The sequence below is a fragment of the Serratia sp. JSRIV002 genome, from assembly GCF_019968725.1.
Taxonomy (GTDB): Bacteria; Pseudomonadota; Gammaproteobacteria; order Enterobacterales; family Enterobacteriaceae; genus Chania; species Chania fonticola_B.
The window spans coordinates 57,672-113,805 of record NZ_CP074145.1; the positions used below are offsets into that span (position 1 = coordinate 57,672).

Annotated in this window: 48 protein-coding genes and 6 pseudogenes (1 of these 54 running past the window's edge); 11 read left to right on the plus strand and 43 right to left on the minus strand. The window is 52.0% G+C overall.

From position 1 onward, the window contains the following. Positions 1 to 1,038, plus strand: partial view of a TraI/MobA(P) family conjugative relaxase gene (gene traI / locus KGP26_RS29500; protein ID WP_223665772.1) — the 3' portion only. Its footprint begins 894 nt before the window's first position; the window shows 1,038 of its 1,932 coding nt (coding positions 895-1,932); its start codon lies off the left edge, out of view; its stop codon occupies positions 1,036 to 1,038. Positions 1,039 to 1,052: 14 nt separating this feature from the next. Next, positions 1,053 to 1,577, plus strand: a complete 525-nt coding sequence (locus KGP26_RS29505) for a hypothetical protein (RefSeq protein WP_223665706.1) — start codon at positions 1,053 to 1,055, stop codon at positions 1,575 to 1,577. A 336-nt stretch (positions 1,578 to 1,913) separates the two neighbouring features. Here the strand turns inward: KGP26_RS29505 and trbC are convergent, their stop codons facing one another. The 36 genes from trbC to KGP26_RS29685 all read right to left on the minus strand — a co-directional run bounded on the left by trbC (position 1,914) and on the right by KGP26_RS29685 (position 40,026). Continuing rightward, a complete protein-coding gene (gene trbC / locus KGP26_RS29510; protein ID WP_223665707.1) occupies positions 1,914 to 4,244 on the minus strand; it encodes an F-type conjugative transfer protein TrbC in 2,331 nt (776 codons plus the stop codon). Between the two features lie 10 nt (positions 4,245 to 4,254). Then, a complete protein-coding gene (locus tag KGP26_RS29515; protein WP_223665708.1) occupies positions 4,255 to 5,319 on the minus strand; it encodes a thioredoxin fold domain-containing protein in 1,065 nt (354 codons plus the stop codon). 4 nt (positions 5,320 to 5,323) lie between these two features. Then, positions 5,324 to 6,583, minus strand: coding sequence for a conjugal transfer protein TrbA (locus KGP26_RS29520; protein WP_223665709.1), 1,260 nt, complete (start codon positions 6,581 to 6,583; stop codon positions 5,324 to 5,326). Between the two features lie 91 nt (positions 6,584 to 6,674). Continuing rightward, positions 6,675 to 7,349 (minus strand): plasmid IncI1-type surface exclusion protein ExcA, encoded by a 675-nt coding sequence (excA, locus tag KGP26_RS29525; protein WP_223665710.1) that lies wholly within the window; start codon positions 7,347 to 7,349, stop codon positions 6,675 to 6,677. 18 nt (positions 7,350 to 7,367) lie between these two features. Further along, positions 7,368 to 7,655, minus strand: a complete 288-nt coding sequence (locus KGP26_RS29530; protein ID WP_223665711.1) for a type II toxin-antitoxin system RelE/ParE family toxin — start codon at positions 7,653 to 7,655, stop codon at positions 7,368 to 7,370. Beyond that, positions 7,652 to 7,903, minus strand: coding sequence for a type II toxin-antitoxin system Phd/YefM family antitoxin (locus KGP26_RS29535; protein ID WP_074032216.1), 252 nt, complete (start codon positions 7,901 to 7,903; stop codon positions 7,652 to 7,654). Before KGP26_RS29535 ends, KGP26_RS29530 begins: the two co-directional genes overlap by 4 nt. Positions 7,904 to 8,009: 106 nt before the next feature. Next, positions 8,010 to 10,157, minus strand: coding sequence for a DotA/TraY family protein (locus KGP26_RS29540; RefSeq protein WP_223665712.1), 2,148 nt, complete (start codon positions 10,155 to 10,157; stop codon positions 8,010 to 8,012). Between the two features lie 67 nt (positions 10,158 to 10,224). Then, the gene (gene traX / locus KGP26_RS29545; protein WP_202811395.1) at positions 10,225 to 10,734 is read right to left on the minus strand and encodes a conjugal transfer protein TraX; all 510 of its coding nucleotides are present in this window, start codon (positions 10,732 to 10,734) and stop codon (positions 10,225 to 10,227) included. Next, positions 10,734 to 11,927, minus strand: coding sequence for a conjugal transfer protein TraW (traW, locus tag KGP26_RS29550; protein WP_223665713.1), 1,194 nt, complete (start codon positions 11,925 to 11,927; stop codon positions 10,734 to 10,736). Before traW ends, traX begins: the two co-directional genes overlap by 1 nt. Positions 11,928 to 11,941: 14 nt before the next feature. Continuing rightward, the gene (locus tag KGP26_RS29555; RefSeq protein WP_223665714.1) at positions 11,942 to 15,019 is read right to left on the minus strand and encodes an ATP-binding protein; all 3,078 of its coding nucleotides are present in this window, start codon (positions 15,017 to 15,019) and stop codon (positions 11,942 to 11,944) included. Between the two features lie 25 nt (positions 15,020 to 15,044). Further along, entirely contained in the window at positions 15,045 to 15,989 is a 945-nt protein-coding gene (locus tag KGP26_RS29560) for a hypothetical protein (RefSeq protein ID WP_223665715.1), read from the minus strand. A 63-nt stretch (positions 15,990 to 16,052) separates the two neighbouring features. Then, complete coding sequence (locus KGP26_RS29565; protein WP_059202132.1) at positions 16,053 to 16,436, minus strand: DUF6750 family protein; 384 nt, start codon at positions 16,434 to 16,436, stop codon at positions 16,053 to 16,055. 24 nt (positions 16,437 to 16,460) lie between these two features. Then, positions 16,461 to 16,988: a conjugal transfer protein TraQ gene (gene traQ / locus KGP26_RS29570; RefSeq protein WP_065684911.1), complete on the minus strand. Its 528-nt coding sequence runs from the start codon at positions 16,986 to 16,988 to the stop codon at positions 16,461 to 16,463. Positions 16,989 to 16,991: 3 nt separating this feature from the next. After that, on the minus strand, positions 16,992 to 17,786 hold the full coding sequence (locus KGP26_RS29575) for a hypothetical protein (RefSeq protein WP_223665716.1): 795 nt from the start codon (positions 17,784 to 17,786) through the stop codon (positions 16,992 to 16,994). A gap of 11 nt (positions 17,787 to 17,797) precedes the next feature. Next, entirely contained in the window at positions 17,798 to 19,060 is a 1,263-nt protein-coding gene (traO, locus tag KGP26_RS29580; RefSeq protein ID WP_223665717.1) for a conjugal transfer protein TraO, read from the minus strand. Positions 19,061 to 19,062: 2 nt separating this feature from the next. Further along, positions 19,063 to 20,085: a DotH/IcmK family type IV secretion protein gene (locus tag KGP26_RS29585; protein WP_223665718.1), complete on the minus strand. Its 1,023-nt coding sequence runs from the start codon at positions 20,083 to 20,085 to the stop codon at positions 19,063 to 19,065. Between the two features lie 17 nt (positions 20,086 to 20,102). Next, on the minus strand, positions 20,103 to 20,822 hold the full coding sequence (locus KGP26_RS29590) for a DotI/IcmL/TraM family protein (RefSeq protein WP_223665719.1): 720 nt from the start codon (positions 20,820 to 20,822) through the stop codon (positions 20,103 to 20,105). 482 nt (positions 20,823 to 21,304) lie between these two features. Beyond that, complete coding sequence (locus KGP26_RS29595) at positions 21,305 to 24,556, minus strand: LPD7 domain-containing protein (protein WP_223665720.1); 3,252 nt, start codon at positions 24,554 to 24,556, stop codon at positions 21,305 to 21,307. A 15-nt stretch (positions 24,557 to 24,571) separates the two neighbouring features. Beyond that, positions 24,572 to 24,832, minus strand: coding sequence for an IcmT/TraK family protein (gene icmT, locus KGP26_RS29600; protein ID WP_161713074.1), 261 nt, complete (start codon positions 24,830 to 24,832; stop codon positions 24,572 to 24,574). Then, complete coding sequence (gene traJ, locus KGP26_RS29605) at positions 24,829 to 25,986, minus strand: plasmid transfer ATPase TraJ (RefSeq protein ID WP_059202126.1); 1,158 nt, start codon at positions 25,984 to 25,986, stop codon at positions 24,829 to 24,831. Before traJ ends, icmT begins: the two co-directional genes overlap by 4 nt. Then, entirely contained in the window at positions 25,983 to 26,771 is a 789-nt protein-coding gene (locus tag KGP26_RS29610) for a type IV secretory system conjugative DNA transfer family protein (protein WP_223665721.1), read from the minus strand. The genes traJ and KGP26_RS29610 overlap by 4 nt, the downstream gene beginning before the upstream one ends. Then, positions 26,768 to 27,226, minus strand: a complete 459-nt coding sequence (locus KGP26_RS29615) for a DotD/TraH family lipoprotein (protein ID WP_223665776.1) — start codon at positions 27,224 to 27,226, stop codon at positions 26,768 to 26,770. Before KGP26_RS29615 ends, KGP26_RS29610 begins: the two co-directional genes overlap by 4 nt. Before the next feature lie 223 nt (positions 27,227 to 27,449). Further along, on the minus strand, positions 27,450 to 28,799 hold the full coding sequence (gene pilV, locus KGP26_RS29620) for a shufflon system plasmid conjugative transfer pilus tip adhesin PilV (protein WP_223665722.1): 1,350 nt from the start codon (positions 28,797 to 28,799) through the stop codon (positions 27,450 to 27,452). Further along, positions 28,796 to 29,467 carry an A24 family peptidase gene (locus KGP26_RS29625; protein ID WP_223665723.1) on the minus strand — a complete coding sequence of 224 codons (672 nt, stop codon included), beginning with the start codon at positions 29,465 to 29,467 and terminating at the stop codon, positions 28,796 to 28,798. Before KGP26_RS29625 ends, pilV begins: the two co-directional genes overlap by 4 nt. Continuing rightward, positions 29,464 to 29,949 carry a lytic transglycosylase domain-containing protein gene (locus KGP26_RS29630; protein WP_223665724.1) on the minus strand — a complete coding sequence of 162 codons (486 nt, stop codon included), beginning with the start codon at positions 29,947 to 29,949 and terminating at the stop codon, positions 29,464 to 29,466. Before KGP26_RS29630 ends, KGP26_RS29625 begins: the two co-directional genes overlap by 4 nt. 54 nt (positions 29,950 to 30,003) lie before the next feature. Then, a complete protein-coding gene (locus KGP26_RS29635; protein WP_202811383.1) occupies positions 30,004 to 30,594 on the minus strand; it encodes a type 4 pilus major pilin in 591 nt (196 codons plus the stop codon). A 36-nt stretch (positions 30,595 to 30,630) separates the two neighbouring features. Then, on the minus strand, positions 30,631 to 31,746 hold the full coding sequence (locus KGP26_RS29640; RefSeq protein ID WP_223665725.1) for a type II secretion system F family protein: 1,116 nt from the start codon (positions 31,744 to 31,746) through the stop codon (positions 30,631 to 30,633). Further along, positions 31,743 to 33,233 (minus strand): GspE/PulE family protein, encoded by a 1,491-nt coding sequence (locus KGP26_RS29645; RefSeq protein ID WP_223665726.1) that lies wholly within the window; start codon positions 33,231 to 33,233, stop codon positions 31,743 to 31,745. The genes KGP26_RS29640 and KGP26_RS29645 overlap by 4 nt, the downstream gene beginning before the upstream one ends. A 5-nt stretch (positions 33,234 to 33,238) precedes the next feature. Beyond that, a complete protein-coding gene (gene pilP / locus KGP26_RS29650) occupies positions 33,239 to 33,829 on the minus strand; it encodes a type IV pilus biogenesis protein PilP (RefSeq protein WP_074032158.1) in 591 nt (196 codons plus the stop codon). Beyond that, a complete protein-coding gene (gene pilO2, locus KGP26_RS29655) occupies positions 33,816 to 35,120 on the minus strand; it encodes a type 4b pilus protein PilO2 (RefSeq protein WP_223665727.1) in 1,305 nt (434 codons plus the stop codon). Before pilO2 ends, pilP begins: the two co-directional genes overlap by 14 nt. Positions 35,121 to 35,123: 3 nt before the next feature. Beyond that, complete coding sequence (locus KGP26_RS29660; protein ID WP_223665728.1) at positions 35,124 to 36,755, minus strand: PilN family type IVB pilus formation outer membrane protein; 1,632 nt, start codon at positions 36,753 to 36,755, stop codon at positions 35,124 to 35,126. Between the two features lie 23 nt (positions 36,756 to 36,778). Beyond that, positions 36,779 to 37,204 (minus strand): type IV pilus biogenesis protein PilM, encoded by a 426-nt coding sequence (gene pilM / locus KGP26_RS29665; protein WP_223665729.1) that lies wholly within the window; start codon positions 37,202 to 37,204, stop codon positions 36,779 to 36,781. A gap of 150 nt (positions 37,205 to 37,354) precedes the next feature. Beyond that, entirely contained in the window at positions 37,355 to 38,362 is a 1,008-nt protein-coding gene (locus KGP26_RS29670) for a toxin co-regulated pilus biosynthesis Q family protein (RefSeq protein WP_223665730.1), read from the minus strand. 77 nt (positions 38,363 to 38,439) lie between these two features. Beyond that, positions 38,440 to 38,640 carry a hypothetical protein gene (locus KGP26_RS29675; protein WP_074032163.1) on the minus strand — a complete coding sequence of 67 codons (201 nt, stop codon included), beginning with the start codon at positions 38,638 to 38,640 and terminating at the stop codon, positions 38,440 to 38,442. Between the two features lie 53 nt (positions 38,641 to 38,693). Further along, positions 38,694 to 39,398, minus strand: coding sequence for a hypothetical protein (locus KGP26_RS29680; protein WP_081375893.1), 705 nt, complete (start codon positions 39,396 to 39,398; stop codon positions 38,694 to 38,696). A gap of 118 nt (positions 39,399 to 39,516) precedes the next feature. Next, positions 39,517 to 40,026, minus strand: coding sequence for a transcription termination/antitermination NusG family protein (locus tag KGP26_RS29685; protein WP_059202204.1), 510 nt, complete (start codon positions 40,024 to 40,026; stop codon positions 39,517 to 39,519). Between the two features lie 293 nt (positions 40,027 to 40,319). On the opposite strand from KGP26_RS29685, the gene KGP26_RS29690 reads away from it, so the two are divergent. Further along, positions 40,320 to 40,697, plus strand: coding sequence for a helix-turn-helix transcriptional regulator (locus KGP26_RS29690; RefSeq protein ID WP_223665731.1), 378 nt, complete (start codon positions 40,320 to 40,322; stop codon positions 40,695 to 40,697). A gap of 331 nt (positions 40,698 to 41,028) precedes the next feature. Here the strand turns inward: KGP26_RS29690 and KGP26_RS29695 are convergent, their stop codons facing one another. After that, positions 41,029 to 41,319: a LuxR C-terminal-related transcriptional regulator gene (locus KGP26_RS29695; protein ID WP_074032164.1), complete on the minus strand. Its 291-nt coding sequence runs from the start codon at positions 41,317 to 41,319 to the stop codon at positions 41,029 to 41,031. A gap of 549 nt (positions 41,320 to 41,868) precedes the next feature. On the opposite strand from KGP26_RS29695, the gene KGP26_RS29700 reads away from it, so the two are divergent. From KGP26_RS29700 to KGP26_RS29710, 3 genes are all read left to right on the plus strand, one after another. Continuing rightward, complete coding sequence (locus KGP26_RS29700; RefSeq protein ID WP_074032165.1) at positions 41,869 to 42,051, plus strand: ribbon-helix-helix domain-containing protein; 183 nt, start codon at positions 41,869 to 41,871, stop codon at positions 42,049 to 42,051. Between the two features lie 444 nt (positions 42,052 to 42,495). Continuing rightward, the gene (gene repA / locus KGP26_RS29705; RefSeq protein WP_074032166.1) at positions 42,496 to 42,747 is read left to right on the plus strand and encodes a replication regulatory protein RepA; all 252 of its coding nucleotides are present in this window, start codon (positions 42,496 to 42,498) and stop codon (positions 42,745 to 42,747) included. A gap of 290 nt (positions 42,748 to 43,037) precedes the next feature. Next, positions 43,038 to 44,120: a Replication protein gene (locus tag KGP26_RS29710; RefSeq protein ID WP_371824955.1), complete on the plus strand. Its 1,083-nt coding sequence runs from the start codon at positions 43,038 to 43,040 to the stop codon at positions 44,118 to 44,120. 1,063 nt (positions 44,121 to 45,183) lie between these two features. Here KGP26_RS29710 and KGP26_RS29715 read toward each other — a convergent pair. After that, positions 45,184 to 46,401: an IS91 family transposase gene (locus tag KGP26_RS29715; RefSeq protein ID WP_223665732.1), complete on the minus strand. Its 1,218-nt coding sequence runs from the start codon at positions 46,399 to 46,401 to the stop codon at positions 45,184 to 45,186. Positions 46,402 to 46,613: 212 nt separating this feature from the next. After that, positions 46,614 to 47,057 (minus strand): annotated as a pseudogene (locus KGP26_RS29720) (DUF4158 domain-containing protein); the annotation flags it as partial. Positions 47,058 to 47,297: 240 nt separating this feature from the next. Between KGP26_RS29720 and KGP26_RS29725 the strand changes: the two are divergent. After that, on the plus strand, positions 47,298 to 47,876 hold the full coding sequence (locus KGP26_RS29725; protein ID WP_223665733.1) for a LuxR C-terminal-related transcriptional regulator: 579 nt from the start codon (positions 47,298 to 47,300) through the stop codon (positions 47,874 to 47,876). Between the two features lie 237 nt (positions 47,877 to 48,113). Here the strand turns inward: KGP26_RS29725 and KGP26_RS29730 are convergent. Continuing rightward, a pseudogene (locus tag KGP26_RS29730) lies at positions 48,114 to 49,327 on the minus strand (IS91 family transposase). 188 nt (positions 49,328 to 49,515) lie between these two features. Between KGP26_RS29730 and KGP26_RS29735 the strand changes: the two are divergent. The 3 genes and pseudogenes from KGP26_RS29735 to KGP26_RS29745 form a co-directional block, all read left to right on the plus strand. Further along, positions 49,516 to 50,683, plus strand: a pseudogene (locus tag KGP26_RS29735) (HlyD family secretion protein); the annotation flags it as partial. Next, positions 50,676 to 52,752 (plus strand): annotated as a pseudogene (locus tag KGP26_RS29740) (peptidase domain-containing ABC transporter). The pseudogenes KGP26_RS29735 and KGP26_RS29740, both read left to right, overlap by 8 nt. Before the next feature lie 18 nt (positions 52,753 to 52,770). Beyond that, positions 52,771 to 53,430, plus strand: a complete 660-nt coding sequence (locus tag KGP26_RS29745) for a type II CAAX prenyl endopeptidase Rce1 family protein (protein WP_223665735.1) — start codon at positions 52,771 to 52,773, stop codon at positions 53,428 to 53,430. 377 nt (positions 53,431 to 53,807) lie between these two features. Here KGP26_RS29745 and KGP26_RS29750 read toward each other — a convergent pair whose 3' ends face one another. From KGP26_RS29750 to KGP26_RS29760, 3 genes and pseudogenes are all read right to left on the minus strand, one after another. Continuing rightward, a complete protein-coding gene (locus KGP26_RS29750) occupies positions 53,808 to 54,170 on the minus strand; it encodes a hypothetical protein (protein WP_223665736.1) in 363 nt (120 codons plus the stop codon). Positions 54,171 to 54,485: 315 nt separating this feature from the next. Then, positions 54,486 to 54,737 (minus strand): annotated as a pseudogene (locus KGP26_RS29755) (IS6 family transposase); the annotation flags it as partial. 297 nt (positions 54,738 to 55,034) lie between these two features. Beyond that, a pseudogene (locus tag KGP26_RS29760) lies at positions 55,035 to 55,356 on the minus strand (IS1 family transposase); the annotation flags it as partial. Positions 55,357 to 55,481: 125 nt separating this feature from the next. Between KGP26_RS29760 and KGP26_RS29765 the strand changes: the two are divergent. Continuing rightward, positions 55,482 to 56,033 carry a fimbrial protein gene (locus KGP26_RS29765; RefSeq protein WP_223665737.1) on the plus strand — a complete coding sequence of 184 codons (552 nt, stop codon included), beginning with the start codon at positions 55,482 to 55,484 and terminating at the stop codon, positions 56,031 to 56,033. The last annotated feature ends 101 nt before the right edge of the window (positions 56,034 to 56,134 follow it).

Here is a 56,134-nt window from a genome sequence, read left to right on the forward strand (position 1 = left end):
CCGGTAAAGGCTAGCCGGCTGCACCCGGAACTGACGCTAGACTGCCAGCAGGAACTTATCGGAGCATTCACATCGGCTGCTGTAATCCGCGAAGTGGATCGTGATGGTAAAGATGTGTTGCAGAGTGCGGTAAATGTTAACTCCCAGTATGACAGTCTGCTTCACCGCCGCGATAAAGGGGCAAGGTCGGAACGTCGCGTTGAGCGGGCTATAGCCCGAGAGGATCTGATTGCTCGTTACAAAGCATACAAAACCAGTTTTGTTCGGCCTGTGATATCGGCTGACGATGTGCGTACCCGTTTCCGTGAAGTGTCGGCAAGTTACCGCATCCGTAAAAATAACGTTCGCCTGAATATGTCTGACCCGCTGCTGCGTAAGCTGATGTTCCGTGCACTGGAAGTGGAGAAGATGAAGGATATGGCAGCGCTGCGTTTGCAGATCCGCGATGAGAGGACGGCACTGAAAGAGCGTACGGATTCTCGCCCACTGTCCTATCGTGCATGGGTTGAGGTCCAGGCTACGCAACATGACGCTGCTGCTATCTCTCAGTTGCGCGGATGGGCGTACCGTGAGAAACGTAAGAACCGTACTGCCGCTATCTCAGGTAACGTTATTCTTCATGCTGTTGCAGACGATATTAAACCATCGCAGATCCGTGGCTATGATACGCACGTTAACCGTGACGGTGCCGTTGTGTATTCTTCGGCGGGTAAGCCTGTACTGCTTGATCGAGGGTTGTTTATTGAGGTTGCCGATGTACCGGCAGAGAAGGGTAAAAACCTGGCAATGGCGTTGCACATCACCGGGCAGAAGAGCGGGGAGAAAGTTGAGGTAAGGGGCGAGAAAGAATTTGTGCAGGGGACCATTCAGTACATTCCGCACTTCAATGCATCATCCGGTAAAATCGTACCTCTGACTCATCCTGTGCAGCGCCAACAAGCGGGTTACACTGGCATGAATCGTCAGGATCCGGATACAACGGTCAGTAAAAAAACTATGCAGCCTCAGAGCTTGCCCAAAGCCGACAGGCAACCCTGAAACTGGAGGATTAAATGGAATTATTTCACGGGTCGCGCGCACGATTCACCGAGTTTGATACCTCCTTTAAGGGCACAGGGGAAGCGGGTACAATCAATGCTATCTGGTTTACCAATAACTTTGCCGGAGCTCGTAATCATGCTCGTTACAAATGTCGTAACGAAGGCTCCCCACTTGTCTACCGATGTAAGCTATCGGAAAGGGCGTTGCTCGCTGATTTCAGCAAACCTCTCAGTGAACAGCCGCGAGTTGCGGAACTTTTGCATCGCCATCTCCCTGTCGGGATCAGTACGTCACTTTCGCAAGGAAGGGAATGGTATGGGTTAGCGCAACCTCATTACCAGAATTTCAAAGGTAAAATGCTCTACATTGGCAACAGAGGCGTTAATTCGGAAGAGAGCATCGAGCTGTTCAGAAGTTGCAGACTTCACGGCGTTTATGACTGGGAAGGTGCATGGACCGATTCTTATCTTCACGGACCCTCAATCATCATCTTCGATCTTTCTGTGCTGGATGGCCTCACATGCAGTGACGCCTGAAGCAGCAATCTCAAGTCCCTGTGTTATCTGGTCCCGGAAACAATAAAACCGCCACGAAGGCGGTTTTGTGATTGGCGCATTAGCTTATTTTTTTAAACGACTCTGTGGCCTTGGCCGCCGCTTTTCTCTCTCTTTGTGTTCGTGATAAATAAAATGAACCGAAACGGCTGCTATCAAAATTGTGAGAGACAAAAGGACGTTAATGTTAAACACCAGAAAGGGGTCATGGAAATCCATTATGTGGCCACATCGATAGTTTCACGTGCACTATTGATGGCTCTCAACACGTTAGTCACGGCACTTCCCCCAGGGGAAAATCCCGTAGTGATTTGTGCTTTAGAAGCTATGGTGGTCAGGGGTGCTAGTAAAATCATCAACAAAAGCGTCGGAAGTAAAGTTCTGATACCAATCATCATGATTTTGGTTCTCCGTGTACGGAGGGATCTCGTTCTGTGTGGTGTGGGGTGTCGGTATGACCGATTGTGCTGGCTGTTCTGCAACTGGTGAAGTGTCAGCGCCGGCGCTATTTTTGTGTGCTTCATCTATCCTTTTTTTCGATATGCGAATATTTTCCCTCTCTTTCAGCCACTGGTAACATCCCTGGGTTTTTTCCAGGGCGCTGATGGCCGTTTCAAACAGCAGAGCGCCGCGTTCTTCCGGGGTGTAAGTAACGTCATTGCGGTTATCGAGATCGGCGGCGATGGTGGTCAACGCCAGGAGGGTTTTGTCTGCAATACGAGCATTCAGGCGGCCGGACCATTCATCTGGTGCCCTAGTCCTGCAGATATCCAGTATATTATTCGCGCGTTCCTGGGAGACCGGGCGACGACGAGCCGCAGCGGGCACTTCACGACACAGATCGCTGAAGTCTGGACGTCGAATCGGGACGTACCGGTTAATTTTTACCTCCAGCTTTGATATTTTCTCGTCATCCGGGATGTAAATGGAGTTGCTGCGCACCTGCTGGTCTTCGAATACGATGATGCCTTCACCAGATTTCAGTGCCTTGAGCTCGGACAGCTGGATATTGTCCCGGTCGCGGAATTCCACGCGGTCAACCTCCTGATAGTTGCCCATTCCGGTACGGTCCATGGTTCTTTGCTCGGCGTACTGACCTGTACCGCCCACGGCACGTATCATCTTCAGGGTATCTTCCGTGTCCTCTGTTTTCATGAACTGTTTGGTGCCCAAGTTGGCGTTGACTGAGTGGACTTCTTTGCTGCGATTCATCATGGCCTGAATGTCCTGGCCAAGGATGATAAGCATGAACGCCAGGGAACGTAATTGCGCTGCCAACTTATCCATCCCAGGAGCAAAGTAGTAGCCCACCTCGTCGCACAAAAGCAAAAATGGAAACTTACTGGCGAATTTCTTCACTGTTAGCGTGTGTTCCGGGGATCCTTCAATTTTGTTACCCAAGTCTTTGGCGATGTTCATCCTGATGTCAGAGATGTAGAGCTTACCGAGGGTGGCGGCTTCGTTATCGGAGAGCTCGAGTGCGGGTATCAGGACAACCAGGGTACGGTCATTGTGCAGGATATCCTGCATATCGATATCGCCTCCGTTTTTGGGGAAAATATGGCCGTAGGTGTCGTTAAACATACTCAGCATGCGGGTGAACTGCTGGATAAGGTACCCGTGCTGGTCAAGAGCCCCTTGAGACCATTCTCCTGGGCGGTTGATGAGCTTCATATCAAAGCCGGCGAGGTTGGCCAGATAGTTCTCCATTGGCTTGAAGCCTTCTTCGTGCCAGCCTTCTTCCAGAGCTTCACGATACAGACCCACAAATTTCACCAGGGGGAGGTATGACTGGATAACAGCCTGGGTCAGCATGATATTATCCCGTGAGCGCTTGTAACATAACGCGTAGATCAGGGCATTCATCATGGCGCGAGCTTTATCTTTCCATCCCTCATCGCTGCCGTTCCCCGCCGGCAGTAATGACTCCATCAGTTGGATGATAAATGTCGGGCTACCATAGGCGAACGGGTTTGTGCTGTTTGACTGAGGGCGGGATTTATCCCCGATCATCAGTCTTTTGAAACGGTCATCATTACCGGTGATGAAGTTCAGAACATGCCAGTCGTCTTCCTGGCCAAAGCGTCTGGCCATCGACCAGGTGGCAACCGCCAGGTCAATCTGTGCCTTACCATCCGAGATACAGCAACCACGAGCCCAGCACAGTGTATTCAGGTAAAGAGAGTACAACGTTTCCGTCTTGCCCCCGCCGGTGGTTGCCATAATCTGCATATGACGCAGGCTATCAGATTTAGAAAGCCATAATTCTTTACCTCTGTGACTCCAGCGACCCGTACCAAGGCACAAAATACCTTCTGCTTTACTGCGCACAATTTTTGGCAAGTTGAGATTCAGCAGCGGGATATTCCAACTGAGTTCGCGATCGGTCGACAGGTCCAGGCCTCCCACATCCATTGGTATCCGGAGCGGTAGGCGAAAACGTTGATCACTAAAGGCAACCAGCATGGCAATGCTGACGGGCAGGGAGATCAGCAGGGTCGCCTGCCATTGCACGCCAGCAATCAGAGATATCACCAGTACCAACTGAACCGTAAACGGGGCGAGCATGAATCGCTCTGTCAGCCGCCCCTGTACCTGACGGCTTATCAGCTGGCTTTCAACCGGCCCATGGCGTCCTTTTAAATCCATCGATATCTCCTCATTGTGCGCTGTTCAGGAACACCTGCAGAGCGGTATCGCTGGTCATGGCCTGCAACGGGATCAGACGGCCGTCATCGCTGATAACCGTCGGTGTGCCCGGGAGTTTGTAAAGTTCAAACGCCAGGTCGTTACGGGCCAGGGCATTCTGGCCAGCTTCGCAGGCTGAAGGTTCAGATTTTGCTTTCTTAGCCGGGTTCAGCATGCCGGCGCCAACGTCAAACAGGTTGCGCCACATGCCGGCACGCTTTTCCGCTGGCGAGCACAACAGCGGCACGACACGTTCTGCGGTTCGTGCTTTACCAATCAGCGTGACCGGGAAAATTTCAACGTTGTACTGTTCTGACAGAGCCTGAACGGTAGGTTCGAAAATGCGGCAGTTCTCGCACTCAGGATCCGCGAAGACGAACAGGGTTCGCGGATGGCCAGAAGAAAGGCTAACGGTAAATTCCTTCTTGGCGGCACCATTTTTCAGACGGGTTGCTAACATCCTGCGGGCCTCAGCCGCATCTTCTGGCGAAAGTGTGCTGCGTTGTGTCGGTGGCGTTATCTCTGCAGTGGAGGGATTAACTGGCGCTGCGATCGGGGCCGGAGTTGGTAGCGGAGGCAGCGGTCGTGTATTTGTTGCTGATTTAATCATGGAAGACAATTCGGCAGCCGCTTGCGGGGTCAGTTCTGGGTGAGGGAGTGTGCTGAGCCATGAAGCCCACCCTACGGTAAATATCGACCCGGCAAGTATCGCGCCGGCTAATATCAGTAGGACAACGCCACGACGACGCAGGGGGGAGGACTGGGTTTCATTCATGGTCATGCGCTGTAGCGCGTCAGCCGTGATGTTCATGATGTTGCTGGCCAACTCAGGGTCATCGGTTGAAAACAATCTGGCAAATACGTTACAGGGCTGGCGCATCCAGATGGTGTACTGCCCATTATCTTGCTCCAATGTCAGCAGATAGCGATTGGGTGAAGGCCGATACAGGCTGAACAAGCTGTGACCATTAAGTCGTACCTGCAGGTGTTGGCCGTTAATTTCAATCGAGGTGTCGCAAGCTTTATGTTCTGACATGGAATTATCTCATTTTGGGGCGTAAGGAATTTACGTGGCGGTGGACATGTTGTTCAACTGACGGGGTCTGTGATGAAGGCTCATCACTGTCTTCGGCGTCATCATCGTCCTCTAGTTCATCGAGAGAAGGTCGAGCTGCCGTCGGGGTGTCATCAACAACGGCGCCAATATTTCTCAGGTCGTGTTCCAGCCCGTCGAGGGCCAGCGTCAAAATGGGTTTACTCAGTCGTACCCGATAGCGTGCAGCCAGCTTCTCCCAGTGGGAATGACTGACCACGGCGGCACCCTCAACGAACGGCCAGGGGCGACCGGTTGACGCCAAGGCATACCAGAGTGTTCTGTCCAGACCTTTCAGCCAGCGGTACCGCCGGATGGGAAGATGAAGGTCGTTATCATGCAGTGCGGCAATGGCTGTCCGGGCATAGCGATACTGTTTGATCCAGGTCTGCGCGGCCGGTGATGCGATGACTTTCCGGAAAGCTGGATTTGCGAGAGAAAGGTTGGGGTAGCCAATTTTATTGCGATACCTGCGGTCTGACTTGAGCGTTGAACGGTTCAGCACGTCAAGCAACTGCTCAGCCTCAGACCGTTTATCAAGGAAATGCTGTAGGCCAAAGATGGTGAACATGGCGCGCTCATGGTCATTAAACTGCTCAAAGGTGTTATCCGCATCAGCGAATGGAGTGCCTAGTTGAGCGGTAAAGAGTGCCTCTGCCAGGTCGCGGCGGAGCCGGTTGTTTACAACCAGCTTATGCTCGATGGCGAATTCGTCCGGTGACTGGGCGCTGCGATGCTCCTCAGGATCGACGTTCAGCAACTGGGTTTTTTTATCGCCATAGGTCAGGGCTGGAATAATCGCTGGAGAAAAACTCGACATGATGCGCGGTAGTGAATGGATGGATATATCGCGGCGGGTCCGGCTGGCTTGGTGGCGCCGAACGGCGGTGATGCCGACGATGGCCAACGGGATCAGGACGACCAGCAGAATGCCGGCGGTGACGTCCATCACAGCAAAGAATTCAGACCAGGTGACCGTCTCCGCGTTATTGTGAGTGGTGGCCAGCAGATTTATACGCCAGGTGGCATCAGCATGGAATCGGGGAAAGTCTGCCAGACTCCACATCCAGTAGAGCAGGGTTGTGATGTATTCAATGGTGATTTGCCGAAAGAAAAGGGCTGCTATGATCAGCGTGACAATCAGGCCGATAGCAGCCATTGTCCAGTCATTGCCTGAATGGACATCGTTGCGAATGGGTTGCGCCATGGGAAGCCTTTGGTACTTTGCAGAAGCAAAAGAAGAGGCACCCTGAAAAGGGTGCCCCGACGTCATAAGGTTGAGTTACAGCAGGATGAAATTAGTTGGGAGGTAGGATCAGGTTAAGACCATGTTCATCGGCAATGCGTTTAGCCTGGTGCTCTACATAACCGGGAACGTTGTTCTCATAAGTCCAGTCCTGGTTGCGCATGGCGTTGATTTTCTCATACAACTCGCTTGCTTTACCGGTCGAGATGCTAATAGATGGAAGCTCAGGTTTGCCTGTGTAGATCGTGAGTGTTTTGCCTTCCACCTCAATTGACTTCCAGTCGTGCATGCCAAATCCCATAACACGAACATCTTTAGGCACGAAAAAGTTAAAGATGGTGGTGTCTGGGTGATTAATATACAACATCGTTCCATTTTTAGTATCGAGAGCCAGATAACTTAAACCGGTCCAACTTTTAGCTGTGTTGGATGGAGTTGCCTCGTTGAAATGTTTTTCACTAAAGTAAGAGGTAAACGCCTTGATGTTTTTTTTCTGTCTAGAAATTGTTGTCAGTATAAACGTGGCAATTAAGGCTAAAGAAACCCAAATGAAAATACTAAGTGTAATGTCAGGCTGCTGGAAGCCATAGAACTTGGCATAGGTATATATAAAAGCAGCCAGGGCAATGTGAATTGGAAGGCCGAATATAAAATACATCCCTGAAAGCGTACCCACAAAAGCTACTGGCCACTTCTTTGAATATGTATCTACATGTTTAACCGTCATATGAATCATCCTGATATTTTATTTGAGTCGTTTGTTGGCTTGGTTGTAAACTTCGCTATGTTCACGTTTTCCAACAGCAACGACGGCAATAATTAACTCATCATTAATGACCTGATAAACCAGCCTGAAGCCGGATGCGCGGAGTTTAATCTTGTAGCAATCCGGCATGCCCCTCAGCTTAGCTGAGGGTATGTGCGGGTTCTCAGTACATTTCTTTAGTTTTTTAGCAAACTGCTGCTGAATGGAACGGTCGAGACTATTCCATTCCTTAAGCGCATCAGTTCTGAACTTGACTTTGTAGGTCATACATAGCGGTCCAGATTGACATCATGCAGTGTCTGCTCCGAACGCTCCTTGACCAGGTTTGCCAGCTCCTGATCATCAATATACTCTAGCATCTGTTCGTACAGTGCCGCAGGGATACAGTAGAACGCAGGCTGATTGCGGTTCAAAATGGCGACCGGATACCCCTCTCCAGAGTTGACTGTGGCCATTGGATTCGTTTTCAGCTCGGTGATGCTGGCAGTCATGGTGCTATGAATGATGTTAGGCATGTAGCTTCCCCCGTAAAAACTGTTTTATAGGTTATAATTTACCACTTTAAAACCCATTAACAAGTCTTTTGTACGGTTATTGCCCGGTTTTCCTCGGGCAACAGGGTTATTTGAAACCGTCAGAATTGCCCCCAGGTTTGTTCTGATCCATCCGTTTAATGCCCGGCGCATGGCCAGCTTTACTGCCAAATCCAGCAAACATGTTACGTGCCGACTCAACAGCACCCTTCATCATCTGTGCCGCCTCGCGTCCGCCCAACCACGCGATGACATAATCTGGCAGGTATACTTGTAAACTGAACGCAGAAGAGACTAAGGTGGTACAAATTCGTGCGTAAATCATCAGTATACCTATGATACTGGTTAGCCCGGTGATGGAGTCTGCCTGAATATTAGCCATCGCAGGCAAGATTAATATATTGAGCAATGTCCCAATAGCAACCACAACCAAGCTGGCAAAGAAAAAGCCAAAGACCATCAATGATGGGCGAATAGCTGCATCAATCAGGAATATATAACCATAATTAGCACGACTACCTTTGTCTTCCTCCGTACCTATATGTGTTGCGGACCATAATGTTCCAGCTGTCGTACCAATAAGAACGCTTCCTAGCCATGATGTACAAGAAGTAATCCAGTAAATCAAAGGTATGAATGGAAGAAATATCGACAGGGAAAATCCGATGCTCAGTAGTATAAGCAGGATGAAGTAGACAATTGGGGCGATAGAGCCAATAACACTTTTTGCTAAATAGCCGGCACCTGATACAGCATTGACTACTTTTCCCACCCCGGTTCCATTCCCCCAGTCAACTAGCCCCTTTGCAATGGTAAATGCAGCGAAAGTCGATTGAGCCGCACCTAAGGTGTAATCGCCGATAGACTTCATTTTTAGAAGCGGGTTAACTTGACTGGAATTATTGGAGTTTTCACCATCCATAACTGAGTGAACAATGAAATTTGCAAACTTTATCCCGTAAGAGTTATTCAGTATTTTCAGCAACGTTGAGTTAGCCGATTGCCCATCATCAATGTTGTCGTTGCCAGGCATGTTTGCTGAACCCAGTGGTGGAGTAAACGTTGAGTTTTTTTTCTGAGCCAATAGGGCTGTCTTAATTTCCTCCTGCAGTCGTCCAACGCCAACTTCACCAACACTGGAAGATCCCGTGACTATAGGACTCTGATTAGCCACACTATTTACTTTTTGGTTCGCGGTGGCAAACGACTGGTACCAGGCACCTAATGAGATCCAGCCGCTCTGTTTGAGATAGGTTGCTAATTCTCCCCGGATAGCCCCTTCATTGTTGACTGCAGAGGTTGCCGCGTTGATGGTGTCCTCGTATTGTCTAGCTGCCTGCTGGATTTGTGACTCGACGTCTGGAAGTTGGGACTGCCCACCATCCTGGTAGTTGAGCCAGGCGCTAACAAAGTTATCTGCACTGTTCGATAATGAGCTGTTAATCGTAGTAAATGCGGTGTTTTGTGCATTCTCCAGAGGTCCAGAGTTGATAGGAACGCTGAACGAGAACCAGGAGGTATTGTCTGTGGTCTCCGGGAGCCTGGCGCTGCCGCAGATAGCGCTGCCGTTCGTTACCCGGACTTCTCTATTGTCAGTTGAACGCTGTACCGACATGGGAGGGGTACCGCTGCTACCGTTCTGATGCATTTGCGACTGTTCAGTGTTCAGCGCGGCCTTGCAGAGATACATATCGAAAATACCGCGGGCCGCTGAGATAGTTTCGCCAGCGACCGGCTGCATAATCATTGACTGTCCTTCCATCACGGAGTCTGCAGCTTTATCAACCAGAAGGTTGGCACTGCCAATGCCCATGATGGAAGACATCCAGAGAAATGCCAGGTTGGCGATAGACCATCCGGAAGGCGTTGGAACCATGGCCATGAACCCGGCCAGAGAGGAAACGGGTGCCATCATCGTGGTGCCCCGGCCGAAAACCTTACCCCGGTTCCCAGTTAGTACGGTTGCCCGTAGCGTGACGCCCATAAACCAGATAAACGCGAGTCCAGCAATGATGCCATTGAACACACCATACAACTGGCCGATAAAGCTTACGTTCGCGGGCTGCAGCGGGTTATTTACCACATCACCGAAGACCATGATCAGCAGTTGACGGGACAGGTCGGTGTTACGGGTTGCCGCAGAGTTTATCGTGTCAAAATTGATGTTATCAGCGAATGCCGGCAGCACCAGGCAGGCCAGCGCAAAGGCTGACGCCAGAAGAAGGTATCTTTTCATGGAGAGTTTTCCGTAGTACGGCTGAAGCGGCTCCCGGACGGGAGTCATCGAAGGGTGAAGCGACCTCTCAGCGCAGTTGCCAGCTGAAAATATCCCGTAGCCAGTGACCGGCAGCCTTCCATTCAGCAAACGTCCCGAGGTAGCGGGCCTGCAACTGCCACAGGTGGTACTGACTATTCAAGGCGCGCGCAAACATCAGCCCGGCAAATCCGACCAGCATGAATGCCATGCTCATGACTCGGACTATCAGGGTACCCGAGACAGGACCCTCAACCATCAGCGTTGCGAATGGCAGTAACACGATGAAGATCACCGCTACACCAAAGAGCATCAACCAGATCCGTTTGGTGCTGAGATAACGTCGTATCAGTGTCTCGTGACTCATACCACTGATTCTGATTGCCTCATCAAAGGACAGTATTTCATTAGAAGCCGTTTGTTTTTCCTGCTTCAGGCGGCGGGCCTGCTCTGCCAGTTTACTTCCTGAATATTTCATGGTCCGCAAGATACGGGCCGTTTCTGACAGGGGAAGCAACACATTGGCGGCATACCAGGTGACTTTATAGATCTTTTTCATCAGCGAGTGGCTCCGGCTGCTGCCTGCTGCAGTTTCTGCGCGAGACGGGGTTCATAGTACTGGGCGCTACTGAGGCTCAATTGCTGGCCAGACAAAATGGCATTCTCCTGCAACTGCTGTTTGATACCCAACAACAGGGCATTTTGTAGACTCTGTACACGAATGGATTCGCGCATCAGGTTGTCGCCATCCATCTCCTGTAGGTCGGTCAGATAGTCGGTATTGGCATATCGTCGATTGACTTCAAACGATTCGAATTCACGCAGGGACATCGTGCCGGTGCGTTTAGCCTCTGCAGACACGTTCTGGTCATACCATGCTTTACTGGACGGGGTTTGCAGGGTTTCGGCCAGCACGTCTTTAGTGGCTTCGTTGGGCTGGCTGGCTGCGACCATGGCCAGTTGAGGCTGTTCAGCTGCACTCTGAATGGCGTCATGTTCGGTCATCATGCCAATGTATTGAAGGCCACTGTCGGTCTTCACTTCCCCTTTTTTCAGGGCACGACCCACGCTGCGACGTGATGAGTTTTTCAGGTACATCATGGCAGCATCCGTCTGCTCCTGGGTGAATGTCAGGTCCGGAACCTTATCTTCAGCGCCGGCGCCGCCCAACAGTGAGCGGATCTGTTTATCGCCCCCTGGCAAATCAGAGACGCCATTACACATACTCCCCCAAGCATCGGCATCTTCTTGTGTGCAGTATTTTCGGTGTATGTCTGCCGTGGTGAACTGATCTTTTTCCGGGGCATCAGGTTTTGACGACAACGCTTTTTTAATGGAGCTGTTGCTGACGCCACCGCCCCTGGAGAGGCTGGCCTGTTTGGCACCTGCCTGACGGGCTATCTGTGAAGCTTGCCCGGAGGCAGATTCACTGCAGATGGTTTCCGGTACCGTGTAGTTGCGGCGCGCCGTCTCCAGATTTTGCGCCTGCTGCGCATACGTGGTGTATTGCTGCATGTTCTCCGTGGACTGCTGGATCATAGCGGCAATCTTGTCGTTGCCGGAGCTGATAGCCCCGCCAATTTGTTGCCCTGTCGAGAGAATACTGCCCAGGATGGCATTGGCCGTGCTCAACTGCGGTACGACCTCTGTAGTGATAGGAATACTGCTGTTAACATTCACTGTATAGGCTGAGGCCTGAAAGGCAGACAGCACCAGGCCGCCAATACAGGCGGTAAGGACAGATTTTCTCATGGGGAATTCCTGGGTCAGATTTGCAGGCCGCGTTCGGCAATGAGTTCGCTGGCCAGACGGTTGATGACGTTGCTGTGATCTGTTTCTTTTGCTTCTTTCTGGCGAAGATCAATCAGCCTTTCCGCGCTGCCGGTTGGGAAGGCCGCAGCCAGAATGCTGCGGGCGGTAGTCCCGTCGAGTCGGTCATACAGCTGATCGCGCAGTTGTGCATCTTTCGGGGTGGAGTTCAGCGCCCACAGCTCCTTTGGTCCGAGGGTGTTTTTCAGGATTTGTACCACCCGGCCAGTCTTCAGGCGGAAGCATGCTAGAAAGTGGGTCCCGCTACCGTCGGGAGAGGCCCCGGAGCCGATATGGCGGAAGGCCTGGGCCGTGTGCGCGGGCACGCCAAAGTGTTCCGTCAGAAGCGGTAAGTCTTCGTGGCTGATCTGCATCAGATACATACTGTTAGCGGACTTCAGGATCTCTTGCGGGAAGTGATTTAAGTACTGTGAGCTGAGTACGGTGCGGATAAAGAACTTACGGTTTTCAAGATCCTGAGTGACCAGCTTGTTCATGATGAAAGGGATGTCTTTCGCATTATGGAGCTCATCATAGATTTTGGTTTTTACCTCCTGCGCCAACTGTGTCAGGCGTTCGTGATGGAAAGGACGGTACATCTCAGGCAAATGCTCCATCAACTCATTACGGTACTGTGGGAGTTCGTAATGACCGGCGGCCAACTGACCCGCGTACAGGTACATTAGGCCAGTTTTCACCTGACCTGAACGGGTTTTTCCGCCGACAACGTTGTTCAGGTCAATGGCAATTACCCGGGTATCCGAATTGAGTTCGAAAACCGTCCGGCTGGCCAGCATTTTGTAAGTACCCAGGGCATCAGACAGGCAGCGACCGATATAGGACAGAAGTGTTTCACCACTGCCGTCGCGGGTGATGGAATCGAACTGCATGCGCACATCTGCATCATTGAGGTAAACCTGCAGATCGCTCAGTTCCGGCATTGCCTGGTAATGTGCCCGGGTGGCCGCTTTTATCTCGCCCTTGGCGAACAGCATGTCCCGGACCTCATACCACGTGGCTTTTTTCCACCAATGCTCATCAAATTTATGATTTAGACCTGTTTTTTCCAGTGCGGCATCAACGTCAGGTTCAAGTGTTGGCGCGTAGCGGATGGGGTCCTTATCCGCATTGTTCTCATATGCGGTATCGATGATTTTGCTCAGGATCTGCCGACAGTCCTGGGCGTTTGGGGGAATGCCGGATTCCGGATTCACACAGAGTGTTTCGCAGATATTAACCAGATATTCCTTCTCTGGAGACAGTGGGTATTTCATCCCCAACTGAACGTCGAAAGGGTTTTTGCAGTGATTACGGCTGTTTTCCAACACTAGGCCAACTGCCTCATGTTTACGTTCTGGTGGCAGAGCGTCCTGGATAAGCCGGATTACCCCCAGTGCGGAAAACCCCTTGTCCACGTAGGACAAGAACGGAAGGCTGTTCTGGCCGGAAAACAGGATCGCCTCGCTGAGTGCGCCAAGCGCGACCGATTTACCGGTACCCGGTTCACCAGCAACGATTTCGGTGAATTTTGTCTGCAGCGTACTGGCCAGTTTCACAGGGAAAATTTTGCCGTCCGGTGTGGAAAACACGATGCTGGCATCATCCGCCCAGGGCGTATTAGGACGCTGCAGGGGCAGCAGGGCGAGCGCCGCAGATAACGGTGGGAACATCATCGACGGAATACTGAGGGCGTTGGCGCCAGCCAGAGTGGCCACCCAGGCACCCAATGGGTCACCGAATGTACTGGTAACCTCACAGACTCCCCAGGACTGAAGACCTTTCTGTAGCAACGTACGGTTTCGTTTGGTCGTTTCCTTTGTCCGTCCCCATGTGCTGGCACAGATGGTCATGGCACAGACCGGATCGCTTTTACTGGCCTCCTCAAGCCATTGAACGGAGTTATATACCGGACGGAGCGGAGGAAGCAGTGCGGCCATACTCAGGACGACTTTTTTCCCTCCCAGGATTTTCAGACCGTTTGGCATCAGGTCCATCCGGATGCGCCAAGGGAGGTGACGACTCATTTTACTGAACAGCTCGCTGAAGGTTTCGGGATGCTGTGGCCCCAAAGACAGCGCCAGGGTTGCGTGCCAGTATCCATCGAGACGTACGAAGTTACCCTCCACTTTTGGCTCACTGTTGAAGAGTTGGTAGCGAAGGTGCGGTGCCAGGAGCGTGGAGTGGTCATCTCCCTTTGGCACGCCATGTGGCCAGGTGACATCACCAGGCAAGAAAGGGCGCCAGTCAGGGGAGGTACTTTCACGCTCTACCTCTTCACGGAGATCCAGCCCGAATTCGCGGGCATCCATCAGGCGAATACGTGTCCCGAAGTCACCCTGACAAAACTGGTTTTCCAGCGTGGTGACGAAGGTATCGTGACGGATCTTCAGGCCTTCCAGTTCGTGGAACAGTGGGTTCTGGCCGTATCGTGCGCCTGGGGCAGACTTCATTACGGCTTCACGCCGCTTTTCTTCATCACGGATTTCGGAGGAAGAGATAGCTTCACGCGCGGTATATACCACCAAGAAAGCGCGCTCACGGGCGACAAAGGGCGCCATTTTTTCAATGCGCTCGTCAAGGATATCCGACAGGTCGAGGCCCATACGTTTAAGCCCTCGGTACTGGTGCGACAGCAGTTTACGCAGCTCTTCCTCGGCTTTATCTGGATCACGCTCAAAGACGAAACTGAGTTTATGGCCAACGTCCTGAAATTCGCTGGTCAGCAGCGTATGCAGCCGCTGGACGTAGTTACTGAACAGGGCCTTGTCACGACGTTCTTCCTCGGTGATGGCCTGTTGTTCGTTGAACAGGCAGTAAGTTCCTTCAACTTCGAATACGCTGGCATAATGCCCTTCTTCGGTGACAAAAATATACGGTGAGGCCATTCTAGGGCGACGCTTTATGTCGTCCTCAGTGAGGCCAATGACCGTCTGCAGATCGCAGTAGCGGGTAAAGTCATGCCCCAGTGCATAGCGGGAAGCATAAGCCAGCGCTTCTTCCACCCCTTTCATCGCGGACACTAACGGGTTCTTCATGAATGTTTCTCTCTCTGAGGGGCTGTCAGGCCAGACTGTGATACTGATTGAACAGGGAAAGCCAGGTGTCCGGGGTGAGCGCGGCCGGGCCGATATGCCGGGCAAGCAGGTCCGGGTTGGGAATGAGCGCAATGTGCCGCAGGCGTTGCTGCAGATCTTCCCGAAGCCTGACTGGCGCCTGCATCAGCGCCTGCCCAAATTCGCCAGGATGACTGGTTCCCCAAAATGATTCTGCTTCTTTGCGGTGTTCGGCGAGCCAGCGAAGCACAAGAGAGGCCCCCTGTTTCTGGCGTTCATCCCCCTGCTGCCTCGCAATGACGACAGCTCTTAGCAGATGACTCAAATCGGCAGGGGCCAGCTCCGGCAGATACACCATGACGCCATCATTGGCTCCTAGTCGATTCAGATGACGACTGCAGGCGCAGACCGCACAGGCAACGCCGAGATTGTTTTCTGCCTGGTTTTCCGGATTGTTGTCCCGGAATATCAGCGAATTGTGCTTGCTCTGGTAGTGGCAGAAATCACAGCAGTCACCGGTCAGTTGCCGTGCTTGCCGACGCAGGGCCGGCGGGTAACCTGCCGATTCATGGCCCCATACCTGCTGCTCGATGCCGAAATTCTCCTGCCTGCGCGGCAGTGTCAGCCTAATAAACTCGACCTTCAATCTGCTCCAACGTCGGCAGGCCTTCAGCACTTGCTCCGTTAAGGATGATGACGGCTGGTTTTTCAGCAGGTCTGTGACGGGATCCAGTGGGAGTAGTATCACATCACAGTCGTAGCCTGCTTCATGGCGGGTGATGCCACAGTGCCAGAGCTGGCTGGCCAGTGGGGTGAGTAGTTCACAGCAGATGAGATTATCCGGTTCGTCCAGACGAATGACCGGGGCAGCCGCATCGGTTTCATAGTCGGGTAGACAGGGCTCCAGCATTACCGGATAAATCATGCTGGCGTTTTCCAGGCAGGTGTTCAAGGCCGGACTCCTTCTTACTGATGGAGCCCTCCCCGATACAAAAATACCGGGGAGGGTGATGGATTAGCCTACGTCAACTGGGTTCAGCTTGATGGTGGTCTGGCCTTTCTTGATGAATTGGTCAATGGCGATCAGAATAAAACCGGCACCCATCGGGGTGAGGATCCAACCCCAGGTGATCTGCGGGTTTTTCTTTTTGGCCACCCAGAGACCTACACCAACCAGCACCAGACCGATACCGCCAAACTTAGCCAGTTTCAACAGGCTTTTCCCTGAGTTATCCGCACCGTCAGCCACGCTATCGAGCATGCCGAACATATCATCTGCAGCCCAAGCAGGCAGGGTGAATGTCCCTAGAATGGCGCTGAGTGTAGCGACAGCAGCAGCACGCGCTGCATGCAGAGACAGCCAGAGACGAACGGAAACGAACAGTGTGAAATTACGCATTATTACTACCTCTTTGTTGTTGAATTAATTCCAGGTGAGACCCAGTGTTTTTTGCAGTGCATTAAGTAGTTCGGGGTTACAGACCAAGAGAATGCCGGTGATGGCCATCACCAGGCCTGTAGAGACGTCTTCCCTGGCTGACAGGCCGGTGTGGCCGTCAACCAGAGAGCGCCGGGCGCGAACCACACCCATGTAGAAAAACAACACGCCGACCGCACGCAGCAGCGTGAGAACGGCATCAATGGCCAGCTTGGCTTGCCCCATGGAGTCAGGGGCATAGGCAATGGCATCAAAGGAGACATCCCCGAAGTTCAGGGTATGTGCGGCTTTGTTCATCATTTGCTGCAGGGCAATCAGGGCACCGCCTAAGCAGACCGAAACCAGCGCTTTCATCACGCTGGCCGGTTTGCCGCTACGGGACTGACGGGCCACAGAGACGAGCGTGGCGATACAACCGGCGAGACCAAACATAAAGCCGAGCGCCAGAATGAGACGGATCCCGCTGCTCTTCAGGTTGTCCGCCACGTGAACCAGGATCTGAATGGCGTCCATTTACTAGTCCTCTTGTCGGATGTTGCCTTTATCTGTCACCACAACCCGGCGTTGGATATCGATGCTGCGGATAGTCAGCCCTTGCAGGACGTCTCCGGGGCGAACGGACCAGGTGCTGCCGCTATGAGTTATCCAGGCCATACCGGGGTAGAGAGTGTGAACGCGCCAACCTTTCACACTGCCTGTGGAACGGGCGACTGCGGTGCTTTGATCCGGGCGTTTTACCCGGTGCAGCGTGGTGGTAGCTTTCGCTGACCGTGTTGCAGTTGCTGTGCTGGTGAGGGTGGCTCGCTGTTGCTGTGACCGAAGCTGATCTTCCAGTAATGCCAGTCGCCGTTCTGCATTGCTCAGGCGCCCGTTCAGTGTCGTAATCGCTTCCCGATTGGCGACGCCGTATTGCCGGATTTCATTGGTCTCCTTTTCCGTTACTGCTGGCGGCATGGTGTCAGCCGTGTCCATCTGTGAAGGTGGATCCGTGTCCGTCACTTCAGGCGTGGGCGGTGTGAAAGGCGGCTCTGCATGATTCAGCGGTGCCTGCTGAACGGTATTATCGGGAATAAATGCCTGTGGTGGTGGGGAGTCTGGCCACACGGCATAAACGGTCAGGGCAATTAGCGCGGTGCCAGCAATAAGCAAGGTACTCAGGTCATACCCCATAATCTGACGCTTGCGGGGCGTTTCCTCCACCGCCGGTGGAAGCGAAACCATGCCCTCTGTGTCGGCGTCTTCTGCCGGACCCACTTTGGGTAGCACCGAGTCCTCCAGTTCAAGGTCAGAGTTAAAATATTCATCTTTCATGGCGTTTCTCTTCAGGGATGAGAGGCAGGGGTAAAGGTGCCAGCAGGTTGTAGCCGTACACCTGTCGGTGCGCTGTCCGTCGGTGTGTTGGTTTCCTTATCACTCTCTTTCACCGCAGACATAAAGATCACGGCGATACTCTGGCCGCGATTAACGAGAACCTGTTTAACGGGGAGTTTTTGGGCATCGCTGGCGATGACCTGGCCTGCCTGTTGCGCAGCGCCACCGAGTACGGTACCAGCCACTGCTTTACCATCAGGCATGCCAACGCGGCCTTCAAGGGTATTGAACCCGTTACTCATGATCTGAGTGTTAGCACTGGCATACAGTTGGCCCCCCAGTCCAAGGCCGTTGGCCAGCGCGGGCAGCAGAATACGTGTCGCGTATCGATTACTGACCTCGGACGCGACAGAAGACTGCAGAGTATCCGGCATCGCTGCCCAAGCATTGATACGCCAGGTATCGTTGTTCCAGCTCATGCTCGTGAAATTGATAGAAACGCCATCGCCGGCGAGTTGCACGCCATTGGCCGTGAGCGTCGCGCCGGCATAGGGACCTGCTGGAATGTGCGCCAGCACCTGGGACCTGGTGTTATCCGAATCAATGGCCGTATCAATCATGGCTCCAGGGCGGCTGCCGATCGGGATAACTACGCGGTTGGTACTTCCGGACTGAGGCCCTGACGAACCGTTCCTGACACTCACCGGTGTCAGGCTTTCTGTCCATCCAGAATAGGGATTGCTCTGTGCACCACCAGGGGCGTTGCCGCCAGTCTGTGCACTGGTTGCCCCAGTAGCACTGGCCAACTGTCCGGATGGTGCGCGGCGCTGGGCGACCAACTCCTTAATCAGAGCCTCTAGCGCTTTTTTCTTATCGGGATCAACGATGGCGTCCCCGGAAATCGGTGGCGGTGCATATTGCTGAACCTGTATGGGCTGCGGGTCCGGTAGCGGGGCTGGCTCCCGTGATATCGGAGGAACTTGCCTCACGGTGCCGGATTCCACCGAGGAGATGAAGCTGCCATTTGTGGCTTGGGCCTGTTGGGCGCCATCCGCATTATTTTCGCGGAGGATTTTCCGGTACTGCGCGCTTTCTGGGGCCGTTTTACCGGAGCCTCCCGCCGCTTTGTCCACGTTGATCCGGGACGCTGCCGGTGGGGGCGCACTCACCCAGGAGACCAGAAGAAAGCCGCCGGCGATCACACTGAAGATGACCGTGGCGACAATAATGACGGTTTTTTTCACGTCCCGGCTGACGTCTTTTTCGGCGGACATAGTTACTCCAGAGAAATGGACAAATACACGGTTTTACCGGCGTTTGAGAATGCCACTTCCGGGGTCAGAGGGAGCTTATAAAGCCAGGTTCCATCTCCGGAGGACTGTGTAAGTTCGAATTCATCACGGATCTCGCTGCGGGTGCGGATATACAGGTCATCGCCCATCTGCCAGACCTGCGTGTAAGGCAGTGTGCCCTGAGTTTTCAGACGACGGGCTTCTTTGGGCGGTACACCATCGAGGAATGCCTGCAGTGTGGCATCGTTGAGGCCGATTTTTGCTTGCCCTGACGGCATGCGCTTCGCCTGAGGGCCCTGTTGCGGAATGCGCAGATCCAGTCGGCCGTCGACGATACGGGACTTTGATTTATCCGAGGCCTCACCGCTATTCACGTCAACGATGACGGGAACGGGCAGACCTTTCAGGTACACGGTAATGTTGCCCCGGTCATACTGTCGCTGGGCCTGAACAGTCATCACGCTGCTGTCCGGGATGTAGTTCACCACAAAGCCCTCTGAGTTCCCGTTATACGGTGGTGCAGCGAGTGGCCATGGTGCGCCGGTGTTATCGGTGAACATCACGGAACTGGCCTGGGAGGTGGTGGTCCGTAATACGGGAAGCGAAGCCCCCGGGGACAGGTTGACGGTAAGAGAAGAAATACGCGGTACCACATCTGCAGACTGCCATGCACGTCCTCTGCTGGCTACATCCATCGCCTCGCCCAGCATTTCTACCCCCTGCTGGCTGCCTAACGGATTGACCTGACTCATGGCCCACGCCTGTTCTGCGGTCGGCGGTGCCGGTGGTGCGTACTGACGAAGTGGGGCGGTAATATCGTTCTGTGGAGGAGTAGCCGCCACAGGTTGTCCCTCCGGGGCGGGTTGTGCCTGAGTGGGGGTTGGTGACGGCGCTGCAGGCAAATTAGTGGTGGGTGAGGTTCCGGAACGTGCCGGCACCCATTCTGCTGCCAGTGCGGACGTGGCCGAAAGCAGCAGAGCTACTGCTGTAAGAGTTCGTTTATTCATGGGAATACCTGAGAGTGTTAACGGGCGTCGCGTGTGACAATGGAAGCCGCTTCAATACCTTCCGGTTTTACGCTGACGTCAATTCGCTGGATGCGGACGGTGAAAATAAAGGTCTGTGGCGGAAGACTGCGGGTCTGACCATCCAGGCTCAGGGTGACCGGATACTGCACGTCCCACATGTAAGGACCATTTGAACCCTCCCGGCCACGGCGATAAATCATGCCCTTACGGGTGATATTTGCTGACATCAGCATTTTTTCTTTCACAACCTTGTCGAACAGATTTGAACCGGTCAGTGCCGCGTAGTAACTGGAAAATCCGGCTTCTGAGAATTTCTGCTGCTGTTGACTTATCTGGACGCGGTAGTTTTTGAAATCAAGCTGGAAAGCGCTTCGGATAAGTTTGTCTCCGAAATCCACGATGTCATCATCCGTGTAGGCTGGTTCCGACGTCGGATACTGCGCCAGCACACTGCCCTTGTACGTGGCGAAGTATTTTGTGGGGGGGTGAGCAACTTGCCACCCCAGCCAAGCCGTCAGCGGTAGCTGAAGCAGGCTGACTGTTGATGCGATAAGGGCAACTTTCAACGTTCTCCGGGCAAAGTCAGCATCGAGCATGCGCTCTTTCTGAAGTTGCAGGGTTGCCATGAAGGGCCCCATACGTTTTTCAAGCTCAGCATTTTCTTCAGCTGTGGCCGAAGAGGCCTCCCGTGGGGAGGCTGAATTTTGTTTCTTCACTGGATAGTTTCCGTCAGTTCAGGGAGATGAAAGAGGAACTTCCGCCACTGGTGCCTGAGGCCACCGGTGCTGTCACCTGCATGACCGGCTGAGAGCGGGGGGATGGAACACTTACGCCGTAAGATGATAGTCCGGCCGTCGACGGTAAATCTCCCCAGGGGTCGATAGTGGATGGGACATAATCATTAATTTTGTCCCGGGCAGCTTTACAAATTTTCTGGCCAATCTGATTCATTATATCGGCCAGGTTTGGGAAGGTCGGGGCGGTGATGGTGGTGGAGATATTCCCTAGACAGTCTCCTAGTGACGCAGACACGTTGTTCTGACGTTGTGACCAGGCTTCTGCCGCTTCTTTTGCCCGGTTGTAGCCGGCTTGACTGCCAGCCTGTGCGGCAGTACCCGCCCGGCATGATGCTGCATCAGCTGCAGGCAGACACGCCAGAAATAGGAGGGTGGAGCAAAGTATACGACGCATGATGACCTCACATCGGTTGTGGTTGAGCCGGCTTAACCTGCGCACGAGGTGCCTGAACGGGTTCCTCAGCTTTCGGCGGTGTATATGCCTGAGAGAAGCCCAGTTTACTGTGCAAGGCCGGCGGGATCTTTTCCGGGGAAACTAGAGGAACGGCAAATTTTGGGGCATCCGCTCCCTTCATCTGGAAGGCAAACGTGTCGTAACTGGGGATACCATTTTTCAACGAATTCACTGCAGAGGCGTGACCGATAAGCTGCGGTGAGCCGTTGTCCTGAACAGCGTTCAGGGCAAGGAAGGTATGGCCGTTATCCCCGGTGCAAATCCGGGCCAACACGTTGTGCAATTGTCCTTCATGACGGACAACACCCTGCAGATAGTCACCGTGTCCTTTGGCCAGATGCGCCAGCATTTCACCGTCAGCGGTCAGTGCCTGCATCACCACCGAGCCTGCGGCTTTTGAGTGTTCCGGCACTGGCGCGTCTGCCGGCGGTGTTTCAGGTGCGACATGTCCTTTGCCATCAGGTCCGGTGTACAGCAGACCGTGGCCAATGGCTTTCGGTACCGAGACGGACAGTTGTGCAGACTGAACGATCTGCTGCTGCAACTGCCAGAAGACGTTGCCGTCATAGGCGGACAACGCGGCCGGCGCAACGGCGTTTTTGTCCGTGACCAGCAGGCGGTTGTCTGCAGCCGGTGTGACTGCCCAGTGGTTTCGGTGCGTTTCGAGTCGTTCATAACGGGTAACTGTTCCGTCGTCATTGGCGACCGGGACGTTGATGGTGATCGGTTTCTTGCCGAGGTACTGTAGTTTCACCATATCGCCTGCCTGCTTACCGCTGTCCTTAAGAGCCTGCTCCAGTTCGACACCCCAGAAGGTTTTATTGCCGGTTTTGGTACGCAGTTGCAGATAAAAACTGTCGGTGTTGTTTTTATCGAACTGGTACGGTGCCTTACCTGCATCGAGCAGCTTACCGGTGAGACCGGTTCGCAGGCTCTCTCTTTCAGGAATGCTGAGCTCTGGTGCTGCCGGATGAACGGCTGCTCCGCTATTTACTGGTGCCTCCATCGGGGAGACTACGGGGCCCGAGCTTTGCGCCGGTATAGTGGCGTCAGGAGTGGGTGACTTTTCCCCTGGTGCGGGTTGCGTAGCCGTGGGCGCCGGACCTGCTGCGGTGTCTGCCGTGCCGATATTCAGTCCATTCTGTTGGGTTGCGTTCTCAGTCCGGGCCTTAAGCAGCGCTCCGAACTGTTCCCGCTGCTGCGGATTTTTCAGATGCACGTCAATGTTGTGATCGGCAATCAACGTCAGGGTGCGTTGGATAAAGTCATCGCTACCGGTGATTTCCACGGCACCGCGCTGGTTCGCTTTTGCCGAGAGCAGAGCCGCCAGTATCATGCGATCGTTCTCACTGGCCTGTGGTGTGGCCATGACAATTCGATCGCCGTAATCCCGGAACGCATCCTCGCCATTAAGTGCATACACCCAGGTCTGCCCGTCCTGACGACTGGTCAGCCCCTGCAGCAGCTCATCCAGGTTAATTGGTGTGACGGAGGATTCCGGGGGGCTGACATCACCAGGTAGGCGGCCAAAAGTGAAATTAAAGCCATTTTCGGACTCTGTTCCAGGAGCCGGGTTTCCGGATGGTGCGGCAGAGTCAGAAGGTGCAGGGAGGGGCTGCGCTGGCTGCTGAACGGGGTCCGGTAATGGTGGAATGATCTCAGCCTGTGTGGTGCCGTTCTCTGGTTGCTGTGGTAATGGTGTTTGCTGTTCTGGCACTTCCTGGCCTGCTGACGGTGTGGGTTCAGCCAATGGCGAGATGACTTCTGCCTGTACGGTGTTGCTCTCTGGTAGTTGTTGCACCGGGATTTGCGGTTCCGAGAGGGGGGATGCAATCACCTCCGATACTGGCTTTTCCTCAGCCGGTATCGGGATGGGTTCCTGAGGCAGTATCGGTGCGGCGTCTGTGACGGTTTGAGTGACATTATTATCAGTCATGGCCACCGCGTTTGGTTGCCTGTCTGCTGGGGTGTCCTGCAGATGGTTCGTATCTGGCATGGTGTTTTCCTCTGAGAAGGTCTGACGCCAATGAGGGAGTAAAGGATCAAGTACTGGCGCCAACTGGTCGCGAACGGCATCGAGTCCACGGGAGGCATGAATATCGTTAAAATCACTGAATGAAGCCGTACCGGAAAAGGCCTGTGCCCGTTCACCGTCAGTGAACTGCGGGATGATGTACGTTCCGTCGATGGCCTTTGCTGCTTCCTGGGCCTTGTTCAGGCCCTTGTTATCACTTTTGGTGAAGTCATCCTCACCTAGGATGATGTGAGCCGCGTCGGGATACTGTTCCTTCAGTTTTCGTGACGCTGTCACCATGTTGCCGGCATCCACCGTCATCACGACGGGGATCCCGGTGGCCATATGAAGGCTTGCGGCTGTAGCGTAACCCTCGGCATAGAGGATGGGCTGACTCGCACTGAGTGATCCACCGACAACGAAAAAGTTACCGGTTTTCTCGGCGCCTTTTTTCAGGTTCTTGGTACCGTCAGGCTTGATGTACTGCAGGGTTCGTATGTCTCCACCGCTGTTACGCAGGGGAATGACCAGGTTGTCGTACTTATCCAGCCTGACCCCTTCTGTCGCCGGTACTCCCTTGCGGGAAAGGTAAGGGTGTGACGCCGGCGCGGGGGGCATTTTGCTCCACTGCTGTGTCAGCTTTTTGCCAATCTGCGTGAATTCCACCTGAGACTGCATTTCCCTGTCCCAGCGTTTCTGAGCAGCCAGCGCCCGCTGCTTAATTGCTTCTGCTGGGTCATAGGTATGTGAGCCGGTGGAGGTCCAGTTCACCTTGCCTTCACTTGCCCGGTGATCCTGGTACCAGCCCGCTGGTCGGCCATCCAGAAAGCCCTGATAGACACCCGAAGTGGCTCCGGGTTTATCATCTTCCGTAGCTACCCTGTGTCTTTTCCCATCCATTTCAGGCAGTTCGTTGCCGGGCAGAATGAAGCCCGCGTCCTTGAGCACCTGTGCGAATTCTTCTGCTGGCGTCAGATTATCGGTAATGGTCCGGTTAAGGTCCGTCACGGTATGTGCAGGCAACCAGGCTTTCACCTTCTCCAGGTCCGCGTCCGCCACTGCAAACCAGAGTTTTTCTGAACGATCATACTCAAGGGGGTATCCACCACTAGGAAGACGACCGGCTGCGCGGATCGCGTCCTTTTTGTTATCCCGTGTGATAGTCAGGTACGTGCGTTTCTGCATGGTTCTGTCCCTCTGTTATTCAAAGAATTTTCGATACCACCAAGGGCGCCCGGTCAGACGCTGGCCACGTATGCGGAAAACCAATCGTTGCCAGAGCACGGTGATGGTGAAGCCGAAGAATGAGAGAAGCCGAAAGAAGAGGATGATGCCGGTGATGATGTATAACGTGCTAGTCTCAGGCCATTGAAACCAGGCGGCATACAAGGCAAACAGCAGCACCGGAATACCGAAGATCTCCAGCCGCCGTCCGGCATCCCGCCATTCGCATATCTTCACATTGCGGTCCTCCTGTCGATTTCACGGGGACTGATAACGGTCAGCAGCTCTTTCCGGTCGATGCGACCAGACTGATAAAGACGCCAGGCCTTGTCAGCCATTCGTTCCCCGCGTTCGCTGAGATGGCGGTCAATCCAGTCACGCCACTGGGTGTAATCCAGCTGGCCAAGCGCCTCTTTAACTTCGTCGTCAAACACCAGATATTCCCTGATGGATTGGCGTTTACCGTCGGTCGTGCGCAGCAGCCGCTGGGCAATGACGTACTGCAGGTTACTGAGCAGGTTGTGGGCCATGGCCTCACGTTGCTCTACTGGAACGAGCATCAGGGCGCGGGGGATAGTCTCCCCAGGGGAATTGGTATGCATGGTGGACAGGCAGGCATGTCCGGATTGACCGTTCATGATGGCGCCGTTCAGCGTCTCAGGATCACGAATCTCGCCGACCCCAATCACGCCCGGTGCACGACGCAGGGTAAGGCGGAGGTGTTCGGCGAATGAGGCCACGTCTCTGCCTATCTGCGACTGCTCTGGCATCAGTATCGCGTCGGGGAAGTTCAGAAGAAACTCGATCGGGTCTTCTGCAGTGACTATCTTGCGATCGGGGTCGTGCAATGCGCAGTACTGATAAATCGACGCCAGGATAGTGGATTTACCGGATCCTGTTTCCCCGACAACCAGGCCAAGACCTTTATGCGGCAGAAGGCAGGGGAATAAATCCTCTTCCAACCCCAAGTTTTCCAGCTGCGGGATAACCGTCGGGATGGTCCTGAGTGTCAGGGCCGGCACCATGTCATAGTCGCCGATAGTTGCCTGTACGAAGTTACAACGAAAGCGAAGACGTTCGCCGCGCTCAAGCCCGTAACGGTTGTACATGTCGCCCGTCAGCTGCAGTGCTCGGTCGACCCCTTTACCGGCTTTCAGGTCCCCTTTGATTTGCTCAGAGAACACTTCATCCATGAGGCGCGCCAACTGGGGCGGTTCGATACGAAACTCACTGCCCCTGACCTTTCGGCCGTGCAGATCTACCACCAGGGGGCCGCCCCCTTGAAGAAAGATGTCGGATACCCCGTGGCGGGCGCAGTGAACCAGGAATGTCCGCAAGCTGTCTCCATTTATCCCTCCATGCTTATGAAACTCAAAAGCCGGGAACGTCATTGTGCCCCCTTACGAATCGCCGGTTTCCATTGGTTTTTGTCCACCACAAAACTAGCCGGGTCTTTAATACGTTTCACTTTGTCACCGATCATCAGTTCATCACGTGTGCCGGTGACGCTCTGCTGGGTTTCTTTAACGTCTGGTGCCTGAATCATGCCTTGTTGTAACAGGGTGGAATAACGCAGCATGCCGGTGAAGTCGCGGGTCAGGCGGTTGAAGTTGGCTTCCAACGTGCGGTCGGCACTGAGGCGACCTTCTTCCCATCCTCGGCGTACGGCGTCTTCCCAGACAGTTCTTTCCTTGCTGTTTTTGGGTCGGACGCTGACGTCTGGCGCGTCGATCCGTCTGGCTGCGAGTCCTGGCAGAAGCCAAGTGCGCCATCCCGGTGGATTACTGACAAAGCGTGCCGGCACAAGAATGTTATAGGTGCGGTACGCTGACCGGACCTGATCTGGCGTCACGTGTGCCATGTCGCTCGCCGTGGCGATTACTGGCGGTAGATAACCCTGTTTGCTGATAAGCGGTCGAAAGTCGTACATGTTGTTCAGCACGCTGTCGCGGGCGGTTAGTATTTGACGAAGTTCCCAGGCGCGCTGGGCTTTACCGCCCTGAAATCCGACCGTCTGGCCCGCATCATTGAGCATTTGCCAGACGGCATCGCTGAGACCGTTGAAATCATTCACTGCCGGGTTAAGGTAGTCGGAAATATCCGTCGGTGGAGTGTCTTCGGCAAACGCAGGCAGGGCAATGCACAGCAGCAGACCTGCAAGAAGCTGTCGTTTCATGCGAAGCGACCTCCTTTATCCGGCAGGGAGAAATACAGATGCAGTTCCAGCGGTTGCTGTTTCAGGGTGGCACGCCAGCCAATCTGCGTTTCCAACTGGCGCAGCAGATTTTCGAACGTGATGTTATTGACGTGTACGCTGACTGGTAGCGGCAGGCGAACGCCGCTGTAAGCAAAATTAAGCCCGCGTTGGCGGGCGAGCTGGGCGAGTAGTTCAATGGCGTCACCCTCCCAGTAAAGTGAGAGGCGATCGCTATTTGCCGTGAAGCTATCTGGGAACCGGGCAGACTTCTGATTGAGTGCGCCGTTCTGGTAAAGTTGTTGTTGGGTACTATAAATGCGTGAAGCATCGTCTGATACGGACTGTGACTGCCGTGGGCTAGTCGTGTGAGGTTGTTGTGCCTGACAGCCGGACAGCAAAATAAATGCCAAACCGGCCAGATACGTGGTTTTCATCATGGACATTCCTGAAGTAGTACTGCAATCAATTGAAATAGTTGTGAGCGCCCCCTCCAGAACAATTTATCGCCTAGATGCGGTTATCATTTGCGTTGATGGGGGTTACAAGGGAAATCGGTTTGGAATTATGTGTGCACCCGCCGAGCAACAGCCCGATGGACGCCACCAATAGAATTCTCATCAGATTGAGTTCTTGTGGAAATAAAGCGGGAAGTGAACGTTATTGGTAGGTCAGCACCCCAAATTGCCCAGGGCTACACCCGCGCTCAGGCAGAGGATTAGAAATAATGTTGTAGCTAGCACCAGCAGGTACAGCGAAGTTGATCGTTGTGCTTTTCGCCCAACCAGGGTTATTGCTTACACTGGTTGCTACATTTAAATTATTTACGTTTGCTACTAGTGCGTATGTATTTTCACATGAACCATCATCTATACCCCAATTCTTGGTGGATTGCCCACCAAGAGCTGTTATCCACATCGTTGAATTTCCCGTATTACGTCCTGAAAAATTACCGATGTGATACCCCAATTGCTGGTAGGAACCGTTACTTTTCCCTGCGCCTTTCCATACGCCATTCTGACAGAATAAAAGAGCACCATCAGCGGCCCGCCCAACTAAACCATTCGGGCTACAGCCCCAGCCTTCATTTGCCGTACCATCCAGTTGCAGATATTCACCGACAGATGCCCTCCCATCAGCACGAATTGTCCCGCCTTTCAGTTGGCCACCGGTATAAATGCCTTTATTGTTTACCGACCTTATCCAGTCGTTGTCATCCATATAAAGCCCACCGCCGTGGTCTTCATTGAGCCAACCTTTACCATGCTTGGTAATAAGCCAGCCGCTATTACTGCGGATATCCCCGTTAGCGGTGATATTATTCGCATTATTCAAGTCATTGGCGCCCATATCAATTGCAGTATGCATCTTGTTAAGGTCGGGACGGCCGTTAACTTTGAAACGATACAAGCGATCGCTTTCTTCTGCCCCACCGGCCAATACATCAGACGTCAGGTAGGCCACCAGGTGACCACTCTGCCCACTGAGCCCCAGACTCGACAGGTTGACTTGCCAGCCCCCGCCGGCACCGTTGGCAATATTGGCGGGATAGATATATCCCCCAAGGCCAGAGGTGTTCTGGGCGATATACCGCTGCCCCTTGAACGCAATATCCTGACCGCCGGCCGTCAACACAAAGGCAACCAGTTTGTCGGTCTGCGTGGGATTGCGCGTCACAGCGAGGATATAGGTCTGGGTATTATTGTTGGTCAGGGAAAAACCCGGCGGTAAATACCCTTTATCCCGTAGGGTTTGCCCCGTTACCGTGACGTTACCGCCCCCTTTGACCTGGTTCAGTAACGTGTCGTAGTTATCTTTAACGTATCGGCGTGCCCCCTGGCTCACCGTGCTCAGGTATGTGGCAGTCACGACCCAGGTTTGTTCCTCCATATAGTCAGAATATCTTTCCAGCCCAATGGGGGCGGCAATCAACACGATCGCCAGCACGATGGCCATTGAGATGAGCGATAGGCCCCGGTTGATACGAGGGTTGGCAGCGTCAACAGTCATAAGGCACCCGATAGAGTCAGTTGAGGGAAGCATCCGGCCAGCCCCGCCAGTAAGGCGAACAGCCAGGGAGCATAAGGTTGGGCGTTTTTTCGCGTCAGCAGCGCACCGACGATAAACAGCAAGAAGGCACATCCGCTCAGCACGCTGGCCAACTGCCAGGGAAACCAGGCACACAGCGCGGCGATCAGATGAACATCGCCCAGGCCAAACCCTTCTTCACCCCGCAGGCGTTTGGCACCGTAGTGAAAGGCATAGAGGAATATAAACATGCCGATACTGCCTGTGAGCGCCGCCGTTGGGGTGAGCGAACTCCCAGGCAGAAAGGTAAACAGCAGACCTGTCAGCCAGAATCCGGAGGTATAACGCAGCGGTAGCCAGTAATTGCGCATATCAAGCAGCACCATGGGGATCCCCCACGCCAACAGCCCCAGAATTTTGACAGTGCCTAACCAGGAAGAACCCGCGAGTGCTGTCGTTGCGATCAGGACGGTGCCGGTACCGGCGAAAACGAGGGTGACACCCCTGATCTGCAGCCGAGTGAGTGGCGGGCCATCATGCTCAAGCAAGAATTGTTTCGCCCGATGAACCAACGGTTGGGCACCCATGAACAGAGCGGCGCTGGTCAGGGCTATCAGTAGCGAGAACTTCAGGACATACGGGGCCATCATGCGGCACCGTCCCTGAGCTTCGTGTACGTCGCATAGATCTTACGTGCATAAATCATACGCCGTGGACCGTTGTCATCAGCAAACCCAGCATTGTAGGAACCGAGGCATTGCCAATTGACGCCGCATTGTTTGAGATGTTTAGCCAGTATCCAGGCGCCGATTTGGACATTGAGGCACGGGTTGTTCAGCAAGTCTTGCTCATTGCTCAAGATCCCCAGCGACCGCAGCGTCGGAATATGGCGGTCATTGATCTGCATCAGCCCAAAGTCGCGGCTGGTGATCCGCCCTTTTTTATCGCGATTCCTACCGATAGCGTGAGGGTCAAGGCTGCTTTCGACGATGGCCATGGAACGCAGTAACAAGGGGTCCACTTTATAGCGGGCACCCGCTTCGTTAAAACAGAACGCCTGCGCGGGTAACGAGAGCAATAACGCGCCGCCCAGGACCAGACAGGACAAGGCACGTTGAAAGGAAAACAACATAAGAATGCACTCCAGAAGGAAGCCGGCAACAGGACGTTACCGGCGGGACGGGCATTAGGTGTTGCTGGTGAACGTGAGGGTGTTTTGACCGACAGAGCCTTTATCGGCAGTGCACTGTGCCCCAATGGCGCTGGCGGCGATCGCCCCGTTGGTAGACGTGCCGTTAACCAGGGTGGTCACAACACTGGGTGCCGCGCTGAGCTTGACCGCCAGGGTAATGCAGGCTTCCTGTGGAACCGCCGCATAAGTCAGTGAGAAAGTACTCTTCTGACCACCGGCAGTGGCAACAGGTTGCACGGTGACAGCCCCGCCCCACAGATTTTGTAACTTGGCACTCCCGTTGGATTTGGTGCCGACAACGGTCATATTAGCCGGTGCACCACCAAACTGGATCAGCGCACCGGTCATGGCATCTGCAGCAGCAAAATTATAGATACCGGACGTTTTCAACATGGTGCGCGTATTGGTCATTAGCTCCGCTGCGTTACTGTACTCTGTGCTGGCGTCGTTACGGTTAAACAAACTACCCCCCTGGGTAATGGCGATAGCCAATACAGCAAGGACAAGAACAAAATAGATGACCGCTTCAAGCAGGGTAATTGCCCCACGGTTGATAGCCGAGTGAGGAGTGTGTGTCAGTTCCATTATTATTTCCTTCAGGTTTTGTGGAGAGTGGGTGGCTTAACGTGTGCCCACGAGGTCGTTGAGGTTTTGTGTGGCCAGGAGGATCAGAAGCATGTAGCCAGCGTTGGTGCCTAATGCGATGTAAGAAAGCAAAGACGCCGTCCGCTTGATCCGGGCTACGGTTTGCACAAGCCAGGCCCGTGCAAAATTTTCAATGATAATTTCAGCGTTATCGCCATCGGTGAGCAGGACCAGTTTGTCGATAGCACGTGGAGAGGGAAATCCGTAGCCGGCATTGCGTAATGCCAACCCCAGATGGTCACCTTGTCTAACCTGACGCTGGGTTGCGGCCAAGCGTTCATACAACCAGGGCGGTGCATAGCGGCTCAGCATCTCAATGGCGTCTTCCGTCTTCACTTGAGCACGCATCAGCGCACTGAAGTTCAGCAGGAAGCCCACGCCGAGCACATCGCGATACACGCTCCAGGGCAATAAACGATCCAAAACATGCTGCCGTATTTTCCCAATCAGGTTCGGCATCGACCAGATAACGAACCCAATCAACAGGATTAAGGATCCAATGAGAATAATTTTATTTTTGACAAAAAATTCTGAGATGGCGCTGAGCCACCACAGCGCTCCTGTCCAGTTTTCTCGGGCAGATAAGGACTCCAGGCGAGGCAGAAAATAGACAGTTACCATCTTCATCATGGCGAATGTGGTTGCCAGCAGCAGCGTCGGATAAGCCAGGGTGGAAACCAACGCTGATTTCATATCCGACATCCCCTGCACCACGGTGATCGCCCGGTATAAAGCGGCAGCCAGGTTGCCATCTTGAACACCGGAACTGAGGATGGCGGCCTCTTGTCGGGGTACCCAGGATGCCAAACCCTGATCGACTGATTTGCCCTGACGCAATGCGCTGAGCATATCTTCCAGGCAATAGACCACAGGGGGGCGCTTGTGCCCGTAGCTCCCTATCATCGAATTGATGGCTTTTTCTATTTTAAGGTTATTGTCGAGCAGGAAAGCCAGATCCTCGTAGAGCGTCAGGCGGTCAGCGGTGGAGAAGGTCTTTTGCGCCAACCAGCGGCCTAGCCCCTCATTCATTTTTTCCGATGACGGCACTTTGCTCCGCAGTGCCGTCAGACGTTCGCGCCAGCGGGAAATCATGATGTGACCTCCGGGGCGAGCAAGGTCAGGCTGTCTTCGTCAAGCGGGCTGATGTAATCCGCATCAATCGGGTCGACCAGTCCTTCGTTGAGGTAACGAAGCAGGTGTTGACCGCGAGTTATGCCGCCCAGCACGTTCACCCAATAACTGCGTGCGGCGAGCTTGCCCTCATGGCGAAACAGCTCCATGAATCTGGCATCGGGACGAATAACTTCAGCAATGACACGCCGGCCCGTCACGCCTTTATAACAGTGCTCACATCCCTCCGGATGGCGAAAGGCCAACGTCTCCACGCGGCAAAAGCGCTCAAGTAACGCTTTTTTCTCTTCTTCCAGGCCGTCACTGACGTCACTCCAGCTTTTCTTGCAGTGCGGGCACAGCAGCTGCACCAGGCGTTGAGCGATTAACCCGATCATGACTTGCGGATCGGCCACCTGACCCATTGGAATACCCAACGTGTCGGTCAGGCGGTCAAGAATGCCGACAGCGTCATTGGCATGCAGCGTAGTTTTCACCAGGTGGCCGGACTTGGCCGCCGTCAGCGCAGATTTAACCGAGTTGGCATCACGAATTTCACCCACGACCATGGCATCGGGGTCCAGGCGCAACGCAGCAGAAATAGACCGAACCCAGGCACGACTAACCGCATCCGGATCGTTTTTATCAGCAATGATGGGGGTTTGTACGGCCCCGAGGATAAGCCCCTCCGGCGGATCTTCCAGTGTCATCAGTCGCTTTCGGTGCCCCGTAAAAGACAGGTACATGTCGCTTAACGTGCGCAGGGTGGTACTTTTCCCCGAGCCGGTCGGACCGGACAGGATGATGACGCCCTCGGGACGGCCCAGCATGCGGCGAATAAGCGTTTGCTGCTCGGGTAAATAGCCCAGTTGGTCCAGCGTGGGCGGGGCTATTCCTTCATCAGGCAAAATGCGCATCACGACATACAGCCCAAACTCTGCCGGCGTATGCGCATAGCGAGCACCGAAGAGCTGAAGTCCTTGCAGGAATTCTTTGCGCATCCGCCCATCCTGGGCGCGATTGGGGTTAAAGCTCTTTTCGGCCACATCGCACATCGACATCACAATCGTTGACGCCAGCGTCATTCCTTCTGCACTATCCAGTTGCATCACCGTTTCGAGGTCGCCATGCACGCGAAATTGCACCACGGTCACATTGTTCATCCCGATCATCAGATGAATATCGCTGGCCCCTTTCTTCTTGGCTTCCCGAAAAAAACCGATGATTTTCGCCTGTTGAGCGGAATAATCGTTAGCTTCGGGATTGTCTGTTACCTGGCTTTGCTGCAATTCCTTCAGTTTGTCGAGCTGGACCCGCTTAACCTGTAGCCTGGGGTATTGCTTAAACGCGCCGGCAATCTCTGACGTGACGGCCAGACTGGTATTGTGCGCGTCAGACACATACAAGGTCGGGGCGTCAGAATTGGCCAGATCTAAATGGATATAGGTTGAGCCACGTTTCTCATACATATTGGTTACCCCGCAAAGGAAAGAGACACCAGCGTTGGGCTCTTCCCGGAGACAACGACCTCATTGAGGTTGATACGTTTAACAACGTATTCCGTACCCGGAATGCGATCCCCTGACTGCACCGTAACCTGGTTGCCGTTGCTGAGTGCCAGCACGGCCGTGAAACCTTTCCCCGTGCCAGTAATCTCGACAATCTGTGGCGGAACGGCATCTTGCACCGCGCCCTTGACCTCCGTTTTGTTGTCCTGAGAAGGGGGCGCCGGGTTGAAGGGTTGATCCAGTGCACGGTCATAACCGTTCTTTTGCAGTTCATTCAACGCCTTTGCCCTGGCAAGCTGGGCCTCATATAGCACCGTCTCAGCCTGTATCGCTTCCAGTTGGCCAAGATTTAATGCACGTCCCGCTTCCGCGCGCGTGAAGGTGGTTGGGGGGGGAATATCTGCTGACGTTGGCGGTTTCACTGACTGTTCAACCGAAGACGAAGGTGCAGCAGATGGGGCCGCCGGTATGTCAGCGACAGGCGCGGCGAAGACACCCGGTGCGCTTAGCACCAGGCACAACGCCCAGGGAGTGATCCCGGATTTAACGGTTGGCATACAGAAGTCCCTCAATGGTGTATTCCAGGCGATTGTTCTTGAGTGTCGTCGTGATACTGGACGCCCTTATCCCACTGCTGTTGAAGCGCGTCGGCGCAAACAACCGATCCGGCGGAATATCGGTAATGAACGTAAAGCTGTAGGTTCGCCATGGCAGGTTTTGTACATCGCCCTGCGCTAACTGCGTGCTTACGTCCATTTCGCTAAGGCGCAAACGGGCATTGATACGTTGGGCATAGCTGGTCAGATGCTGAATTTGCTGGCTGCCCGGGAGCAGTGCTTCGGGGTGTTCTGGGAGAGAAAGCGACACGGGTAACGCAAAGGAAGCGTCATCCGCGCTGCCGGGAATATTAAACACCGGCTGAATGTCTGCGCCATAGAGTATGGGTAACCGCAAGGCAAAGTCCCCCACGGTGCCCCCGCTCGGCAAAGTGTAGTGCAGCGTGATCTTGCCGTGGGCATCGCACGTCGCCGTATTGAATACCCAGCCGGCAATAGAGATCTGCGCGTCTTTCCACACGTTACTGCAGGCGCTGAGCATCGGCGGGAATCGCGGTTGCGTTGCCCAGGGTTTCAGGTTGTCGGCCGGAGCCTGTTGCTCCAATTGTTGCCTGGCCAACAGCGCAGCCTGAGCAGCGGCAATACGCTCATCTTCTTGATGCGTCTGCCATGCCGAATAGCCAAAATACCCTACCCCCAGGGCCACCACCGCAATGCCCCACAGCCACAGTATCTGTGGATTATGGGTTTGGCTCAGACGCGCTCGTCGCAAACCCACCTTGTTGTCGATCAGCGTCGAGAGCGCCTTATCTTCGGCGTCTAGCTCGGGGAAGAAGCCGCTTGGGGCATATACCGTCCAACCCGCCGCGGGATCAGCGGTGATTTGCAGAAAATTGGACACGGCTATTCGTATCGCCGCCTCATCCCCCACGATATCGCCGAACGGTGACAACATGCCGTCGCTGACAGCCACGAACCAGTATTGCTCGTTGGGCAACGGGAAAACACCGTAACAGGCCTCCGGTAATGCCGGCAGGACGGCTAACGCCATTGATGCCAATGTATGTCGGCCGCCTTTTCGGCGCGTTTTGTCCGTGAGGGTGACGGTGCCCAGCAGGGTGCCTTGCGCCTGGCCATCGCCGGTAGGTAACGCCGCCCAATGTGTGGCATGAGCTTCTTTCGCGCGTAAGCGCATGCTACGGCGCCCACGCAGCGGCAGATATTGCCAGTGCAATCCGGCAACCAGCCAGGCACGTCCATTCTGCAGCGTATAGGTAGTCTGTTGTTTCATGGCTTATCCCAAAATGACCGGCGTGATAAGAATGACCAGCATGGTTTTGTTGTTTTCACCGTTGGCACCGCCACCGAGTCCGAAGAAGCGGAAACTGCCGACACCCTGGCGGTTGGCGGTATTATTGAGAGACTGATAACCACTGAGTACCAACGTCTGTCCAGACTGCATGATGACGCGCTGGGTAAAAGTCTTGAGGCGCGTCTTCATCAACTCAACTGAGGAAGTGTCGCTCGTGAAAGTACGCATGGTCGGGTCATCCGACATATTCATCGCAAACTGCAGCTGCATTTTTGGTGACTGGGGCATCAAGAAAGGCAGTACAGTCATGTTAAAGCCTGTGGTGATGGTCGACTTGGTGATACTGCTCGATGAACCGACGTTAGCTGTATTGTCTTTGGTGACATTGGAAGCATAGTCCTGCTGCAGTGCAACTTGGATCGGCACGGCTGACAGATTAGTGGTCATGCTTGACGCCTCTGTCATCACGCTGACGTTCGCCTGTTCTGACAAGGCTTTGATAAAGGCCTTTGTGCCAGCACCTTTACCATCCAAAATAGAAACCCCGCCGTTCAGAGCATCGGAAGCTGCCCCAGTAAATGCATTGGTCAGAGATACCCCGACACTGCCACTGTTGAATACGGCGTTCCAGTCAATGCCGTACTGATCTTGGGTGCGTTTCTCTACGCTGTAGACCTGGACGTTGAGCACAACCTGCCGGTTGAGTTCTTTATTTCGGTCATCCAGATAGCGGCCTATCAGCTCAAGCACGCGCGGCGTATCCGTCACCGTCAGAACGCCGGCGGACAAATTCATGCGACCGGTGCCCGGTGTCAGCATTGACTTGATGGTATTGGTGACGTCCTCGTACAGACTGGACTTGATTTCCATCTCAGTGGCCTGTGAGGTATTTGAGTCGCCACTGAGTCCACCGCCGCTGCTGTCGCCCGTGGCCCCCATGGACGACGTTGTGCCGCTCACTGTTTTGGAGCCAAAGCTCGCCTTACTGTCCATGAACATGACCGGGAACGTGCGGGTGTCGAGATAGAAAATGGCGATCCGGCCTTGCTCATAACGCCATGACAATCCCAGGCGAGTGGTGACATTGTCGAGCAAACCGCCCAACTCCCCCTGCCAGAACACACCCCTGAGTGAAGTACCACCAGTAACGGCCGGTGCAGCTCGGACGGGTGAACCACCCAATGCAGCCAAAGGTACCATCCCATTTGGATCTGGCGCCGGAACGGGGCCACTGAGTTGCTCGGTTTTGCCCCCTGTCGGCGCCAATATGGCCTGCGCATCGGGTGTCACCACCACGGGCAACCGGCAACGTTTACTGATAAAGGCGCTGACTTCTGCCAGCGTGATGCTCCCAGGCCTATTGATGGCCACAGCACAAGGTGGCAGTAAGTTATTGCCGCCTGGCTGGGCATTTAACGGGTAAGGGTTGATCCATTGAGAGGTAAGATCACGTACAACTGCTCCCTTTTTAAGCGCATGCAGATGCTTATCTGCCCGTTTTTCGTCCTGCGAGACCGTATTGTCGATCTTGTTGATGCGCTCAAGCGGCGCACAGCCGGACAGCAGCAAACACAATGTCGCCGCCAGCCCGGTTAGGGGGAGGTGTTTTTTCATTTTTAACCTACGGTGAGGAGATATTAGTTGAGGTACACCAGGCTGCCGTCAGCAATGCTGTCCGGTACATTGACCTGCATGTCATTGCCAAAGCTGTCGATCAGATGTCTTCCGACGACTTTTCCAACCAACGCTGAATGCCGGCTCTGTGCCAACAACGCGGCCATCAATCCAGGTTGATCCGGCTGGTAGACATACACACGGTCAGCTTGCAGCACATTGTGTAATTCAGGTAGGGATGACCAGCCGAAGGCGCTGTCGGGGATCACACCGTCTTTTTGCGAAGGGTTGTTATAACGCCAGTCATTGATGTCATTGATGTAACGGACAGTTTGAATAGCCCGCTGGCTCAACGTGCTATCGTGCAACTGCACCCCTGTAGGGTCATAAGAGGGGAGTGTGGTCCACACCAGGAAGCCGAGAAAGACCGAAAGCAGCCAGTAAATCATTGAGATCCCCCCCATATCACACAGGCCCAGAACACCGTGCAGAATATCCACACGGCAAGATTTGCTCTTCCGCGATAACTCATCGTGAATACCTCCCAAAATTGAGATTGCTGAGAATAGCCACGGGTCGTTAAATCAAGCGACGGGTTATCAGTGGATCTCTTTGTCATCCACCGAAATCACACACTGTACCTGACGAACACCGGCATACAGCGGCACCTGCGCCGTCCCGTATAAGGTGAACAGACTGTTCAACGCATCACGGAAACTCCCGTCAAACTGGAGCGGTGCATCAATACGGTAATTTGCTGATGTCAGCCAGGCTACAGTCCAGTTAGCCACACCTGGAGTAGAGCACTTCTCAGCGGCGGCCCAACTGAACAGGGTATCTTTCAGCGTACTACCCGCTTCGATCCGCCAGACTTTAGGAGTCGGCACTGCTTTTACTACCGGTACGGCCACATTTTTGGGCTGTGCTGGAGTTGATTTATCTCGAGTATCGTTGAAAGGATTACGCGAGCCTGTGGCGACGATCGCAGTCGGAGAGGATGGATTAGTCGCGTTCGCAGCTGTTTCTGGCTTGGCCACTATTTGTGTATTGACCGATTTGGTCGCAAGTATTGGTGTGCTATACGCCACGGAGACCTGTTTCTTAGGCCAGTCAATCAAAGCTACCCATCCATGTTGGTGTAATAATTCGTCAAGAACGTACGGCCACTGGTCGTTAGCTTCGAGGGTTATCCGCTGCCTGGATTGCGTTTGAAAATCGGCAGAGATTATTGCGGTCCAGCCTGCTGGGATCACTTTATTGAGCGTTGCCTCTAGCCCCAGATTATGAGCTTTGACCCTGACCAGGGTAAAAGTCTCTGGTGTGCCGAGAGATTTGATCCGGGTTAACCCCCGCAACGTATCTGGCGCACTAGCTGTAGCCGTCGCTGGCGGTGTGGTTATGTTGGTTTTTGTCTGTGGGGAACGGACGGGCTGCATCATTGCGCTAGCTTGCTTCACGCTTTTTTGAGCCAACTCGATATGTTGCAAGTTAGTGCTTATCAGGGCATCCACGAATTGTCGGGCATCACTGTCAGCTGGCCGGTGGTTTGGCAAGCTGCAGCCACCCAATAAAACGGGAAGCAGCATGGATGTGTGAATGATTTTCATAGGTTTCATCAGGTAATGGAATAACCGCACCGCATGAGGCATTGGGGAACGGTATTGCCTGGGTGACGAGGGTAAGGTTAACGGAGGTAGTCTTGTTGAAACGCTGCGATTCTTTCATCCGCTTCATCGATTAAATTACGCAAAGAGGTCAATGTACTGAGTGGCATTTTATCCGGGGTTTTGGCCCTAATTCGGCAGGCACGTTTGAACTGAATAACCCGCGCGGCCCGGCGGATATGCAATTCACGCAAATCCTTTTCGGTGACGGTGATACACATATCAATAATCCTCAGAGTTTATATCGGTATTTCCAAAGTGAGGGGGCACATTATCAATGATAACTCTCCTTTTTGAGGCTAATTGAGTTACTAGGTGGTTGCCATATGTCGTCCTTCCGTGGATTCCACTCGTTAGTCGTCAGCGAAGTGGTGCCGATGTGCAGTGTGCGTACGAGTCGTCGGTTATCCAGCGCTAGCTCTAAGTGGGCCACCACTACTTGAAATCCTTCCATGTGAAATACTATTTCCGCATCTTCACTGATCTCTGCTGTGCTATTAAGCAGAAGCTGAAATGTCACAGGCAGTACCATGTTCCCGGTAGGCTGGAATGCGTTTTCGGTGCGCGTCAGCTGAAGTGCATGTTTGCGGCGGTCTCGCCGTCGCTGCATCAGCTCAGCCGTTATGTTTTCCGGGAATCGGCAAACGGCAAGACGCCAACCCTTCTGTATCAGAGAGTTCAATGCGGAGCGAAAACGAAACAGGTCGCAGTGTTCTGCAGCGAAGGCATGGTTCAGCAGGACGCCGAGGGTTCCATCGACCGAAACGGATTTATCGCTGGTTTCTAGTAATTGGCGCAACGATGTGAACTCGGCATTCATACCTCGGAAACTGGGATGAGTGCGTGCTGTATCAAGCCAGTTCGAGATAAAGCGCCGGCGGGCTGTTTCCGAGGTGAAAGGCTTTTCCTGTTCGGCTGTACGAATTGCGATCAGAATGCACCAAAGCAGATGGTGGACTGAATTATCTGCAGAGTACAAAGGTTATCTCCTTTTGTGAGTTTGCGTACCGAATGCTGGCATTGTGCGTGCGGGAAGGAAAATTGGTGAAAAGAGCCCGGCAAGATCCGGGTTAGCTAAAAGTTGTTGAGGGTTGCAATTAAAACCCCGCTAAACTGGGCTCAAATACTAGTTGCATCAGCAATGCCACTCTCGATACAGGGCGGGAATCTTGCTCCATGCGGAGAAGATACTGGTACTGCGCTGGAGTCAGCCATGTCTGGGAGGCCGCTTTCAGCTCATCCTGTGCCACCAAACTCAACTCCGGATCCGGATGAAGTTTCATTAGCCCTTGAACTACCGAGGGACGAAGCGGTGCAATCTGTGACCCATTCATAACAAAACTGCAGAAAGCTGAGTGACGGCGGATCGTATCCACGGTCTGTGTGGCTAAGTTGGCTTTAAGGAAAAAATATCCAGGAAAGAGTGGTGAGATTTGTTTACGCGAACAATTGATTTTATCAGTGCGGCGGATGGTTTTAATGGTCAGCGGTGTCCAGGGAGTGATGTGCTGCTCACTGAGCCAGTCGAAAAGTCTTTCGCGATTTTTGCCTCCGGTAATGTATTGCGCAAGATACCAGCATTGTCCGTTAAGTTCTTCAATGTCCATCATGCTCTCGCCCGAACCGATCCCCCTAAGGGTTCATTCTGTATCCGGCAGGGGCCGAATACACTGGGCGATAACGCTGAAACAGTGGCTGTCTCACTCAGCCCCCTGTAATTCAGACAGCGGCATCGCTCAGTACATTCTTGTGTAAAAACGTGCTTTATCCTCTTGGCGGTAGGACGCACACACATCGCATACTATCATTTCAACCCATAATATCAAGTATCTTGTAAAATAAGCAATAAGTGGTCCTTCTACTGAGTATCATGGATCCCCCTCATTAAAGGTGAATCTATATGGTACCCAAGCGCTTAAAGGAAGCCCGCGAAGCTGCTGGGCTTACCCAGAAACAACTGGCTGAGCTAGTTGCTATCGAAGGTGTTAACCTCACGTCGAGGCTCTCCAACTATGAAGTGGGTAGATTTGCCCCCTCGTTTGACTTCGTTGTACGTGTAGCTAAAGCTCTTGATTACCCTGAGTACTATTTTTATGTAGTAGACGATGACGTTGCTGAATTATTGTTACAGCATCATCATTCAGCAGGAACTACGCCGTTAGTTACGCATTCTGCTGAATATATGAACAGAGATAGCAAGAAATACAAGGCTTCACTAGAAGAGGCTCTGGGCATGGCAGAGCGTCTTACGTCATATATTAAAAAATCGATAAAGTAAAAATGACTTATCCCAAATTAATGGTCTCTTATCTTGGCGGGTATAAGAGATAATTTGGTATATGAGTCAATGTGACGGAAAAAATGATCTCATGAATTATGTAATAAATACAGACCCCTACAGGGGTCGATATGTTAAATTTAGCTTGTAAAAATTAACATTTTAGTTAAGTGAAGTTATTGGATAACTATGATTTAGGTCATCATGTAACTAATTATGTAAAAATAATCCTATGGATTTATATGCTTATTATTTGACTTAAGTAAAACTTCCGTGAACACTCCGCATTAAATAATGAGGAGTGTGGTGATTATTTCATCTGGTTAATTTATTATCTATTACTCATAGCCTCATAATATTTTTTAGGAAAATCATCGGGTGCCATCATCGCAGTATGAATTCGCGAGTGATAGATAATTCTGACAGTTTCTAGTTTGTCAACCTTCATGTTTTCTTTGATCCTTTTTAAGGATAGCTTAACCGCGTTTTGCGAGCATTTTAGTATGTCGGCTATGCCTTCACTGTTAGAACCGAAAGCGTAATACATCAAGACCTTGAACTGAGATTCGGTCAGTTCTGGGAACATGAGACGCTGGTTCCAAAATGTGTCTAAATTCAACATGATATACCCCTTATTTTATGAAAGAATGTATTGGGGTGACGCTCTCATGTGAATGAAGAATCTGTAAAATTGTTCAATGGTAAGACTTTGAGACTTTGAGACTTTGAGACTTTGAGACTTTGAGACTTTGAGACTTTGAGATTTTGGAGGTAATCATTAAAGGCGCATTATTAATATGAGTATTGGAGGTGGTTATGCTATTTACACCTTCAGTCGTGTTCACTACATACAGGTGTTGGCTCATTGAGAATGGTAGACCGGCAAAACCGATCAAAATTTTAACCTGCTTTTCAGGGCTATGGTTCCATTCATCAAGACAGCTCCCGGGCGTAGCATTCAGAAAATCAGCCATGCACTGATCACTATTTAATCATTATAAATCAATAGGTTTTATAAAATAGAAAGCCGCTCTTAACGGCGGCTCGGTTTCCCTGGTGAGGCGGTATTCCTAGGTACTATTGGACACTATATAGTGCCTATCTTCAACCACTTTAATCTATTGCATGACTACTTACACTACCCGTACATTTTTTTACGGGCAGGTATCATATGGCAGAGCCATTTTTAAAAAACCGAAAAAGGTTTACATCCTCACTGGATAACAAACTCGTTCCACTTTTTGATGAATTATCGCGCACCACCCGTATCCCGAAGAGCCGATTGCTTGATGAGGCAATCGAGGATCTGCTGAAGAAACACGGCGTAACTGCATCCGTGGACGAAAGGAGCTGATTTTGGTTGTCTGAACGGAGGTTGAGCCGGAGTTGCCGAAAAACTCACTTGTGCTGGGATAGGGATCTGGAGGAGTCGTTTATGCACGATCCTTCAGCTCTTCGTTAAGAACGATGATTTATATGAGTATTTCATATTTCTAGCGTGATGGTGATCGTTCTACAGGGATCCATTTGCTGCAAGCGGATAGAATGGGCGATATTTGGAGGGATTTTACTTTGGTTTATCATTCTATAAGTGATTGATTAAAAATAAATAAATAGCTATTTTGCTTCAGATGTCTGAGATCTCCTCTGTTTTTATCAGTGTAGCGGACCGATCAACTAACCATCATTGATTATGTGCCAATATGGACAGCAGATCATGATTATTTACTGCTAACTGCTGGAAACTGTAGTAATCTTTGCTTAATCGATCCTTTTTTGATCCATAGGGGAGGCGGAGATGTCACAGGTAGTAGATGTAGTTACTTCCTCAACGAAGACGAAACGTACTTACCGGAAAGGTAATCCGTTATCTGTCTCAGAACGACAGCAAGCACTGGTTGCTCGAAGGAAAGAAACTCACAAAGAAATAAAGGTTTACGTTCATAGTGACTTAAAATCAAGGCTGCAGAATCTATGTGAAGCACAAGGGCTTTCGCAGGCAGAAATGATAAGTCGTCTGATTGAGAATGCGAGCAAAGCGCAGATATAACAACGTTATGGGTTAACTTTCTTGAGTGTTTTAGGATCTAGTGCTAGATTACTGATCGTTTACGAATATTTTGGTGGGCCGCGCCAGTAAGGTGGCAAGGACTGGCGTTGTTGAGAACATATTCTCCAGCACCTGAAAAGCAAAAACCCCGATAATCTTTTTCATCTTGGCGGAGGATAAGATTAACGGGGCTCACTCAAAACTGTATAGAAGCGTTGCTCTATGCAGGGAGTATAGAATTGTGCCAAAAAAAATTCAACTCCTATCGTGCAACATAAGCGCAGGGCTATTTGACTAGCCTGAATTACGCGTCTGATGCACCGATAATCGAGCCCAACCGTACCCGTCGTGGAGAGGCTAATGCCTTACGCAAAGGGACGTCAAAAATCCATCGCCGCTATCAGCCAGGGCTGAGATGTGCTGTGCCGCGTGGCATGGCGTCGAAAGTTGTTGCACGTGTCAGCAGTCATAACTGGCATCGCAATCCCGACTTAGTTGAGCTACGTCAAAATGGGTATGTCCCCTATACCAAACGCAACGATCCCTATTACATTCCCAAACCGATGCGCGTTCACGCACGTTCCGAGGCCTGTGAGGCGCTGACGGCTCTGTCACAGGTGATGGCGGCCAACTGTGACTTTAACCCGGACAGCGACTATCCTTTTGAAATCATGGCCCCGATGGAGCAATTAGCGCATTACATGGGGGTATTGCATGTCTATGACAGTGGCCGTAAAGCCTATGATGTGGCGCTCAATGCGCTGTCGGTAATGGAGCAGCTGCAGTACGCGATCGTCCTGCATGGCAAAGATACCGACAGTGGCCAGAACAAGCCGTTGCGTGTCTGGCTCAGTGAGAAATTCTTCACATCCCGCGGTATCGCGGTCGATGAAATCCGTCAGTGGCTCGGCCAATTCCGTACCTGGGCGATCAAGAACGGCCTGACCGAAACGCTGCGCACCAAATATGAGCGCCATTTACTGCGTATCGAGCACATTGGCATCGATATCAAGAATCGTCACTCCCTGCGTAACCGGCTTAAGCAGATCAAGCGCTGGGTGGTCAACCCGGTCTTGGCCCGCGAGAAAGAGAAGGTGGTTGGCCAGCTCGAAAACGACCTCGATACGCTTGAGCAAGGTGATCGTCTCGATCTGCTCCTGGACGGTCTACAGAGCAAAATCAAAGCTGATGGCAAAGGCCACAAAAAGGCCCAAAACCTGATGTATCAAGCCTATGTCGCCTGGTCAAACAAAACCATGCGTCACGAGGTCGTACAGCTTGAAATGGCGCTCCAGCGCGATAATCCGGGGCTACTTCACAGCGATCCGGAAGCCTATTATCAACGACTGCTGGAACGCGCCGGCATACTCTAGTCACCAAAATCCCCAGATTGAAAATCCGTGTCTACCCCGACGCGGGTTTTGTGCTGCCTGGTGTTCAGGAATTGCTGTTTTTGCAAGCGATGCGCGCGCCGGTGACGGCGAAAATGAGGCGGGGTGGCCATCATCTTCCTGACTCAGATATCCGGGAGCGTAAACAACAACAGTTAATTTCGAACCATAACGTACTGATATCCTTATTTTCGAACGTTAATCCATAACAAAATAAGCCTTTTAAAAAAGGGGATGTCATCGCGCTCAACAGCGCTCGATGATACCTCCTTCGCTTTGCTCAGGCAGAACACCACGGGAAACTCAAATTCCGAGCAAAATCTTGTAACACCAACCCCACCGGCTACGCCGGTAAAGTAGCTCCCGCAAAGCGGGCTATGTCGCTGCACCTAATAGATCAATGACATAAAACCATGGCGGCCAAAAAACATCAGCGTCACCCTCAACGACAAACAACTCCCCACCCACTGCAAAGCCGCCGCCGCCCCGGCCAAAGGCCGGGAACAGCAGTGGCTTTAAAATCGGTGTTGTAACTAAAGAATTAAGTCGCTGTAGGAAATGTTGCGAGAGGTTTTGATTACACGCTCGTAAGCGGCCCTTACGGCCCGCATAACGCGGAGATACGCCCCGCCTGCGGCTACGCCTTGCCGTGACCACTCCGACAGCGCAATTTAACCCCTGTATAGCGATTAGTGGATTTAGCTTTGCAGGGAGGGGATTGGGATTGGTGAAACCTATCAGACCGGAACCGGCTACGCCGGGCTATCGGCGCCAATTATCAGCAGAGTTATAGGTAATACCTGCTGGCGCCTTCATGCCGCTATGCGGCATTCAGAAGACCGGCTGCGCACTGCTCGCCAGTCTGATTGTACGTTATATAAACGACTGTGCTTATAAACACTTGATGGTTAGGAGATTGGATCGTATCTTTTGAGAGCGACTAACCATAAACGGTAGAGCGCTGTATCTCCTGTTGGTTCAGCATTGCTATGGTTTATGTGTAAAAACACACGCTTTGCTGTATTTTTAATCTAAAACCCATTTTTCAGGCGCACTTATCCAGAGCCGGAGCCTGAAGCCATCGTTTTTTCTCCATCCGCTGCAGCCTGGCCGACAGTAATTCTGTCGCATGCCTGCCAGCCTCGGCGCCGGCAAATCGCAGCCGATCGCCGCACAAGATGCATTGGTACGGATCTGTGCCCAGGAAGCCTTTCATCAACACTGCGAACCCGGGCCGTTTGGGCTTATCCCGCACCACCATCGACAGGGCTTCGTAGACCTTCGGCAACAGTTGGCCCCGTTTGCGGTTGGCCAAAAAGCCGTAGTACCGCACCATTTTAAAATGCCTCGCCGGAATATGGCTGATATAGCGCTGCAGCATCTCTTCCTGGCTGATTTTTTGGCGTTTATATTGCTGCGTGCGGTGATCGTAATACTGATGGACCACGGCACCGCCGCGATAATGCCGGAGCTGGGAAGCCGCCACTGGCGGGCGCTTCAGATAACGACCAAGGTATTTTACGCTGCGCCAGGCGCCACGGGTCTTTTTGGCAAAGTGCACTTTCCATGCTCGACGATATTGCGCATGGAGGTAGCGGTACCACCGCTCCTCGTTACGGATATGGCCGAGGCCAGGCAGGCCTCCGGGGTTGATACGTGCATAGTTGACACGCAGCAGGTAAATGACGGCGTTGCGCCAGATTTTCTCTACGTCTTTCTTTTTAAAGAACAACTGTCGCCAGACGTTGTGTTTGACATCAAGGCCGCCGCGGGTGACTGAGACGTGGATATGCGGGTGCTGATTGAGTTGCCGGCCGTAGGTGTGCAGCGCGCAAAAGATGCCGACTTCGATCCCCTGCCTGCGGGCCCAGCGGAGCATGGCCCGGGTAGCGCAGCGAAACAGGTCGAGGGGCCAGTTGTTATTGAAGAACGGCCACAACAAGTGGGGCATGGTGAAGGTGATATGTTGCCAGTCGCAGTCGGGCAGGATGTGCTGCTGCTCGGCAATCCACTGCTCGGTGGCCTTGAGGCCGCAACTGCTGCAGGCCTTGGATTTGCAGCTCTGGCAGAAGAAGCGGGCATGGGTAAAGTCGGATGAGGCGCAACAGTAACGGCGAACGCCCAAGAGGCAGGTACCGCAGGCGAGCATGCGCTCGACGGCGAGTTTGGTCCAGTCGCTGAGAGAGTCGCCATGTTTATCCAGGTATTGGCTCCAGCCGTCGTTATGCTGGAACAACAGCTTTGCGGGTCGCGGAATATACATGGTGCAGAGTATAGAGGGTGGCAGGGAATGGGAAAAGAGCCTCGGCGTCAGCGTGCTCACGTCGCAGGCGTGCACATTTTGTGCGGGTGTCATGCGGCAGTGGGGGGGCGCCATCGCGAGGGGCTGGGCACGATCAGCCGCCGCCGGCGTTGATGTGAGGCAGGGGCTTAAGGACGGTTGAGGCAGCTTTGCTGCCGTGCTCGCCCCGAAGGGGCGCTACGTTCAATCAGCTGTTCCTGGCACCAGTCAGTAACAAGTTCGCAGCCATGCACAGCCTGCGGATTTAACGGGAGGATAAATTCGGTTAACCAGGCGCTGAGTCGTGCGATATCAGCTTTACTGGGGAGTCTGACACCCAGATAGCGGCGAATATTTTGTCGATGCCGCTGAGCCTGCCGCTCCTGAAACGGATAGTTTTCAAGGGATAAGGAAACACATGCGATCTGCTCAGCAATGGTATGCACAATACCGGAAGGGAAATCGTGTACAGAGTTGGGATAATGGCCATGAACCTGTCGGAATTTCAGTTGAAGGGCAAATCCCAGACGACCCGTATCGGTCATCCCCGGTAGCAGGAAAAGCTCATCAGCAAGCAAACGCCACTCGTCCCCGTCATCAAAAGCCTTCTCCTGGAACATCCCAACTCCCTGAATCATCAATGGGTAATCGCTATAATAATCATTTCACAGGTGAGTGATTTTTACTCAGATCCAGTTCAAAAAAGTCAGATGTCGCATTTTGCAGCTTCGCTCCCACTAGGCCTTATTGGCTTGCATGAGGGAAACATATTTAGAGTTTTTAATTCTTACCAAAAAAGGACAGTGCATCATTGTGCTGTATCGGTGAGAATGCTTCAAGGAAATTATTTATATACACAGGATATGTTCTGATAATAAATGAAAATATCATATATTGATACTTGTTCAATAAGCAGGTTTGCAGTGGGGCTTTTTTTTAAAAACTATGATGTTAAAACATTCTCAAGCATTAGAGAGTTCCTTAATCAATTTTATCAAGGGCAGGAAAAACACCTAGTTATATTCGACGCGCCGGCAAATGAGTCCCGACGACTATATTCAGCTGAGATGCTATACTATCTGAGAGAGCTCTACGATAGCGACGTGAAGTTAGTTCTATATTCTGATTTTGATCAGTTGAAATGTGGCTATTTAGATCATCTTACAAAGCCAGATTATGTAATAAATAAAAAATCGCCATTATCAGAAATAGAAGAATTGGTAAAACATTTTAACTTCAATGGTTTTGAGTATAGATGTATCGATGAAGGATACAAAAACAAATTCTTGACACAATGTGAGTTTGAGTATCTTACGTGTTTTTTTAAAGGTATGACAGTGGCTGGCATATCAAAAAAATTCGGTAGACCTAAAAAAACAATTTACTCACACAGAAGAAGTATACTTGTTAAATATGGATTAAAAAATTCTTCAGGTCTAATGCAGTCAATGTTGTAAAAACGTTTTAGACCACATATGAGTGATTAGGGCGTAATGTCGCAGACTTAGTGGTAATGGTTAATTGTTAGATACCATCCGATGATCTTATCGTGCATGGTTAGGAATCTGGATCACGCTTTTTGAGGATCCCTGACCATGAACCGTAGCGCGCAGCTCCCCGTGATGGTGCGGTATCACGATGGGTTATGCGTAAAAATGCCTGTTTTGCTTTCTTTTTAATCCCAAATCTGTTTTTTAGGCGCACTGATCCAGAGCCGGTGCCTGAAGCCATCGTTTTTTCTCCATCCGTTGCAGCCTGGCCGACAGTAATTCTGTCGCATGCCTGCCAGCCTCGGCGCCGGCAAATCGCAGCCGATCACCGCATAAGATGCATTGGTACCTGTGCCCAGGAAGCCTTTCATCAACATCGCGAACCCGGGCCGTTTGGGCTTATCCCGCACCACCATCGACAGGGCTTCGTAGACCTTCGGCAACAGTTGGCCCCGTTTGCGGTTGGCCAAAAAGCCGTAGTACCGCACCATTTTAAAATGCCTCGCCGGAATATGGCTGATATAGCGCTGCAGCATCTCTTCCTGGCTGATTTTTTGGCGTTTATATTGCTGCGTGCGGTGATCGTAATACTGATGGACCACGGCACCGCCGCGATAATGCCGGAGCTGGGAAGCCGCCACTGGCGGGCGCTTCAGATAACGACCAAGGTATTTTACGCTGCGCCAGGCGCCACGGGTCTTTTTGGCAAAGTGCACTTTCCATGCTCGACGATATTGCGCATGGAGGTAGCGGTACCACCGCTCCTCGTTACGGATATGGCCGAGGCCAGGCAGGCCTCCGGGGTTGATACGTGCATAGTTGACACGCAGCAGGTAAATGACGGCATTGCGCCAGATTTGTTCTACGTCTTTCTTTTTAAAGAACAGCTGTCGCCAGGTGTTGTGTTTGACGTCGAGCCCGCCGCGGGTGACGGAGACGTGAATATGCGGGTGCTGATTGAGCTGTCGGCCGTAGGTGTGCAGCGCACAAAAGATGCCGACTTCGATCCCCTGCCTGCGGGCCCAGCGGAGCATGGCCCGGGTAGCGCAGCGAAACAGGTCGAGGGGCCAGTTGTTATTGAAGAACGGCCACAACAAGTGGGGCATGGTGAAGGTGATATGTTGCCAGTCGCAGTCGGGCAGGATGTGCTGCTGCTCGGCAATCCACTGCTCGGTGGCCTTGAGGCCGCAACTGCTGCAGGCCTTGGACTTGCAGCTCTGGCAGAAGAAACGGGCATGGGTACAGTCGGATAAGGCGCAACAGTAACGGCGAACGCCCATGAGGCAGGTACCGCAGGCGAGCATGCGCTCGACGGCGAGTTTGGTCCAGTCGCTGAGGGTGTCGCCATGTTTATCCAGGTACTTGCACCAGCCGTCGTTATGCTGGAACAGCAGCTTTGCGGGTCGCGGAATATACATGGTGCAGAGTATAGAGGGTGGCAGGGAATGGGAAAAGAACCTCTGCGTCAGCGTGCTCACGTCGCAGACGTGCCCATTTTATGCGGGTATTAGTGCGGGGGCGATCAGCCTGCCCCGACGTTGATGTGAGGCTGGGTCTTAAAGACGGTTGAGGCAGCAACGCTGCCGTGCTCGCACCGAAGGTGCGCTACGTTCTCGCGTTTCTCACCTTCGTCATCGCTGGCACCTATACCCGACGGGTCAACGTAACCGGCGAGATCAGTACCTATCCGCGCGCTGCCAATGTTTATTCCACCGTTCAGGGTGTGGTGGTCAAACAATTCGTCACCGAAGGGCTAGCGATCAAAACCGGTGCCCCATTTTCCAGATCGACGTGAGCAAAAGTACGCGCAGCGGCGTGGTCAGCGACAATCAGCGCCGGGACATTGATGGCCAACTGACACGCATTGCTCAAATCATCAGCCGGCTGGAAAGCAACAAACAGGCCACTCTTCCGATGTTAGAAAAACAGAAGGCGCAGTATACCGCCGCGTTCGCCCACTCTACCGACATCCTCCGGAGGGCCCAGGAAGGGATCCGCATCATGAAGGAGAATATGGAGAACTACCGGCACTATCAGACCAAAGGACTAATCAACAAGGATCAGCTGACCAATCAAGTGGCGCTGTATTACCAGCAGCAAAACAACCTGCTGGGCCTCTCCGGCCAAAACGAGCAAAACGCCATGCAGACACCGCACTGGAAAGCCAAATCCACACCCAGGCTGCCGAATTCGACAACCGGATTTATCAGATGGAGTTGCAACGCTATGAGCTACAGAAAGAGTTGCAGAACATCGATGCCAGCGGGACGATCATCGTCTGCGCGCTGACCGAAGGTCGTGTCGATTCGCTAAGTGTCACGGTCGGACAGATGGTCAACGTCGGTGACAGCCTGTTGCAGGTGCTCCCGCATGACATTGATCACTATGCCCTGGTACTCTGGGTGCCCAACGACGCCATCCCCTACATTGCCACTGGAGATAAGGTCAACGTACGTTATGACGCCTTTCCGGCGGAGAAATTCGGTCAGTTCGCCGGTACGGTGTCCGTCATATCCAAAACCCCGGCTTCACCGCAGGAAATGCTGACCTACCAGGGGGCCCCCAAGCCGCACTGACCGCCGCGGTGCCGTACTATAAAGTGATTGTCAGGCCGGAGAAACAAGCCATTGTCTACAACGGCAAACGTCTGAGTCTGGAAAACGGCATGAAAGCGCAGAGCACCCTGTTTCTGGAAAAAAAGGAGGATTTATCAATGGATGCTGTCACCGTTTTACGACATGAAACACAGCGCAACGGGGCCAGTCAATGAGTAAACGTACCTTTAAAAGGCTGGTCTGCCAACTGGACATGCGTTCATCAAACCGAAGCCTCAGAATGCGGTCTAGCCTGCCTGGCGATGATTTGCGGTCACTACGGCAAGAACGTTGATCTGATTGCACTGCGCCAGCAGTTTAATCTGTCGGCGCGCGGTGCCACCTTGTCCGGACTAACCAGCATCGCCGAGCAGCTGGGATTGGCCACGCGCCCTCTGTCGCTGGATATCGACGAGCTTGGTGCCCTGAAAATGCCGTGCATACTACACTGGGAGTTCAACCATTTTGTGGTGCTAGTGAGCGTCAGGCATAACCGTGCGGTCTTACACGAGCCGGCGCGTGGGCGTCGAATCGTGGGTATGGCAGAGTTGTCGCAAAGTTTTACCGGCGTGGCACTTGAAGCCTGGCCAAGCAGCGCATTTAAAGCGTGCACTGAGCGTAACCGGTTTAGCCTCAGTACGCTGATGGGCAGTGTGCACGGACTCAAGGGCACACTTGGCAAAATATTTTGTCTGTCGATAGTGATCGAGACCATCAACCTGGTGATGCCGATTGGCACGCAGCTGGTTATGGACCACGCGATCCCTGCCGGGGATCGCGGACTGTTGACCCTCATCTGCATCGGCTTGTTATTCTTTATTCTGCTGCGTGCAGCGGTCAGCATGGTACGCGCCTGGTCGTCGCTGGTTATGACAACGCTCATCAACGTCCAGTGGCAATCCGGACTGTTCAATCATCTGTTGCGCTTGCCGCTGGGGTATTTCGAACGACGTAAATTGGGTGACATCCAGTCGCGTTTTGGCTCCCTGGATGCGTTGCGCAGCACCTTCACGGCCAGTATCGTCGGTGCCATCATGGATAGTATCATGGTGATCGGCGTACTGGTGATGATGGTGTTGTACGGAGGATGGCTGACTTGGATCGTGCTGTCTTTCACTGCTCTGTACGTGTTGCTGCGTTTGCTTACCTATGGCTACTACCGGCAGTTGTCCGAGGAATCACTGGTGAGAAACGCCCGGGCTGGCTCGTATTTCATGGAAACGTTGTACGGTATCGCCACAGTGAAGATGCAGGGTATGGCGGAAAGGCGTAGTGCCCACTGGCTTAACCTTGAAATCGACAGCATTAATACCAGTATCCGGGTGACCAAGATGGACATGCTGTTTGGTGGCATCAACACCCTGATTACCGCCTGTGATCAGGTGGTGATCCTGTGGCTGGGAACCAGTCTGGTGATCGACAATCAGATGACCATCGGCATGTTCGTGGCGTTCGGCGCATTCCGGGGGCAGTTTTTTGATCGCATTGGTTCGCTGACTGCATTTTTACTGCAGTTGCGCATGATGAGCCTGCACAACGAGCGTATTGCCGATATTGTCCTGCACCCGCGGGAAAATCGCAAACCCGACCACCCCTATGAGGCTCGGCTGCAGCCAATTTCGCTGAGCACTCATGCGCTGAGCTATCGTTACGACAGCCAGTCACCGGCCATTTTCAGCGCACTGGACATCGCCGTTGCGGCAGGAGAAGGCGTGGCCATCGTGGGACCTTCCGGTGCAGGAAAAACCACACTAATGAAAGTCTTGTGTGGGCTCTTTTCCCCCGACAGCGGCAGGGTTCAGGTGAATGGCATCGATATTCAGCAACTGGGAAGCAATAACTACCACAAGATGATCGCTTGCGTGATGCAAGACGATAAGCTGTTCTCCGGTTCTATCCGGGAAAATATCTGCGGATTTACGGACGTCATGGATGAAAACTGGATGCAGGAATGTGCCCAGGGCAGCTATCTGCATGAGGTCATCATGCGCATGCCAATGGGGTATGAAACACTGATCGGCGAGCTGGGCGAAGGGTTGTCTGGCGGTCAAAAGCAACGCCTATTCATCGCCAGAGCCATTTACAAAAAGCCCGGGATCCTGTTCATGGATGAGGCAACCAGTGCGCTGGACAAAGAAAGTGAGGCGGTGGTGAATCAGGCTATCCAGAGTCTCAATATTACGCGAGTTATCATTGCGCACCGTGAGACTACAATTGCGTCGGTTGACCGAGTTATTAATTTGGGTTGAAAATGAGGCTGTTTAATAGTGAATAACGATACGAGAAAAAATGCGAAATTGACATTCACTTGTTTTTGCATGTTTTTACTCCTGGTCGGGATAACGTTTTACCCTGCTATTATTCCCGATAAAGTCGCTCTCGTGCAGTCTGGTTTATTACTACCTATTCTGTATGTGCTGGAGTTCTCTTTTATTGTTTCTTTGTATGTTATTTACTTTAGAAAGCTAGATGATATGGGTAGAGGAAGCTTTAGCTTTCCGCAGTTTTTGGTATTTCTTTCCATGATCCTACTTGCTCAGCTAGCGGGGGCTTATATCACGGATGTAAGGAAAACAGAGAACTGGATGATGGAGCAAGAGTCCGTAAAGGGGAACTTATTTTTGTCGAATTTACTCATGTTAGTGTTCATCGTACCAGTTTATGAGGAACTGGTGTTTAGAGGGTGTTTACTGACGGCACTGCTCAATTTTTTTCAAGGCAACATTTACATCGCATCGCTGGCTGCTTCGGCGCTATTTGCAGCTTTACATACACAATACCAGGATATCAGAACGTTAATTATTCTTTTTCTTATATCCATTATTTTTATAGCGGATAGGATCATATCTAGAGGGCTGATGATGCCAATCTTTCTGCATATGGCAATGAATGGCATTGTATTGGGGACGGGGGTTTATGCAATGTAGAACTCATCAATGAGCTGAGAAGATATGTTATATTTATTTGTGAAATACCCCCTAAATTAATAGTTAGTTGAAGTATAAATACTTATTCCATTATTCTGAGTGATAATTAAGTACGCAAGTCACGCATAACATCAATCACAGTGATAATTAAAAAGTATTAAATAAAGAATTATTCTATATCTTTTATTTTCAGAACTTTTTTTTCCACCATCTGCTACTGAATAAAAATATAGCGATAACTGTAATCAGTGAAAAAACACTGGATTTTATTATGTTTGTGGAAATTTCAGTTCTAAAAAATCCCTAAAAAGAAAATGATAAAGAAAAAAAGAATTGCTTAATATAATGAAACATTACTTACCTCTCTAAAAAGAGGTTCAAAAGAACCTCTTTATTTGCATTTGCCAGTGGCATTGGCCGTTGACACTATTTTTGTTACCATCCCCGCCAAACGCACCGCCACCATTGCCATTATTACCGTATTTACCTACTGCCCCCATAGCTGAATCATAGCTCTGACCACCGGCAACAGTACCAATCAAGCCACCAATGAGCCCCCCAACCGGCCCCCCAGCTAAAGCCCCAATCGCAGTGCCCGCTGCCGCTCCTGCATATGTAGCACTATCGCGTCCAGAATTTCGGGCACTGTCGTTCCGACCGCCATTATCTGTTCGATCACCACCGTTGTTACCACGACCACCAGACACATAATTTAACAAAGAAGAATCAATAACTTTCATAAACAACTCCTTTTGATGATGAAACTGATATGTGTAAACTTATGTAAAGCCACTAATCAGTAACCCATATATTATTATTTTGCAATAAATTTCATTGTAATAATTCAGTGCCGTTGAACTGCCGTTTATGTTTTTTTAGTTTGCATTGTTTCTATTGATTGTGAGTGCCGCATAATAAATAATTTATTATTATATAATCAGTTTGTTACGTGACTTTAATTTTATTTTATGTTGTTAATAATTAAGCTGCAATTGCAACAAGCCTTTGGACTATTGCCCTAGGTCAGAAATTTCGGCGGTTCCGGCGTAGAACCCCATATAGGTTTCATCCATTCGCCATCGATGCCCCACGGGACGTTTATGTCGGCGAAAGGCCTTATCCAGCAGCGGTACCAGACGGATGACCCAACGGTGCAATGTCGAGTGGTCAACGATAACGCCACGCTCTGCCATCATTTCCTCTAGGTTGCGCAAACTCAGTGAGTAAGTCAGGTAACAGCGGACGCACAGGGCTATCACATCAATGGGATAATGCAGACGACTGAAGGGTTTTCGGATCAGAGGCATAGTCAGGTAACATCGAAAAAAAACAGTATCTTACCTAACGACTCCTTAATGCGACACAACCTATTTTATTGGCTTGTATGAGGGAAGCATATGTAGAGCTTTTAATTCTTACCAAAAAAGGACAGTGCATCAGTAAGCTGTATCGGTGACAATGTTTCCGCAAAATTATTATATGTTATATATGGGGTATGTTCTGAAAATAAATGAGAATACCATATGTTGATGTTTGTTCAATAAGTAGGCTTGCAGTAGGTTTTTTATTTAAAGATTGTGGTGTTAAAACCTTCTCAAGCATTAGATAGTTTTGCGAGCTAGCCGCTTGAGATGGGGTCGCAAGTTAAGATTATGACGCTCTATCCGCAGGGTGTTCATTTTGCTTACAACATGGCTGGTTGAAGCCAGCAGTGTTTGGTGTACCGGCCAGGCGTTAGTCATGAAGAAAGTGATCTTAAACAGGCTCAATAGTACAAGAAGGCGTTTTAAAGTCTGAGCATTACGTGGGCACAAACGCATGTGCAATAACTCGTTTTCGGATGCGACCGTAAGCATATAATAACCATCGCTCATTGCTTTTGCACCGGACATACGACCACTACTCATCAGCTTCACAGCAGATGAGTTAGGATCTACGTTCTGCGCTACTCAATGATTTTCCTCAAGCTGTTTTTGCAATAATAACCCTGTCAATACAGGTTGTTAAACATCAGTGTTTTAATATTACTCACTTATAAGGATTTAATGTAAATGAAACTTCGCTTACTCGCACTAACCGCTCTGGCATCATTAACAATTTCTACCTATTCTTTTGCTGACGTACCTCCTGGTGCACAGGGTAATGGTGAGATCATGTTTAAAGGTTCAGTTATCAAAGCACCATGCGGCCTTGCTCCAGGTGAAGATGGCGATAACCAGCATATTGATATGGGCCAGATTGCTGATGCTCAGTTAAGAACAGTAGGTTATGGCAAGCCAAAAAGCTTCAAAATCAACTTGATTGGTTGTTCTTTTGATCCGATGGCAACAGCTGAAACTAAAGTTAACGTCCGTTTTGATGGAATGTCAGTCGGCGGTTCTAATGGTTTCCTGGGAGTCTCTGGTGATGCTAAAGGGCTAGCCATTCGCCTGCTAGATTCATCTAATAAACACGTTAAAGTGGGAGCAACATCAGACGATTACAGTCTGCGCACGGGCGATAACTCCCTGTTATTCTCTGCTCAAGTCGTTAAGCTAGATGGTGAAGACATTGTTGCAGGTACCTATAGCGCAATGACCAGTTTCTCTCTGACCTACCTCTAAGTTTACCTTGTAGAGAAGTCACTCCCAACACCAAATTACTGTAGATAAAGGTAATTTGGTGTTTTTTAAATTAGAGAGGGCTTCGGTTATTGAATTCGCTC

Coding starts and splice junctions, on each gene's coding strand:
- KGP26_RS29660 (WP_223665728.1), bottom strand. CDS start 36,755: ATGAAAAAACACCTCCCCCTAACCGGGCTGGCGGCGACATTGTGTTTG.
- KGP26_RS29535 (WP_074032216.1), bottom strand. CDS start 7,903: ATGCCTAACATCATTCATAGCACCATGACTGCCAGCATCACCGAGCTG.
- pilM (WP_223665729.1), bottom strand. CDS start 37,204: ATGATTTACTGGCTGCTTTCGGTCTTTCTCGGCTTCCTGGTGTGGACC.
- KGP26_RS29625 (WP_223665723.1), bottom strand. CDS start 29,467: ATGATGGCCCCGTATGTCCTGAAGTTCTCGCTACTGATAGCCCTGACC.
- traQ (WP_065684911.1), bottom strand. CDS start 16,988: ATGGACGCCATTCAGATCCTGGTTCACGTGGCGGACAACCTGAAGAGC.
- KGP26_RS29585 (WP_223665718.1), bottom strand. CDS start 20,085: ATGAATAAACGAACTCTTACAGCAGTAGCTCTGCTGCTTTCGGCCACG.
- pilO2 (WP_223665727.1), bottom strand. CDS start 35,120: ATGAAACAACAGACTACCTATACGCTGCAGAATGGACGTGCCTGGCTG.
- KGP26_RS29675 (WP_074032163.1), bottom strand. CDS start 38,640: ATGTGTATCACCGTCACCGAAAAGGATTTGCGTGAATTGCATATCCGC.
- traJ (WP_059202126.1), bottom strand. CDS start 25,986: ATGACGTTCCCGGCTTTTGAGTTTCATAAGCATGGAGGGATAAATGGA.
- KGP26_RS29575 (WP_223665716.1), bottom strand. CDS start 17,786: ATGAAAGATGAATATTTTAACTCTGACCTTGAACTGGAGGACTCGGTG.
- KGP26_RS29685 (WP_059202204.1), bottom strand. CDS start 40,026: ATGGACATTGAAGAACTTAACGGACAATGCTGGTATCTTGCGCAATAC.
- KGP26_RS29630 (WP_223665724.1), bottom strand. CDS start 29,949: ATGTTGTTTTCCTTTCAACGTGCCTTGTCCTGTCTGGTCCTGGGCGGC.
- KGP26_RS29530 (WP_223665711.1), bottom strand. CDS start 7,655: ATGACCTACAAAGTCAAGTTCAGAACTGATGCGCTTAAGGAATGGAAT.
- KGP26_RS29715 (WP_223665732.1), bottom strand. CDS start 46,401: ATGTATATTCCGCGACCCGCAAAGCTGTTGTTCCAGCATAACGACGGC.
- KGP26_RS29690 (WP_223665731.1), top strand. CDS start 40,320: ATGGTACCCAAGCGCTTAAAGGAAGCCCGCGAAGCTGCTGGGCTTACC.
- KGP26_RS29610 (WP_223665721.1), bottom strand. CDS start 26,771: ATGAAACGACAGCTTCTTGCAGGTCTGCTGCTGTGCATTGCCCTGCCT.
- KGP26_RS29615 (WP_223665776.1), bottom strand. CDS start 27,226: ATGAAAACCACGTATCTGGCCGGTTTGGCATTTATTTTGCTGTCCGGC.
- KGP26_RS29520 (WP_223665709.1), bottom strand. CDS start 6,583: ATGGCGCAACCCATTCGCAACGATGTCCATTCAGGCAATGACTGGACA.
- KGP26_RS29700 (WP_074032165.1), top strand. CDS start 41,869: ATGGCAGAGCCATTTTTAAAAAACCGAAAAAGGTTTACATCCTCACTG.
- KGP26_RS29670 (WP_223665730.1), bottom strand. CDS start 38,362: ATGAAAATCATTCACACATCCATGCTGCTTCCCGTTTTATTGGGTGGC.
- KGP26_RS29555 (WP_223665714.1), bottom strand. CDS start 15,019: ATGAAGAACCCGTTAGTGTCCGCGATGAAAGGGGTGGAAGAAGCGCTG.
- KGP26_RS29640 (WP_223665725.1), bottom strand. CDS start 31,746: ATGATTTCCCGCTGGCGCGAACGTCTGACGGCACTGCGGAGCAAAGTG.
- KGP26_RS29540 (WP_223665712.1), bottom strand. CDS start 10,157: ATGAAAAGATACCTTCTTCTGGCGTCAGCCTTTGCGCTGGCCTGCCTG.
- excA (WP_223665710.1), bottom strand. CDS start 7,349: ATGACGGTTAAACATGTAGATACATATTCAAAGAAGTGGCCAGTAGCT.
- traW (WP_223665713.1), bottom strand. CDS start 11,927: ATGAGAAAATCTGTCCTTACCGCCTGTATTGGCGGCCTGGTGCTGTCT.
- KGP26_RS29725 (WP_223665733.1), top strand. CDS start 47,298: ATGAAAATATCATATATTGATACTTGTTCAATAAGCAGGTTTGCAGTG.
- KGP26_RS29765 (WP_223665737.1), top strand. CDS start 55,482: ATGAAACTTCGCTTACTCGCACTAACCGCTCTGGCATCATTAACAATT.
- pilV (WP_223665722.1), bottom strand. CDS start 28,799: ATGACTGTTGACGCTGCCAACCCTCGTATCAACCGGGGCCTATCGCTC.
- KGP26_RS29635 (WP_202811383.1), bottom strand. CDS start 30,594: ATGGAACTGACACACACTCCTCACTCGGCTATCAACCGTGGGGCAATT.
- KGP26_RS29695 (WP_074032164.1), bottom strand. CDS start 41,319: ATGTTGAATTTAGACACATTTTGGAACCAGCGTCTCATGTTCCCAGAA.
- KGP26_RS29645 (WP_223665726.1), bottom strand. CDS start 33,233: ATGTATGAGAAACGTGGCTCAACCTATATCCATTTAGATCTGGCCAAT.
- KGP26_RS29505 (WP_223665706.1), top strand. CDS start 1,053: ATGGAATTATTTCACGGGTCGCGCGCACGATTCACCGAGTTTGATACC.
- KGP26_RS29750 (WP_223665736.1), bottom strand. CDS start 54,170: ATGAAAGTTATTGATTCTTCTTTGTTAAATTATGTGTCTGGTGGTCGT.
- trbC (WP_223665707.1), bottom strand. CDS start 4,244: ATGGATTTAAAAGGACGCCATGGGCCGGTTGAAAGCCAGCTGATAAGC.
- KGP26_RS29595 (WP_223665720.1), bottom strand. CDS start 24,556: ATGCAGAAACGCACGTACCTGACTATCACACGGGATAACAAAAAGGAC.
- KGP26_RS29515 (WP_223665708.1), bottom strand. CDS start 5,319: ATGTCAGAACATAAAGCTTGCGACACCTCGATTGAAATTAACGGCCAA.
- KGP26_RS29565 (WP_059202132.1), bottom strand. CDS start 16,436: ATGCGTAATTTCACACTGTTCGTTTCCGTTCGTCTCTGGCTGTCTCTG.
- repA (WP_074032166.1), top strand. CDS start 42,496: ATGTCACAGGTAGTAGATGTAGTTACTTCCTCAACGAAGACGAAACGT.
- traX (WP_202811395.1), bottom strand. CDS start 10,734: ATGAAAAAGATCTATAAAGTCACCTGGTATGCCGCCAATGTGTTGCTT.
- pilP (WP_074032158.1), bottom strand. CDS start 33,829: ATGCCAACCGTTAAATCCGGGATCACTCCCTGGGCGTTGTGCCTGGTG.
- traO (WP_223665717.1), bottom strand. CDS start 19,060: ATGTCCGCCGAAAAAGACGTCAGCCGGGACGTGAAAAAAACCGTCATT.